Here is a 57,553-nt window from a genome sequence, read left to right on the forward strand (position 1 = left end):
CCTTGCCGGACGATTTTAAGCGCAATCCGCATATCCATGTCTGTTTTGAGCTGCGTCGATGACAGTACGCTTTGAACTCTACAGCACCTGGGGCTGTCATTTGTGTGAGCAAGCCGAGCAGATGCTGCAGCAGGCAGGTCTTACCGGCCAGTACCAGGTGCTGGATATTGTAGACGATGAACACTTATTCGAACGTTACCGGGTGTTAATCCCGGTACTGGCCTGCCGTGACAGCAAGGCCACGCTTGGCTGGCCCTTCGATCAGGCGCAACTGGCGGCTTGGCTGCAACAACAGCTACAGGAACACTAACGGTGGAAGTATTACGTTTTCAACAGGCCAGTCTGGCCTTTGGTACCCATCCGGTGCTGGACAAGGTGGATTTTAGCTTATTCAGTGGCGAGCGGGTCTGTCTGGTTGGCCGCAATGGCGCCGGCAAATCGACCTTTTTAAAAGTGCTGACCGGTCAGCAAAGTCTGGATGATGGCCAGGTGGTGTTACCCAGCGGTGTGGTGTTAAGCCGGCTGGAGCAAGATCCACCGGCCAAAATGGACACCCGCATTGCCGACTTTATCCGTGAAGGTGCTGGCGATCTGGCCGATAAGCTGCAGCAGTTTTACCAGCTCTCGGACGCGCTGGATGCCGACAATGCCCAGCAAATGCGACTGTTTGAACAGCTGCAAGCTGAGCTCGACAGCCGTGATGGCTGGTCGCTGGAAGCACGCGTAACCGCTTTGTGTCAGCAATTTGCGATGGAGCCAGAAGCAAACCTCGCCTCATTATCCGGAGGTTGGTTGCGAAAAGCGGCACTGGCACGGGCACTGGTGGCCAAGCCGGATATTCTGCTGCTGGACGAGCCAACCAACCACCTGGATATTGCCGCCATTCAGTGGCTGGAAGGCTTTTTAAAAGAATTTAAAGGCGCCATTATTTTTATCTCGCACGACAGGGCTTTTATCCGTGCATTGGCGACCCGTATTATCGATTTGGACCGTGGCCAGCTGACCTCGCATCCGGGCGATTATCAGCAGTATTTGGATCGCAAACAAAAAATCCTCGAAGACGAGCAGCAGCACAATGCCCTGTTCGATAAAAAGCTGGCCGAAGAAGAAGTCTGGATCCGCCAGGGCATAAAAGCGCGGCGTACCCGCAATGAAGGTCGGGTTCGAGCGCTTAAAGCCTTGCGTAAAGAGCGTGCTGCACGGGTCGAAAGCCTTGGCAAAGTCGAGTTTGCCATCGAGCAGGCCGAGCGCTCCGGCAAGTTGGTGTTTGAAGCCAAGCAGCTTTACCATAGCTTTGGCGGTGAGCCGCTGCTTAAAAACCTGGATCTGCTGGTGATGCGCGGCGACCGACTGGCCTTGATTGGCCCGAATGGTGTCGGTAAGTCCACTTTAATCAAGTTACTGCTTGGTGAGTTAGAGCCAGAGCAGGGCATGATAAAACGCGGCTCCAACCTCGAGGTTGCTTATTTCGACCAACACCGCCAGGCGCTCGATCTGGATGCGACGGTGCAAGACAATGTGGCCGATGGTCGCCAGGAAGTGATGCAAAATGGCCAAAGCCGGCATGTGCTGAGTTACCTGCAGGACTTTTTGTTTCCACCAGCGCGCAGTCGGACGCCGGTACGGGCTTTATCCGGTGGTGAGAAAAACCGTCTGCTGCTGGCACGGCTATTTGCCAAACCCAGCAATTTGCTGATCCTTGATGAGCCAACCAACGACCTGGATGTCGAAACACTGGAGTTGCTTGAGGATATTTTGCAGCAATATCAGGGCACGGTCATTCTGGTTAGCCACGACCGGGAGTTTGTTAATAACACCGTCACCAGTAGTTTGTTGTTTGCCGGTCGTGGTACCATCGTGGATATTACCGGTGGTTACGATGATGTGGTACGCTGGCAGGCTCAACAAGCCGAACCTGCGCCAAGAACAGCCAAGGTTGACGTTCAACCAGAGGCTCAGGTTAAGAAAGTAGAAGAAAAGGCGACCGGCAGCACAGAGCGTAAGTTGTCCTTTAAAGAAAAGCGTGAGCTGGAGCAACTGCCTGCATTAATCGAAACACTGGAAACCCAGGTGGCAGAGCTGCAGCAACAAGTGAATGCACCAGACTTTTTTGCCAGCCCGATTGAACAAACACAAGCCGTGTTGAACCAACTTGCTGAACTTGAGTCGAAGCTGGCGCATGCTTACGAGCGCTGGGAAATTTTAGAAGCATAATAAACAGACGTATTTATAGGGGTTTTTGCATGAAATTATCACCCATCAACCTGGCCTTGCTGCCTTTTCTGACCGCTTTTAGCGCTTCCGCTGCGGTGTATCAGGTGGTTGACTTAGGCGAGGTTGTCGATGCGCGTGCTACCTACGCGACTTCGGTGAATGATCAGGGCGTTGCGGTGCTCAATGGTCGTCAGCTCTATTCCGTGGATATTGATATCAGCATCATTGACTTTGATGATGACTTGTTCAATACCATCCTGTCAGATGAACAGCGGGCTGAGTTGAACAGCGGTGTGCTGACCGCTGAAACACACGCGATTTTGTATTCATTTTTATTGAACTGGCCTACACAGTACAACAATCTGAACTTCTCTTTGGAGAATCGCATCGCAAACCTGGTTGAACGTTATGGTTTTCAGCCAGTCACCACCACGGCAGCTTTTATTGAGCAAGGCCAGGGGGTAGAGCTGTTGCAGTTTCGTAGTACAGAAACCCAAATCGGCAACGATGAACTGGTGACAGGGCAAAATAATCTGAATATCCAGGTTGGTTATGCGACGCCACCTTTTGAGTACATCGACTTTACCCGTACTACCGACCCGGAGTCCGTGGACGATGGTGATGAAATTCCTGAGCCTACCGAGCATAAAATTTGGCGCCCCTCTGGTGCCCTGCAACTGGGTGTGGTGCGTATCGGGAATGAGCGTTTAACACTGACGCCGATTTACTCGGAGTTTGGCGGAGGCTTAAGTGCTGCCCTGGCTATCAATGATGAAGGCATGATCATCGGCCGAGGCAGTGTCAGCGTTCGAGATAACTTTGTCACTTTGGCAGAAGATAGCTGCACTGGTTTTTCAGCGCCGGTCGACAATTGTCTGCACTACCTGCATAGCGTCAGTAGTGGTTATGTTAACCGTGCCATGGTTTGGCAGCTCAATGACGATCTTACGATCTCTGAGCCACAGGTTTTAGGCTTCTTAGGGGATAAAGGCAGCAATGAAGCCCACCCTGAAACTGAGTTGCCAGAGGTGCAATACACCAGCCGAGCCAATGGCCTGAACAACCAAGGGGTGATTGTCGGTGTGTCAACTTACTCCGACTCCAGCGATGTGATCCGCACTGAACGTGTTGATCCTTGGACAGGGTTCCGCTTTACCCAAGAGAACATGTACTCCAGTGATCGTGCATCGGTGTTTATGGATGGACAAGTGCTGCCGATCTTTCCAGCAGATGACAGGGAGTGGTTGCAAAGTATTGCGACGGCAATTAACAACAACAATATTGTGGTAGGCTATGCCACTAAGTTTATTGCAAGCCAGCCGCGTAATCGCATGTTTACTTACGATCTGGCCACTAACACCATTGAGTTTCCGGAAGATTTTTTCGTCAGTGCCAATACCGTACCCCAGGCCATTAATGATCAAGGCGTTATTGTCGGTAGAACCGAGGCGGTCATCGCTTCGGCCAAGCGGCAGCGGGCTTTTATGTACAACATGGCGGATGGTAGTTTTGTCGATCTGAATACCTACCTGGCATGTGACAGCGGCTATACCCTGGTAGAAGCCAGCAGCATCAATAACAGCAATGAAATTCTGGCCACCGCCGTCACCGAAGTGCCACTGCGTAACTCTTTTGGTGAAGTCATACTGGATGAAGATGGCAATCCGCGTTCCGAGTTCCAGGCTCGGGCGGTTAAGTTAAAACCAATCGCCAATGGTTCACCCAGTGATTGTGGTGTGGAAAATGAGTTAACCTACGAGCGAAACAGTGCTTCGGGTTCGCTTTGGTCGGCTTTGGGCTTGTCATTATTGGTGCTGTGGCGCCGTAATCGTGCCCGCAGCAAGACGTCCGCCTAAACGAAACTGACGTACCGGCCTGTTCCTGCAGGCTGGTACAGCGGTGACCTGATGCTTCGTTCTCTATTATTACACTTGATTGCCGTTGTCTTGATCGTGCAGGCCGTTTCCTGGTTTCGCGAGCGATCCTTGTTGCCTGCCGACACCCAGGCTCCAATGTTTTACCACCGTACACTGGAACATGGTTGGATTAGTCGTGATGATTTACTTGGCAAACCCACCGTGTTGTACTTTTTTGCCCCCTGGTGCAGTATCTGTAAATACAGCATGCCCAATCTGGAAGCAATGCAACGTGATGGCTGGAACATAGTCGCGGTGGCGTTGAGCTATCAGGATCCGGCTGAAGTCGAGGATTTTGTCGCAGATTTGCACCTTAGCATGCCGGTAGTACTAGGCAACGATCAATTGCTACAGGATTACCAGATCCGTGGTTTCCCAACCTACTATGTGCTGGATGCTCAGGGGCGGGTGCAGCGCAAATCTTTGGGCTGGAGCAGCCGGCTTGGACTTGAGCTTAGAGTGCGTTGAGATTTTTTCTATCGTAACTTTGTGATACCCTTAGCCGTATAAAAACAACCATAAAAGCAAAATGCAACTAGCATCTTTAGCCTTACAACCACGGAAACCTGTATGAAAATTACCGCTCAATTTGATAGTGGCAATATTGATGTGATCAGTGCCACCGATCCGGCCGATATTCGTCTGGCCATTCGCAAAGACAACCAATCCGATTTTTACCAGTGGTTTCATTTCCGTCTGCATACACCGCACATTGAAGCTCACACCATCAAAATTACCAACGTCAGTGGTTCTGCTTATCCGGATGGTTGGAAAAACTATCAGGCCGTTGCTTCTTACGATCGCCAAACCTGGTTTCGGGTCGATACCGAGTTCAATGGCCAGGAGCTGGTGATTACCCATTACCCGGAAGCGGAATCAGTATACTTTGCTTATTTCGCGCCTTACAGCTATGAGCAACACTTGGACTTATTGCAACAGGCGCAGCTACATGACCGTTGCCAGTTGGTGGAGCTTGGTGAAACTCTGGACGGTCGTGACATGAGCCTGTTGGTGATTGGCGAGCCGGATGAAAGCAAGCGTAAAATCTGGATCACGGCGCGGCAGCATCCTGGCGAAACTATGGCGGAATGGTTTGTTGAAGGCTTGCTCGATCGCTTACTGGATGACGACGATGCTGTCGCCCGCAGTCTGTTGGATAAAGCCGTATTTTATGTAGTACCGAATATGAACCCGGATGGTGGTGTTCGTGGCCATTTACGTACCAATGCCATTGGGGTTAATTTGAACAGAGAATGGCAGTCGCCTTCGATGGAGCAAAGCCCTGAAGTCTATTTGGTACGCCAGAAAATGCTCGATGAAGGCGTTGATATGTACCTGGATGTGCATGGCGATGAAAACATCCCCTACAACTTCCTGGCCGGTAGTGAAGGGGTGCCTTGTTTTGATGAACGCATGCGCAGTCTGGAGCAAAGCTTCCGTCAGTACTTGCTGATGGCTTCTCCGGAGTTTCAGAATGAACACGGTTACGAAGTGGATGCTCCTGGTAAAGCCAATATGACGGTGGCGTCCAATTGGGTTGCTCAGCAGTTTAACTGCATGGCCTTTACCCTGGAAATGCCATTCAAAGACAACGACAAGCTGCCAGATGCCTTGTTTGGCTGGAGCGATGTCCGTTCCATGAAGTTTGGTCAGGATAGCCTGACAGCTATATTGGCGATTGTTGATCAATTGCGTTAAGTTGAGTAGGTCAGTTGCTGTTGCAACTGGCCTTTACAAAAGGGGAGTTCATGGCCATTATCAGTTGCCCGGCCTGTGGGCAGAAAGTATCCGATAAGGCACCCGAGTGTCCAAAATGTGGAGCCGCCATCGCTGGGCTCGACAAAGAGAAGCTGGCTGCGATGGAACGTGACCGACGATTGAACCTGAATCAATCTTTAGTGACCCAGTCGATGCTAGCGATGGTATTATTTCTGGCAGGTTTCTTTTTTTACTGGCAACTGCCACCTCATGGTTGGCAATATTATGCGGCTATCGTAGCCATTGGTGTTGGTTTTATCTGGTACCTGGTCAATCGGGTACGGATCTTGATGTTTAAGCGAAAATCCAAACATGGACTTTGACTCTCTGGTTGGCGCCATGGCGCCGGAAACCTATGAAAAACTAGCCGAAGCGGTAGCAACTGGCCGCTGGGCTGATGGTAGCTTGTTAACGGATGAGCAACGGGCGCACAGTATGCAATTGGTACTGGCCTATCAGGCCAAGGTACTGAAAAGCAACGAGCCTTTTACCATAGGTGCCGATGGCCAGATGGTACAAAAAAGCAAAGCAGAGATGAAAGCCTCCTGGCAGCAGCAAACTCCTATTGCACGGTTTAATCATGATGATCTTTAAGCGTTTGCTACGGCCAAAATGGCAACATCCGGACAGTGAAAAGCGCATTGCTGCTATTCATGAGCTGAACGAACAACAATCAGATTATAAGCATATCCTGCATGAGCTGGCATTTAATGACGGTAGTGCCAAAGTGCGTCAGATTGCGCTGGAAAAACTGAACGACTTCTCACTCTGGTGGCAGGCAAGCAAAAAAGAATCCTCTGAACGTTTACGACATGAGGCTGAGAGCCGGGTGGTTGAAATGGTCATTGCCAACCAAATTCCCCAACGCTTAAAGCAGCAGTTTATTGAGCAGTGCCAGCGCAGCAGCGTGCTGGAGCAAATCTTACGACAGGAGCAAGACAGTCGCATCAAGCTCAGCTTATTAGAGCGGCTGGATAAGCAAGAGCTTTACCTGGAAGCATTGCAGGATAATCAGCTTGCGCTTAGTACCCGGCAAGAGTTACTAGCACGTATTCAGGATGACAAAGAGCTGGAGCGATTGCCAAAAAGACTGCCAACTGAGCTGGCTGAGCAGGCGAGTCAATTAGTGGCAGATCGTCAGCAACAACGTGAGCGGCCAGCCCGACTTCGTAAACAGGCTAGCCTGATATTATCAAAAATTAATGCCCTCAAAGAACGTGCTCCGGCCGATAGTGAACAGCGCTATATCCGCTACCAGCAAGAGTGGATAGCACTCGAGCATGAGCTTAGCCAGTTGGATGATGGATCGACACTGCAGGCTAAGTTTCAACAGTTGACCGCATCGGTCGAAAACTTCTTTGCCAGTAGTTGGCAGCAAGCCAGACAACAGCAAGCCGAGCAAGACAGACTGCAACAGCAGCAATTACAACTGATTGGGCTGCGTAAGGCGATAACGGCGCTTGAGATCGATTTGCAGCAGAGCTTGATGCAAACCAACTTGCAGCAGGCCGAGCAGCTGAATGCTCAGTTCCAGGCATTGCAACAGCAGTTGCAACAAGCCGATCTGGCAGCTACCGATCAGGTACTGCTCAATGCTGAGATGGTGAAGCTAGAACAACAGTTGATCGACTTACCTCGGGTGGCGTTGCGTTTTGGTGAGGCCGAGCAACTGCTGCAGCAGTGGCAAACTGAGCTGATCCCCGAGCAAGCTTCGGAACTTGCTGATGCGAAAGCTCGTTTGCAGCAGTGGCAGCAGAGCTGGCAGCATTTGTCTGCTGACTTGTCCCCAGCGATACCTGCAACACTTAAAGAGTCCTATATGGCACTGCAACAGCGTTGGCAGAATGCTATAAAGGAGCTTGAGCGCCAATTACAACAGCCTTTTCGCCAGTGTCGTAGCAAGTTGCACGAGTTTAAACGTTTGCATCAGGCTGGAAAATTCAACCTGTTGTTTGGTTTATTCAAAGGGATAGAGCACAGTTATCAGCAATTATTGCCAGAGCAACAACAGCAACTAGACAGCTTGTATCAGCAGGCAAAACAACAGCTGGATGAGCTCAGCGATTTGCAGGCTTTTATCGCCCGGCCCCGTAAAGAAGCATTGCTTCAGCAGATGCAGCAGCTGGTGCAGGAACCTATGCACAGTGCCAGCGAGCGTTCGGCGCTGGTGAAAAAAGCGCGGGCTGACTGGCTTTCACTCGGTAAAACCGCCGAAGATGCAGAGCAGGACTGGCAACAGCAATTTGATGCAGCCTGCGAACAGGCATTTGCCCCATGTCGTGAGTTTTTTGCCCGGCAACAAGCCGAGCGGGAGCAACATGCTGCAGACAAGCAGGCTTTGCTTGATACCTACTCAGCGCAGCTTGTAGATGATTCACAGGAGGTGCTGTCTGCTGCGCTGCAACAGTTGCAGCAGCAATGGCAAGCCATTGGCCCTGTACCAAAAGAGCGGCATGAATCACTTCAGCAGTCGTACCAACAGCTGTGCCAGCAGTTTCGTCAGAGGGTGAAGCAGCAACAAGCTGCTTTTGCGCAGCAAAAACAACAGCTGGTTGAGCAGGTGAAAGCAGCAATAGAGCTGAGTGATAGCCATCAAGCGGCTGCCATCCTGAAGCAGTGTCAGCAAAGCTGGAAACAGATCCCGTTTGCCGGTAAAGCGCAAGATGCGGTGTTATGGCAAGAGTTTCGCACCCTGTGCGATGATTTTTTTGCCAGACGCAAGCTGGATTACCAACAAGCACAGCAAGAACGTGAGCAACAGCAACAGGCTTTGCAGCAAGCATTGAGCGCCTGCGATCAAGCCTTGCAACAAACCACTCAGCTGCAACAACTCAGCTCGCTGCGCAGCCAGTTGCAGGCGCTGGATTTAAGCGGCTTCTCGTCTCTGCAACGCTCCAGGCAGCAATTAATGGAGCAACTGGAGCAAAAGCAGCACAGTCAAATAGCCAGTGAGCAGCAGCAAAGTTACCAGCAGTTGTTTGCAGCATTAAAAGCAGCCGCAGAGCCAGCTCAGCTACCAGCTTTGTGGCGCGATGCATGGCTGAAGCAGCCTGATGGCATGAGTCGTGCTGAGCTGACCATGGTGTTGGAGTTGATGGTGTCAGGGCAGGTGCAGGACCCGACGGCCAAGCCTGAGCAGATTTCCGCGTTAAAACTGCAGCTGTTGGCAGAAAAGCACAATCAGGCCAACAGCTTGAGTAAAGATGCATTGTTGGCACGTTGGTTAAGTCATGGACCTATACAAAGCCATGAAGCAGCCTTGTTGCAGCGGGTGGCGGCTCTGTTTATTTGAGCTTAGCAAGCTCAGTTTTTGCTTAGCTCGCCGCGTAAATTGCGCTGCATCTGTTCGCGCACATCCATTGCAGTCAGTGGCTGACTCAGCAGGTAGTGGAGCTTGGTCAGAGTCGCTTCCAGTGTCATGTCGTAGCCACTGATCACGCCACGGGCCTGCAATGCATTGCCGGTGGCGTAGCCTTCCATATTGACCCGACCTCGAAAACACTGAGTACAGTTCACAATAATGCTACCCCGTTCAGTAGCCTGCTGTAAGGTAGCAAGCAATGCAGGCTCCTGTGGGGCATTGCCAACACCATAGGATTTAATAATCAGTGCTTTCACCGGAGCCGCCGCCATATTGGCAATCACATCCACACAAATGCCGGGATAAAGGGTTACCACACTGATGGGTTGGGGTTTCACGTCAGCTACACTGAGTGCATGATTGTGACGCTCGGTGGTACTAAGCGCACCCGCCTGCAAACGGATTTGAATGCCGGCTTCCAGCAAAGGCGGGTAGTTAGGCGAGGCGAATGCATTAAAACCATCGGCATCTGCTTTAGTCGCACGGTTGCCGCGAAATAGTTGGTTGTTAAAGAACAGCGATACTTCATGGATCGGATATTCAGCCGCCAAATAGAGCGCATTCAGCAAATTCACCTGGCCATCGCTGCGCAGCTGTGCCAAAGGGATTTGCGATCCGGTCACAATCACCGGCTTTGCCAGGTTTTCCAGCAAAAAAGACAGTGCCGAAGCAGTATAAGCCATGGTATCGGTACCGTGCAGTACCACAAAACCATCATAAAGCTGGTAGTTCTGTTGAATGTCCTTGGCAATTTGCAGCCAGTGGGCTGGCGTCATATTGGATGAGTCGATCAGCTCTGGGTACTCATGGATGGTAAATTCCGGCATCTCGGCCCGAAAAAACTCAGGCATGCCCTGCACCGTTTGCGTTAAAAAACCAGGCGCAGGTACAAAACCTTGTGCTGATTTTTGCATGCCAATGGTACCGCCTGTGTAGGCGACGTAGATCCGCTTTTTACTCATGATTTGCCTCAAAAAAAGCCCGGCTTAAGCCGGGCATTGTAGCGAAGATCGTGCTTGGTGTCAGTCGATTTGACACAACAGGCAGAAGGCGTAAAGCCCTTGCGGATCATTGAAGTTGCTTAAGGTCACAAAATCATGGCGCAGTTGCTGGGTTAACCGGCCTAGCGCCTGACGTTCTGGGCTGATGGCAGATTGAGGCAACCAGCCTTGATTAGCAGCACCACCAAATATATCGATCACCATTTGCTCAAAAGGAGACAACTCATGACCAATTACTTTCACGTCGTAATGGCTTAAACCAGCACGCTCAGCGGCTGCAGCAATCGCATCTTCAAAGCTACCCAGCTTATCCACCAAACCATACTCTAAAGCACGTTGCCCAGTAAATACCCGGCCTTGTGCAACTTGATCAACTTCCTCAATACTCATGCCACGGTTATCTCCGACCATGCTAAGGAAGTCTTTGTAGCCGCGCTCGATCAAGAGTTGGAAAATATCTTTTTCACGTGGCTGCAGGCCTTTGAAAAATGGCAGGCCAGAGCTAAGGCCGGACAGTTCCGTTGTGCCGACGCCATCGACATTAACACCGAGTGCATTGAAGCTGTCTTCCAGGCTATGGAACAAGCCAAAAATACCAATGGAGCCAGTGATGGTGGTGGGGGATGCCCAAATCTCTGTAGCAGGAGCGGCAATCCAGTAACCACCGGAAGCGGCAACCGCGCCCATAGAAGCGATGACTGGTTTGCCGGCATCGCGCAGAGCCTGTACTTCACGACCAATGATCTCAGAAGCAAAGGCGCTACCACCACCGCTGTCGATACGCAGTACCACGGCTTTCACTTTGTCGTCATTGCGGGCGCGGCGCAGCATGGCAGCAGTACTGTCGCCACCTATGGTGCCGGCCTTGGCGCTACCATCTACTATCATACCTCGGGCAACCACCACTGCGACCTTGTCGGTCAGAGGGTTGTCCATCTGGCGGCTAGGCACTACCATGTCACGATAGTCATCGAAGCTAACCTGGTTGTAGGTCTGATTGTCGTTTTGACCTACCAGTTCAATCATTTTCTGACGGAAGGCTTGCTGCGTGGTCAGTTGATCGACCAAACCCAGCGCCAGTGCCACCTGAGCCAGATCGCCATCATGCTGTTGCAGGTGGTGATATAAGGCATCACGGGTCTCAATAAAGCTATCTGCTGTTAAATCACGGCGCTCGGCCACCGTGCTTTTGTAGCTGTCCCACAAATCATTCAACCAAAACAGACTGTCCTGCTTGGCTTCTTCGGACATATCGTCGCGAATAAAAGGCTCTACGGCAGACTTGTAAGTGCCCACCCGAAATACATGGGTATTTACTTTTAACTTTTCCAACGCGCTTTTATAGAACATTGGAAAGCTACCATAACCTTCCAACAGCACCGCTCCCATAGGGTCAAGGTGTACTTCATTGGCCAGACTAGCGAGGAAATACTGATTCTGACCAAAGAAAGCGCCGCGGGCATAGATGTTCTTGCCGGCTGCTTTAAAGCTTTCCAGCTCTTCAGCGATAGCTTGCAGTTTATCCAGTGAGGCGCGACCAAGTCCGGATACATCCAGTACCATGGCCTGAATACGATCATCCCTGGTGGCTTGTTGCACTACGCGCAGCACATCTGAGACCAGTATTTCGTTCGGATCGGACTGACCGCCAAAGCTCTCATTCAAAATGGTCGCGATGGGATCAACGAAGCGTTTCTCTTCGACCAGATCACCGTTTAAGTTCAGCACCAGTGCTGAGGTGGCAGGTACCTGAACTTTATCCTTACCGCTGAAGATAATAATCAACAACATCAATACAATAAGAATAAAGAGGGTGTTTAAGATAATGGAACGAAACACTTTGTAACCACGCCAGATGCCTCCGAAGAAGCGCCGCACGAGTCCAGGGTTGGCTGTAGACATACGAATTCCTACACAACATTAAAAAAAATTAGGTCATACTATGCTAGCGAATTTAGCGGCTAAAGATAACTGCAATTTGTAAGCAAATGTACATATTGCGTATCTGGGGTAAAACAGCTACCCTCTAACGGATACGTCAACAGGTATGACCAGAGAGGGCGATGTGGCTTACCAACATTTAATGCAGCCTTTGGATTTGGGCTTTACCCAGCTTCGTAACCGCGTAGTGATGGGCTCAATGCACACAGGCTTAGAAGAAGAAAAAAACGGCTTTAGCAAACTGGCTGCCTTTTATGCGGAGCGGGCAAAAGGTGGTGTGGGTTTAATTATTACCGGCGGTATCAGCCCGAATTTCCGTGGTAACCTGGTGCCTTTCGGTAGTCAGTTGAGTTTTGGCTGGCAGGTAAAGAAACACATTCAGGTGACCGAAGCGGTGCATGCCGAAGGTGCAAAAATCTGCTTGCAGCTGCTGCATGCCGGCCGTTACGGTTACCATCCATTCAATGTGGCGCCAAGTAAAATCAAATCCCCGATCACCCCCTTTACCCCGGGCGAGATGTCGAAGCGGCAAATCAACAATACCATCAAGGATTTTGCCAAAGCCGCGGAGCTTGCCAAAAAAGCGGGCTACGATGGGGTTGAAATCATGGGATCGGAAGGTTACCTGATTAACCAGTTTATTTGCCAGCGGACCAATCAGCGTAAAGATGACTGGGGTGGTGATTTTACCAATCGCATTCGTTTTCCGCTCGAAACCATCAAAGCGGTTCGTCAGCGCTGTGGCGAAGACTTTATTATTGTGTATCGTTTGTCGATGCTGGATCTGGTGGAAGATGGCAACAGTTACGATGAAGTGGTCGAGTTGGCCAAAGCGGTGGCTGAGGCTGGGGTGACCATCATCAATACCGGCATCGGCTGGCACGAAGCCCGCATTCCAACCATCACCACCCGGGTGCCGCGTGCTGCCTTTAGCTGGATCACCGAGCGGGTCCGTAAAGAAATCGATATTCCGGTGATGGCGACCAACCGTATTAATACACCACAAGTGGCAGAGGATATCCTGGCGCATGGCCAGGCCGATATGGTCTGCATGGCGCGGCCGTTTTTAGCCGACGCTGACTTTGTCAATAAAGCGGCTGCCAACAAAGCCGATGAAATCAACACCTGCATTGCCTGCAACCAAGCATGCCTCGATCACGTTTTTCAGAAAAAGCGTGCCAGTTGTTTGGTGAACCCGCGCGCTTGTTACGAAACTGAGCTGAATTTTGAACCTGCAGCAGAGCCCAAAAAGCTGGCTGTGGTCGGTGCTGGTCCGGCCGGACTTGCCTTTAGCGTCTATGCAGCGCAGCGTGGGCATCAGGTCACTTTGTTTGATAAATCGCATCAAATTGGCGGCCAGTTTAATTACGCCAAACAAATTCCGGGCAAAGAGGAGTTTTATGAAACCCTGCGTTACTTTGGCCGGATGCTGGAGTTGCACCATATTGAACTGCGCTTAAACAGCGAGCAAAGCGTGGAGTCCTTGCAACAAGCTGGTTTCGATGAGGTGATTCTGGCCACTGGTATTGTACCGCGGCCGGTTGATATTGAAGGCATTGATCACCCGATGGTGTTGAGTTATCTGGATGTGCTGCGTGATCACAAGGCGGTTGGTAAGAATGTTGCCATTATAGGTGCTGGGGGGATTGGCTTTGATGTCGCAGAGTATTTGACCGAAAACAACTCGCTGACTTTGCAGCCGGATGCCTGGTTAAAAGAGTGGGGCGTGGATAAAGCATACCAGGCGCGAGGTGCTTTACTGCCAGATCACCGGCCAGAGCCGTCAGCTCGTAAAATATATTTGTTGCAACGTAAAACCTCCAAAGTGGGAGCTGGCCTTGGCAAAACGTCTGGCTGGGCGCATCGTGCTTCGTTAAAAAGCAAGGGGGTAGAAAGCATCGCCGGTGTGCAATACCGCAAGGTGGATGATCATGGTCTCTGGATTGAGATTGGTGGTGAAGAACGCTGCCTGCAAGTTGATAATGTCATTATTTGTGCGGGTCAAATGCCGCTGCGGGCATTGCAAGCTGGCCTTGAAGCAACCGGTGTGCCCGTGCATTTAATTGGTGGTGCCGACGTGGCCGCCGAGCTGGATGCGAAACGCGCCATTCGCCAGGGGGCCGAACTGGCTGCCCGGATTTAGTGTTCGTTTTACCTTGCTGCCTTAGCCGGCAGCAAGGCATTGTCTGCCCTCACTTACCCTTTGTTTCAGCTTTCCTTTCACCTTCCCTTGTTGCCAGCAGCAAGCTTTGCTAGCCTGAAAGAATAGCAGGTGCATCCACGCCCCTGTTTGGTGCGTACAAAAGCCGCCTTTTGCTGCATGCTGGTGCAGTTGTCATGATAGTGACATACCGGCAGCCTAAATTACCGCATACGTATGCAATGCAAGCGGCTATACTGCAATGTGGCCATCACTTAGTCAAAATGGCCTCAGCTTTGCAGAGCTCTGTTTGCTATCTTATTTTTTTATCTATTCACAGGGAGTTGGTATGTCAGGTGTGTTAACCATGATTTTAGCCGGGGGGGAGGGGACGCGACTGGCGCCACTGACCGGGATCCGTGCCAAGCCGGCGGTGCCTTTTGGTGGCAATTATCGCATTATTGATTTTGTACTAAACAATTTCGTCAACTCGGATTTTTTGCAAATCTTCGTGATTACCCAATTTAAATCGCACTCTCTGATGAAACACCTGGGCCGTGCCTGGCGGGTATCGGGGTTAACCAATCGGTTTATTGATCCTATCCCGGCGCAAATGCAAACCGGCAAACACTGGTACCTGGGTACCGCCGATGCGATCTATCAGAACCTGCATCTGATCCATGGGTTGGATCCGGAGCAAGTCTGCATTTTCGGTGGCGATCACATTTACAAGATGGATGTGCGACAAATGCTGGATTTTCACCGTCAAAACAATGCCAGCATGACGGTGGCTGCCATTCCGGTGCCAGTGGCTGACGCCCATCATTTTGGTGTTATCGAAGTGGATGCGAGCGGCAAAATGATTGGCTTTGAAGAAAAACCACAAGCCAACCCTAAAACCATACCCGGCCGGCCAGACTATGTACTGGCTTCTATGGGCAACTACATCTTTGAAAAAGGTTGCTTGATCGACAGCCTGGAAACCGACGCGGCGGATCCGGATTCCAGCCACGACTTTGGTAAAAACATCATTCCGAAACTGTACCCGGGCGGGGATGTCTATGTGTATGATTTTTCAAGCAACATGATCCGGGGTGAGCAGGAAATATCCCGTGGTTACTGGCGTGATGTTGGTACACTCGACTCCTACTATGAAGCCAATATGGATCTGATTGCCGTGATCCCGCCGTTTGACCTGTACAACCGTTACTGGCCACTGCGCAGTTACACGCCGCCAATGCCACCGGCTAAGTTTGTGCACGATGAAGCCAATCGCACCGGCCAGGCCATCAGCTCCATGGTATCGTCGGGGTGCATTATTAGCGGCTCCATCGTCTATCACTCCATTCTTGGCTACAATGTGCATGTACACAGCCATGCCTACATTGAGAAATGTGTGTTGATGGGCAACAACGACATTGGCCGGGGCTGCCGCATTCGCCGTGCCATCATTGATAAAGATGTCAAAATTGCACCCAATACCGTTATTGGTGAAGACATGAGCCTGGATAGTCAGCGTTTTCATGTATCTGAAGGCGGTGTTATTGTGATCCCTAAAGGAGCCCGGGTTGGCTTTGATTAAATCTGGCGTTAAAAAAATAAAGGTTCGTTGAATGCGTATTTTGATGTTATGCAGTGAGTACGAAGGGCTGATAAAAACCGGCGGCCTGGCCGATGCCTGCCGGGGCCTGACCAAAGCTCTGGTCGAGGCCGGTCATCAGGTGGTGGTACTGCTACCGAAGTACGCCAGCTTGTACGAGACTCAAACAGATAACTGGCAATCGGTGTATCTGACGCTTGGTCAACGTCCTTTTGGCTGTGCAGTGCGTCATCTGAACAAGGATGGCGTTTCCGTTGGGCTCATCGAGCATCATGAGTTTTTCCAGCGGCTACGTCCCTACGACGATGGAGAACACGGCTATGCCGATAACCCGTTGCGCTTTGCTTTTTTTTGCAAAGCAGCACTGACCTGGTGCCGGGAGCATGGATTTTGTCCGGATATCATTCACGGCCACGATTGGCAAACTGCGTTGGCTGGTGTCTATTTGCACCAGGAACAGACACAGGATGATTTTTTTGCCCATAGTCGTTTTGTGTTTACCATTCACAATGGGGCTTATCAGGAAGTGGTGGCAGCCAGCTGGGCCAGCCAACTGGAGCTGCCGGAAAGCGCGGAGCCAGTCAACCTGTTGCGGCAAGGCATTCTGACGGCTAGCAAGCTAAATACCGTTAGTAGCGGCTACCGCGATGAGTTACTGAGTGAGCCGGCCGCCAATGGTTTAGCCGCGCTTTACCAGCAGCGCCAGGCTGATTTTCGAGGTATCTTAAATGGCTGTGATTACAGCTTGTGGCATCCTGCCGAGGACCCGCATTTGGTGACCAATTACGATTGGCCGGATCTCTCTGGTAAAGCGGCCTGCAAAACCTGGTTGCGTCAGCATCATCAGCTGCCGGACAAGCCTGTGCCGCTGTATGTAGCGGTGAGTCGTATTACCAGCCAAAAAGGTTTTGATTACCTGCTACCGGCTCTGGCGCAGTGGTTGCCGACCACGGATTCTCAGGTGTTGATTATGGGGACCGGGGAGCGGCAATACACCGAGGCTTTGTTTGCGTTGGCGGCTCGCTTTAAGGGCCAGATGAGCTTTGTCATGGGCTTTGATGAAGCGATGGCGCATAAAATTGAAGCGGGCGGCGACTTTTTCCTGATGCCGTCTTTATTTGAACCCTGTGGTCTGAATCAGATTTACAGTTTGCGCTATGGCACCTTGCCGATTGTGCGAGCGACCGGTGGTCTGAAAGATACGGTGGTGCCGTACCCGGAACCTGATAGTACCGGTCTGCATTTTGAGCAAGCAACGGCCGCTGCACTTTTGCAAGTACTGCAACAAGCAGATGTGCTGTATCAGAACCAGCCGGAGTACCAGACCATGCAACAACGCGGCATGAGCCAGTTGTTTAGCTGGCAACAGGCGCGTGAGCAGTACGAAGCGCTGTACCAGGCAGCTTTGGCAGAAAACTGAGCAGTCTGAGTGATTCCTCAGCGGTTGACCTGTCTTGAGTACAAATAGCAGCAAAAGCCGTAGGCAGCCTGAAAAACTTCTGATAGCCTTGTTGCTAACTTTAACGTCGCAGTTTTTGTTCTGAGAAAAGGTTTGATGATGGATGCGATCACGCTACTGACCACACGACAATCTTGTCCGCGTTTAATTGAACCAGCCCCACAGGGGGAGGCTCTGGAACTGATCAAGCAAGCGGCACTGCGGGTACCGGATCATGGTGCTTTGCGGCCCTGGCGCTTTTTGATTGTGCAGGGCAAATCATCGCTGGAACGATTGGGAGATATTTTTGCCGAAGCCGCGGTAGAGGATGACCCGACCATTTCCAATGATTTGCTGGAGCGTGCCCGGCAGCTGCCGCTAAGGGCACCTATGGTGATTGTTTGTATTGCCCGCTGCAACAGCGAGTCTAAGATCCCGCTGCACGAGCAAATTCAGTCCGCTGCTTGTTCGGTGATGGCGATGCAGCAAGCTGCTTTTGCCTTAGGCTACGGTGGTATCTGGCGTACCGGCATGTATGCCGAGATGGAGTTCGTCAAGCAGTCGTTGGAGCTGGGTGAAGACGATGAAATTGTCGGTTTTTTGTATTTGGGCACACCCGCATCAGAGGTGCGCATTCGCGCCGGCCTGGATCCGGCCGATTTCTTTGCTGAGTTTTAATGGTACAGCTTTAAAGCAATCAGCCCCGCTTAAGCGAGGCTGATTCGTTCTGGCTTGCGGTGGCTATTAGAAATCGGCGTTGCCAGGGGTGCGCGGGAAGGGGATCACATCGCGCACATTGCCCATACCGGTGACATAGCTGACCAGCCGTTCAAAGCCCAGACCAAAACCTGAGTGTGGCACGGTGCCGTAACGACGCAAATCGCGGTACCAGCCGTAATCGTCTTTATCCAGGCCCATAGCTGCCAGCCGCTCATCCAGCTTGTCCAGCCGCTCTTCACGCTGACTGCCGCCAATGATTTCACCAATGCCCGGTGCCAGTATATCCATGGCCGCTACGGTTTTGCCATCTTCGTTCAGGCGCATGTAGAAGGCTTTGATGTCTTTCGGGTAGTTTTGCAAAATGATGGGCGCGCCCACATGCTCTTCGGCCAGGTAACGCTCGTGCTCGGATTGCAAGTCAATGCCCCATTCCACTGGGTAGTTGAAGGTCTTGCCGCAGTTTTGCAGGATCTCAATGGCATCGGTGTAGTCCATCCGCACAAAGCTGGAGTCCACCATCTTTTGCAAGCGATTAACGGCGTCTTTATCGACCCGCTCGGCAAAGAAGGCCATGTCGTCGGCACGCTCTTCCAGTACCGCTTTGAACACGTACTTCAGCATGTCTTCGGCCAATTGGGCCACATCGGCCAGCTCAGCAAAAGCCACTTCCGGTTCAATCATCCAGAATTCAGCCAGGTGACGGCTGGTATTGGAGTTCTCAGCGCGGAAGGTCGGGCCAAAGGTGTACACCTTGGAGAGGGCACAGCAGTAGGTTTCTACGTTCAGCTGGCCGGATACGGTCAGGAAGGTCTCGCGGTCAAAGAAATCTTTGCTGTAATCTACTTTACCGGCCTCGGTGCGTGGCAGGTTTTCCAAATCCAGGGTACTGACACGAAACATCTCGCCAGCACCTTCGGTATCCGAGCCGGTGATGATTGGGGTGCTGATCCAGTAAAAACCGCGCTGATGGAAAAAGCGGTGCACGGCTTGCGCCAAGCAGTTACGAACCCGGGTCACAGCGCCATGGATATTGGTCCGTGGCCGCAGGTGAGCAAACTCGCGCAGGTACTCCATCGAGTGGCGCTTCGGTGCCATCGGGTAGGTGTCCGGGTTTTCCACCCAGCCAACCACAGTTACCGAGCTGGCCTGAATTTCAAACTGCTGGCCCTGGCCTTCGGAGCGGGCAATGGTGCCGCTCACGACCACGGAGCAGGCAGTGGTCAGGCGCTTGACTTCGCTCTCATAATTCGGCAATTCAGCAGGCACCACAGCCTGCACGGCATCAAAGCAGCTGCCATCGTGCACAGCGACAAAGGAAATGCCGGCTTTGGAGTCGCGCTTGGTGCGCACCCAGCCTTTGACAGTAACGGTATCGCCAACAGCGTAGCGACCGCTTAAAACATCATGAATCACAGCATCGGACATGCTTGAAAGCTCCGTGTAAGTTGGAAACCTGGCGGTTAAACTTGGTCAAATGATTAAGACGTGTAATGATACTGACGCAGTGACTGAACACAAGTAAAACTTAGGTTTTTAGCGCGTATATGACTACAGAACACAGTGCATTTAAAAATGATCGTCGTCAGGGGCCGGATCTGGTACGCCAGCTGTTTGCCTGGCTGGCGGTACTGGCCTGGGTACTGTTCATTTTGGCTTTGTTGCTGGTGCATTATGCCCGGCCGGAAATGGATACTGGCCTGGTACGTTACTGGGACATTGAAATTCGCGGCGACTGGCATCCGGCGCTGACCAACTGGTTGCAGGCCATGCTGTATGGCACAGCCTTGCTAAGCGCCATCAGCCTGGTGTTAAACCGGCTACGTTTGCGCCGTAAGGATGATCGGCTGCATTTTAACCTGGTGATCCTGCTGCTGGCCTCTATCGCGCTTGGACTTTATCTGCTGCGGCTCTAAAGGCCGCTTTGACTTTAGCCTAAAACGGCTCGCCGCATCGACCAGCATAAGCGGCTGATTTGCTCCGGGCTGATAATAAAAGGCGGCATCAGGTAAATCAGCCGGTTAAAAGGCCGGATCCAAACGCCATCCCCAACAAAATGCTGTTGCAACTTAGCCACATCGACGCTCTGATGCATCTCCAGCACGCCAATAGCCCCCAATACCCGTACTTCTTTCACCAAAGGTGATGCCTGACAAGCGGCCAGCTCAGCGCGCAGCTGGGCTTCAATGGCAGGCACCTGCTGTTGCCAGTGGCCAGCCTGAATTAAACCAACACTGGCATTGGCTACGGCACAGGCCAGCGGGTTGGCCATAAAGGTCGGGCCATGCATCAGGCCGCCAGCTTCGCTCTGGCTGACGCCAAGCGCTACCTGGTCCGTGCACAGGGTTGCCGCCATGGTCAGGTAGCCGCCGGTTAAGGCTTTGCCTAAGCAAAGGATATCGGCAGCGATAGTGGCCTTTTCACAAGCAAACAGGCTGCCGGTGCGGCCAAAGCCGGTGGCAATCTCATCGGCAATCAGCAGGACATCAAATTCATCGCACAGCGCCCGGCACTCGGCCAGATAGCTTGGATGATAAAAACGCATGCCACCATAGCCTTGCACGATGGGCTCCAGCAACAAGGCGGCTATTTTGCTATGACGTTGCTCGAGCAACTGCCGCAGTGGCGCTGTGCTGTGAGCCGGATATTCTTGATCATAAGAACAAGTTGGGGCCGGCAGGAAATGATGCTTTGGCAGCAAGCGGGCAAACATGGAGTGCATGCTATCGACCGGATCGCAGACCGCCATAGCGGCAAAGGTATCGCCATGATAGCCCTTACGCAGGCTGATAAGCTCGGTTTTATCGGTGTTACCCATACCTTGCCAGTACTGCAGCGCCATCTTAATGGCCACCTCCACCGCGATGGAGCCGCTGTCGGCCAGGAACACTTTCGTTAACGAGGCCGGGGTTATGGCTAGTAGCTGCTTGCAAAGGGTCACCGCCTGCGGGTGAGTGATGCCACCAAACATCACATGCGCCATCTGGCTAAGCTGCTCGGTCAGTGCCTGATCCAGCACCGGGTGGCGATAACCATGCACCGCCGACCACCAGGAGGCTGTACCATCCACCAGCCGTTGGCCATTTTCCAGGATCAGCTCGCAGCCCTCGGCGGCCACCACCGGATACACCGGCAACGGATCGATCATCGAGGTGTAGGGGTGCCAGATGTGCTCCCGGTCAAACGCTAAATCAATGCTCATAAAATAACCATCAGTAAAGTTGTGCGTGCAAATCAGATTGACAAGTCAGGGCTGGCGGCTAGACTAGCGAAAAATCATTCGAACCACAATCCAAACGGGGATCCTCATGTCTACAGCCATTCGTCACGACTGGAGCTTAGCTGAAGTGAACGCTTTGTTCGCCTTGCCATTCAACGATCTGCTATTTCAGGCCCAGACGGTGCATCGTCAGCACTTTACCCCGAACGAGGTGCAGGTCAGCACCTTGTTGTCGATTAAAACCGGTGCCTGCGCCGAAGATTGCAAATACTGCCCGCAAAGCGGCCACTACAATACCGGGCTGGAGCGTGAGCGCCTGCTGGAAGTAGAAAAAGTACTGCGCCAGGCCCAGGCCGCTAAAGACAAAGGCGCAACCCGCTTTTGCATGGGCGCCGCCTGGAGCAACCCCAAGCAGCGCGATATGCCGTATCTGATTGAAATGGTGCGTGGTGTGAAGGCCATGGGGCTGGAAACCTGCATGACGCTGGGCATGATTGACACCGAGCAGGCGCAGAGCCTGGCATCCGCTGGCCTGGATTACTACAACCACAACCTGGATACCTCGCCGGAGTTTTATGGCGAAATCATTACCACCCGCACCTATCAGGACCGGCTGGATACCTTGCAGCATGTGCGCGATGCCGGCATGAAAGTCTGCTGCGGCGGCATTCTGGGGATGGGCGAGTCGGCCAACGATCGCTCGGCCTTGCTGATGCAACTGGCGAATCTGCCGGAGCATCCGGAAAGTGTGCCGATTAATATGCTGGTAAAAGTTCAGGGCACACCGCTGGAAAATGTCGATGATATGGACGCCTTTGATTTTGTCCGTGCCATCGCGGTAGCTCGTATTATGATGCCAGCCAGCCATGTGCGGCTCTCGGCCGGCCGCAGCCGGATGAACGAGCAAATGCAGGCGCTGTGTTTCTTTGCAGGTGCCAATTCGATTTTCTATGGTGACAAGCTCTTGACCACCGATAACCCGGAAGCCGATGCCGACATGCAGTTGTTTGCCAAGCTGGGCATTCGTCCAGAGCAGCGCCAGGACGTCTCGGACGAAGCGCACGCACTGGCACTAGCCGATGCGATTAAAGAGCAGCAGCAAGCGCCGCTGTACCATGCTGTTAACTAATTTCTAGCCAGCAAAGACGATGCTATGACGCAACTTGCCACCATGCAACAAACGCTGACAGAGCGCAGGCAGCAGCAACTGCATCGCAGCCAGCGCTGCATGCAGCCGCTGCCGGATGGTAAGGTGCGGGTGCAGGGTAAAGATTACCTGAACTTTTCGGGTAATGATTACCTTGGCCTGGCGCAGGACTCAGCTGTGCTCACGGCACTGGCCGAAGGCGCTGCCCGATTTGGCCTTGGTAGTACCGGCTCGCCTTTGGTGACCGGACATCAGTATCCCCATCAGGCGCTTTGTGAGGCGCTGTGCGACTGGCTCGGTTTTGATGAGGTGCTGTTGTTTAGCTCCGGCTTTGCTGCCAATCAGACGATGCTGCAGACCCTGGTAGCGAACGATGAGCGCATCCTGCTGGATAAGCTAAGCCATGCCTCGCTGATTGATGCGGCCACCGCTCATGCCGGCGGTTTTAAGCGCTTTTTGCACAATGATCTGAGTTCCTTGCAACAGCTACTGACCCAATACACGGCAGGCAAAGCCGTGGTGGTGACCGAAGGGGTCTTTAGCATGGATGGCGACAGCCCGGATCTGGCTGCTATGGCAGCGCTCTGTGCTCAGCATCAGGCACCTTTGCTGCTGGATGATGCGCATGGTCTTGGCGTGTTTGGCGCTGAGGGGCGGGGCAGCTGGCAGCAGCAGAGGATAGCGCCTTCCCAGTTGCAGGCCTTGATGGCGAATTTTGGCAAGGCGCTGGGTGGCTCAGGCGGTTTTATTGCCGCCTCTGCCACCGTGATTGATTACCTGCGCCAGTTTGGCCGTCATTACATTTACAGCACGGCTTTATCACCAGCGCTGTGCTGGGCGCAGCGCAAAGCGGTGCAGCTGTGCCGGCAGGATGATTGGCGGCGCGAGCGCTTGCAGCAGCATTTGTGTTTGTTTCAGCAGCTGGCGCAGGCGGCTGATTTACCGCTACTGCCATCAGGCTCTGCCATTCAGCCGGTGTTGGTTGGCGATGCCAGCCGCTGCCTGGCAGTGAGCCAGGCGTTACAACAGAAGGGCATTTGGCTGACGGCGATCCGACCGCCAACCGTTGCGGCCGGCAAAGCCCGGCTTCGTATTACCTTAAGCGCAGCCCATCAGCCAGAGCAGATCCGTACTCTGGTGGCTGCATTGCAGGAGCTGTTTTGATGTCTGTTCAGGCGCAAGCCATTGCCCGCCATTTTGGCAAAGCCTGCCAAAGTTACAGTAACGCGGCACGTTTGCAGCGCTTAACTGGTTACGCGTTACTAAATCGGCTGCCGGCTGAACCCAGGGGTTGTCTGCTGGATCTGGGCTGTGGTCCGGCCTGGCTGCATCCGGAGCTGGTACAGCGTTGCAACAGCCTGCTGGCGGTTGATTTGAGTGCCGGTATGCTGTACCAGGCCCGGCAGTCGGGATTAGCCAACGAGTACATTCAGGCCGATGCGGCAGCTTTGCCGCTGGCATCGGCTTCGGTGCAGCAGGTTTTCTCCAACCTGATGCTGCAGTGGTGCCCTAAGCCTGCCGAGGTCGCTGCCGAGCTTGAACGTGTGCTACAAAGCGGTGGTAAGGTTGCGTTAAGTACCTTAGTGCAAGGCACTTTAGCCGAATTGCGCCAGGCCTTTTTAGCCCTGCAGCTGTCGCCGCATGTGAATCAGTTCCTAACGGCCGATGCGCTGCTTTTGGCTATGCAGCAAGGCGCTCCGGCTATCGACTGGCAATTGCACAGCGAAACTGTGCAGCTAAGCTATCCGGATGTGTTGTCGCTTGGGCGGGAACTTAAATCGCTCGGTGCCAACTATGTGCCGGATAAAGAGCGTAAAGGCCTTACCGGGCGTCATTACTGGCAGCAGTTGCAGCAGGCTTATCCGAAAGCGGTGGGCCTAAAGGTTTCAGACAGCTCAGCAGGCAGCGTCACAGACACCATCATCGCCAGCTATCAGGTGGCGTATTTGACCGGAGTAAAGCGCTGATGCAAAGCTTCTTTGTCACTGGCACCGATACCGATGCCGGTAAAACCTACGTCAGTCGTGCTTTATTGCAAGGGCTGGCTCAGGCCGGTTACCGGACTGTTGGTGCTAAGCCAATCGCCGCCGGGGTCGATAGTTCCGGCAAAAATCCGGACGCACTGGCGCTGCAGGCCGCCAGCTCCGTGTCGCTGGATTATGCCGCCATCAACCCGGTATTGTTGCAGGCTGCGGTAGCGCCGCACCTGGCGGCTGTGATCGAGCAGCAGCCTCTGGATGAGGCGGTACTCAGCCAGCAGCTGAGCGATCTGAAGCAACAAGCCGAGCTGGTGCTGGTGGAAGGCGCTGGTGGCTGGTTGTTGCCTTTATCGGCCAGCCGTTACCTGTCCGATTGGGTAGCAGAGCAGCAATTGCCGGTGCTGCTCGTGGTGGGCATTAAGCTGGGGTGTTTGAATCATGCCATGCTGACGGTGCGTGAAATTGAGCGCTCCGGCCTTCGCTTGCTCGGCTGGGTGGCCAATTGCATCGATCCAACCATGCAGCTGCAGCAGGAAAATATTGCCGATTTGCAGCAGCGTATACCAGCGCCATGTTTGGGCGTGCTGCCACACCAGCCAGCCGGTGCCAGTCCTAAGCTGCAACAACAACTGGCCGCGACTTTGTTGGCACAGTTGCTGCCAAATTGAGTTAAGGCCGGTTTCTGAGTAACGCGGATAGATCGCTGCCAGCAGTCAGATGGCCCTTGTCGCCGGCTTTAAACTGATAAGCGCCCGGTTCGCCCAGTACGGTCAGTTGCTCGCCCTGGCGCAATAAAGCACTGCCCTCCGGTAAGGCAATAATGGGCATCATCGGCTCTAACTCCATAAATTCAGCCAGCCGCATATCGCGGGTTTCGCCATGAAAATCGGCCGGGTGCTGATCGGTGTAATGCGGGTTCAGCTGAAACGGCAGCAGTCCCAAAGCTTCGAAGGAGTCAGGCTGTACTATCGGCATATCGTTGGTGGTGCGAATGCTTACACCCACCAGGTTAGCACCGGCACTCCAGCCGATGTAAGGCAGTCCTTCGGTTACGCGTTTTCTGATAAGGCCCAGTAAATTCAGCTGTTGCAGCCGCTTTAGCAAGGCAAAGGTATTGCCGCCACCTACCAGGATGGCTTCGGCGTCTTCCACCGCTTGCGCCGGGTTGTCAAAGCGATGCAGGCTGTCCAGTTCAATGCTAAGCGGTTGCAGTGCAGCAGCAACCCTGGCCTGATAGGCATCAAAGTCAACGCTAACACCAGCAAAGGGGATAAACAATACCCGGCGACAACCAGACAGGTGCTGATCGATCCAGTTCAGATAAGGGGCCAGGTAATCGCTGTTATTGACTTTGGAACTGCTCAGAGCTAAAAGCTGCATCATCGTCTCCGTGATCAGATGGGGGTAAGGTATGATAAAGAGGGGGCCAAGTGTACGGAAGGAACAAACGGCTGACAACTTTGCTTACACTCTTTTCGCCGGGCGTTGGTCGTGTATTCATTGAAAATTCAGCCGGCAGCCCTATATTAAGGGCAGTTATCATTTTAAGTGAGGTTTCACCATGAAAAGAGTGCTGTTGTTTTTAGCAACCAACCTGGCTGTACTGGTGGTGCTGAGTATTGCACTGAGTGTTATTTTTACTTTTTTCGGTATTGATCGGTCCAGCATTGGTGGCTTATTGGTATTCGCCGCTATTTTTGGTTTTGGTGGCTCCTTTATCTCGCTGGCGATGTCCAAATGGATGGCCAAGCGCTCCACCGGTGCTGTGGTGATTGAGCAGCCGCGCAATGCCACCGAAAAGTGGCTGGTCGATACCGTCGCCCGGCAGGCCCGTAAAGCCGGCATTGGCATGCCAGAGGTGGCGATTTACGACTCGCCTGAGATGAATGCTTTTGCTACCGGTATGAAGCGCAATGATGCTCTGGTCGCGGTAAGCACCGGCTTGTTGCGCAATATGCGTGAAGACGAAGTCGAAGCCGTATTAGCGCACGAAGTATCTCACATTGCCAATGGCGATATGGTGACGCTGACGCTGATTCAGGGCGTGGTCAATACCTTCGTGATTTTCCTGGCACGTTTGATTGCCGGTGCCATCCGTCAGAACAATCAGCAGCTGGGTACCATGGCGTACTTCGGCATCGTGATTGCGCTGGAAATGCTGTTTGGTGTGCTGGCCAGTATCATTGTGATGTGGTTCTCACGTCAGCGTGAATACCGTGCCGACGCCGGTGCTGCCCGTCTGGAGGGTGCCAATAAGATGGTTGCCGCGTTAAAGCGCCTGCAGCACAACCATGAAAGCCGGTTGGAAGGCAGCATGGCCGCCTTTGGTATCGCAGGTGGTGGCAAGAAGTCAGAACTCTTTATGTCGCACCCTCCGCTGGAAAAACGCATCGCCGCGCTGCAAAACACCCGCGAGTTCTAAACCGCAAAGTGCAATCTACTCCCAAAAACCGGCTCTGCAAGGGCCGGTTTTTTGTACTTTACTATCATAAAAGCCTAAACTGGATTTAGTTAAAGCCCTAAATCTCAGTTAGATAGTAAGATCCTGATTCTTTTCTCCGAATCGTTCTATGCTATTCTTAAACGATAAAGTGTTTCATTCGAGTAGTGAGGTCGTGGTTGCAGCCTATAACCCGTTTATTTCAGTTGCTGGATGCTCGTCTGCTATTGACACTACTGGTCTTTTTTTTGTTTGTGATCAGCTTTTTGCTCTATGTGAATGCTGGACGCGGAATTGAGCGTGCCCACAATCAACGCCTGCAATCCTTTCTGTTAGCGGATGAATTACGCCAGTCTTCAGATGACTTAACCAGGATGGTTCGCACCTATGCAGTGACAGGTGATGAGCGCTTTCGACGGTATTTTGATGAAATTTTGGCGATTCGAAATGGTGATTTACCTCGCCCGGTTGATTATCATCATATTTATTGGGACCTGGTCGATGAATCCGATAACCGGCCTCGCCCTGCTGGCAAAAGTGTGGCTTTGTTGGAGTTGATGCGACAGGCTGGTTTTACAGAGCATGAACTTTCCCAGCTGGTATCTGCCAAGGAAGCTTCTGATGCGCTGGTGAATCTCGAACAAAAGGCAATGAGCCTGGTGGAAACGGGGGATGATACGCTGCGTGAAGAGGCACTCTCGATGCTGCATGGGTCTGCTTACCATGAAGCCAAAGCAGGTATTATGCAACCTATTGATCAATTGTACAGCCAGATGAGACAACGCACAGATGCTGCGGTTGCAAAGTCTGAACGTCAGGCTAGATTACTGCTGATGCTATTTCTTGTACTTGGTGTGATGCTATTGTGGCTGCTATGGCGCTTCAAGAAACGTGAAGCTGCGGTGTTAGGAGCGTCCGTTGGTGAGCTTTATCGACGCATTGAGCAACTGGGACAGGGTAACTTTACAGAGCCGGCGCCTATGACGGATCAACAGGTCAATACGGTGTCAGGTTGGTTGAGTCAAACACAACATCGACTTGCCCAGCTTGAGCAAAATAGGCGACAAGCGCAAAAGCGGTTGCAGCAGTTGGCTCACTACGATCCTTTAACCGGGCTGCCGAACCGTTTTTTATTCGCAGAAAAATTACAACAAGCTATGCAGCATGCGTTGGATAAGAAGCATCTAATAGCTTTGGCTTTTATTGATTTAGATGGTTTTAAAGCAGTAAATGATCAATTTGGCCATCCCTATGGTGATCAGGTTTTGTTGGCACTAAGCCGTCGCTTACAGTATCGTCTTTCTGAGTCCAACTGTGTTGCAAGGATCAGCGGTGATGAGTTTGTCTTACTGCTGCCAGATTTGAATCAGTTGCAGGATTGTGATGCTGTGTTACAGGATGTGCTGTCCGCATTGGCATATCCTGTCCAGGTAAACAGCATCGCTACCCAATTATCGGCAAGTATCGGTGTTAGTTTTTACCCTCAGGAGCCGTCTGTAGAGCCGGAGCAATTAATCAGGCAAGCGGATCAAGCCATGTACCTGGCAAAGCAGTCCGGAAAAAATCGTATTCACTATTTTGATATTGCAGCTGATCAGCACATGAGAACCATGCACCAACGCCTTAAGGCGATTGATGATGGCTTGCAACACAATCAATTTGTTTTGTTTTATCAACCTAAAGTTGACTTTGTGACTGGTCAATGCATTGGTGTGGAAGCACTGATTCGCTGGCAACACCCCGATCAAGGTTTGCTCCCTCCGTCAGATTTTCTTCCGCTTATAGAGCAGCACACTCTTGGGATTAAGTTAGGGCAATGGGTACTGCATCAAGCCTTTTTTCAGCTGTCTGATTGGCAGGCGCAGGGAGTTGAATTGCCGATTTCGGTCAATATAGCAGCCAATCATTTGCAGGCAGCTGACTTTGTTGATCAACTTGAAACACTGGCCATGAACTATCCGGATATATCATTTACTCTGCTAGAGCTTGAAATTGTAGAAACCAGTGCCCTGCAGGACTTTGAACATGCATCACAAACCATGATAGCGTGCTCTAAGCTTGGCGTTTCTTTCTCGTTGGATGATTTTGGTACGGGTTACTCGTCGTTAAGCTATCTAAAACGACTGCCTATCAGCACACTCAAGCTGGATCAAAGTTTTGTACGGGATATTCTGACCGATTCAGAAGATCTTGCCATTTTGCAAGGCGTTGGGTTACTTGCTGCCAGCTTTCAGCTAAAAACCATTGCTGAAGGGGTAGAAAGTAGCGCCCATATTGAGAAGTTGCTGGAAATTGGCTACCGGTATGGCCAAGGTTATGGTATTGCCAGGCCCATGCCAATAGAGCGTTTAACGGAGTGGTTGGCTAACAATCAGCAAACCTGACATTGGCCAAAAACATCCAACGCAACACATCATGGTTGTTATCTTACAGTATTCGAATTGCTCCGTTATCCACTGTTTTTCAAAAAGGTGTCATATTATGTCATGGTCCACTGCAAACATCTTTTTTGAAGCTTGCAGCGACATTATCCGATGGAGCAGCTAAGCATCTTTTCGTGCTAAAGTGATGTTAAACTTCTTTTGTGAGTGCGCCATGACTCCGACAAAGCTGGCTCCAAAACGTGAAATCTTCGGCTGGGCGATGTTTGATTTCGCCAATCAGGCCTATACCTTACTGATTATCACCGTGATCTACGGTGATCTTTTTACCCGCATTGTGGTTGGGGACAGTCCTGACTACCGCACCGGCAATTTGCTGTGGAGCCTGTCGTTGGCTATCAGTTATTTGCTAGTGGTGGTGGTGAATCCGGTCTGTGGCGCTGTGATGGATTTTTCTGCCAGCCGCAAACGCTTTTTATTCGCCAGTTACCTGCTCACCGTCGGTGCGACGGCGCTGCTCTATCTGGTCGAGCCCGGCTGGATCGTGCCGGCCATGTTGCTGATTATTGTCTCAAATTTTGCCTATGCCATTGGCGAGGGCTTTATTGCCAGCTTTTTAACCGATCTGGGGCCGCGCAAGGCGCTCGGCTGGATCTCTGGCCTTGGCTGGAGCCTGGGTTATGTCGGTGGCCTAATAGCAACGGCCTTTACCCTGTACTTTCTGGGCGAAGTTTCGCTGGAGAACTACGACACCATCCGCTATGTCGGGCCTTTTGCTGCTGTGTTTTTCTTACTGGCGGCCATTCCTACCTTTGTGTTTTTGCGCGAGCGGGGCACGAAGCGCACTTTGCCGTCAGGCCAAACGCTGCTCAGAGCCGGCCTGGCACGCCTTAAGCAAACCTGGCAGCATCTGCCGCAATTTCGCGATCTGCGTACCTTACTGATTTCGGTGTTCTTTGCCATGGCCGGCATTTACATCATCATTGCGTTTTCCTTTATCTACGGTGCTCAGGTGATTGGCTGGGATGAGCAAGTAAGGGTGTTGATGTTTGTTACCGTACAGATCACCGCTGCCCTTGGTGCAGTAGGCTTTGGCTTTTTGCAAAGTGCGATTGGCGCCCGCACCACCTACATTCTCACCTTGTTGTTGTGGCTACTGGCAATTTTGGCGATTTGGCAAACCCCCTGGCTTACCGTGGTCAGCCACCATCTGCTGAACGTCGATTGGCAGGCGCAGTATGTGTTTTTATTTGCCGGTGTGTTGGCCGGGGCCAGTTTAGGGGCGTCGCAATCGGCGGCCCGGGCTTTGGTCGGGGTGCTGACACCGAATGTGAAATCGGCAGAGTTTTTTGGCTTCTGGAGCATGACGACCAAGCTGGCCGCTGTCTTTGGCATGGTCGGACTTGGCTTGATGCAGTGGGCCTTTGGTCTGGCGGATGCCATTATCTTTTGTTTGCTGTTGTTTGCATTGGCGATAGTGGCGGTACTGCCGCTCAATGAAAGTCGGGGCAGTGCGGTGGCCGAAGCCTGGCAGGATAAAGAGTAGGGAAGTTGCTGACGGTTCACGAAAACCGTCAGCAGGGGTTAGCTTACTGGCTATGCTGCTGATAAAGCTTTACCCACTCGGTTAGCAGGCGCACACCATGGCCAGTACTGCCTTCCGGGTGAATACCACTGGCGCTGGCAGTGAAGGCTTCGCCGGCCATATCAATATGCACCCAGGGCGTATCACCGGCAAAGTGCTGCAGGAAAATAGCCCCGGCCTGAGCACCTGGTGAGCCGGTATTGATGCGATCGGCTATGCGACTACGTACTATGTTGTCGTAACCATCGAGTGGCATCGGCCATACCCGCTCTTCTACCAGCTCGCCAGCCTGGCGCAGCGTTTGTTCTATGGCACTGTGCTGGGTAAAAATAGCGGAATAAGCGTTGCCAAGGGCTCCGACTTTGGCACCTGTCAGGGTAGCGATATCGGCAATCACCCTTGCGTTTAAGTGCTCGCGGGCGTACCAGATGCCATCGGCCAGGATCAAGCGACCTTCGGCATCAGTGTTGCCTACCTCAATGGTGGTGCCATCACCGGCGGTGACCACATCGCCTGGCAAATAGGCATCGCCAGAGATCATGTTGATGGAAAGCGGCACCACGCCAACCACATGCGCTGGTGCTTTTTGGCCAGCCAGGGATTTTATGGCACCTACCACAGCTGCACCACCGGCTTTGTCGGTGTGCATCCGCAAAATGGAGGCTGCCTGAGTTTTCAGATTGTAACCACCGGTATCAAAGCTGTTACCTTTACCCACTAAAGCGATAGGTGCTTCGTCGTCATTGCCGCGCCAGCGTGCCACCAGCAGGTGTGCTTTCATATGGCTGCCCTGACTAACGCCATACAAAGCGCCCATACCAAGGGCTTTGACTTGCTCTGGGCCCAAAATAGTCACTTCCACCCCGAGCGGCTCCAGCACTTGCTGGGCATAGCGGGCAAAAGCTTCCGGGTAACCATCGCTGCCGGGCAGGTTGGTTAGCTCTCTGGCTGTAAAAACGCCCTGTGCCAGAGCCTGTTTTTGTTCGAATTTAGCGCGGGCATCGGTTGCAAGTGCCACTTGCCAGCTGTAGCGTTGGGCCGGACGGGCATCAGGCTTGCTTTTGTAACGATCAAAGCGGTAGTTACGCAGCTCAACACCATGAGCAATAGCCGCAGTAATGCGGTGATTATCACCGGCATTGGCAATCAGTTGACTGTGTACATGCACAGTTTCTGCTTTGGTGCCATTGACCCAGCTGCTTAAGCTGGCGCCCATTTCTTCGGCTTTGGCACGGCTAAGCTCAGCAGGGTTGCCAACGCCCAATAGCAGTAAACGTCCATAATTCAGGCCGACAGGGGCCACTATCTCCAGCTGTGATCCGGCTTTGCCTTCAAAGGCAGCCACACTGATGGCACGATTGATATGATTGCGGCTGGCACGATCCCAGCCAGCTAAACGCAGCTCACCGGCATTTTCTGGGACTAACACCACCAGTAAGTCGGCTTGTTGTATCGACTCGGTGACATTAAATTGGGTATGGATGTAAGGGGCTGGCGTAGCCGCCGAAACGGCAGGGCTAAGTAAGGTGCTGCCAGTTAAAACAGCGCCAATACTGAGCGCAAGCAGAGTTTTCATAAGGGACCTCGTTGTTGTTGTAAAGCTATGTTATTGTTTTCTGAAACCTATTATCGGGACTTTTCAGGGCATTGCAAGCGCAGTGGCTGATCGCTGAAAATCCAGTCTACGCCTCGGTTGACCTCGCGGTTCAGAATATCTGGGTGATTCACCTGGCCGGTACCGGTTTGTTTACCAGCCGCTTTTAACTGTTGCAGAATAGTGGGCGAGAGCAAGGCAAAAGAACCGGCCACAGCGCCGTGTCCAAGAGTCAGGTTTTGCTGCACGATGTGCTGGGTGTTGGTCAGAGCAACGTCAACCAGCGCACTGGGTGGTAAAAACCGAAAGCCTTCAAGATGATCCGGCTCGAGGCTTAGTAAATGAAAATGCTTGTCTGGCTCCAGATCATGCAGCAGGGTTTTGAGCTGGTTGGGTAGCTGCGGCCGTTGTCGCCATGACTCTTTAATCTCTATCATCAGATGCAACTGCTTGCCATAGCGCTCAATCACTTCTTGCAAATGGGGAATGGCGGGCAGCGCCCGGCGTAAATCGGCAAAGCAGGTCTCGGCAATCACCAGATCTGGCCGGTTGAATAAACGACCACAGGCCGGGTCATGGTGCACCACCGGCTCGCCATCCAGGGTTAAGTGGATATCGAGCTCAATGCCCCAGATCCCGTGCACCAGGCAACGCTCAAAAGCTGGCATCGTGTTTTCGAAGATGCTGGTGCCATCCTGTTGGTTGGATCTGTGGTAGGCTCCCCGATGGGCAACCAACTTAACCCCGCTGGGGTCCACATCAGGCTGACAGCCGGAGCTAAAGCGCCACAATTGGTTGGCCAGGCTGTTAAGGTAATCTGTCCAATTGACCACGTTGAGAATCCTATCTTGAACCAGGCTATTGGTTTTACAGTAAAATCATAGCAGTTACAGGATCACTGCACTACTATTAAGGCTCTCAGATGGTAAGGATAGGGAGGAAATCCATGTTGGCTGTCTCTTCTTGGCGCAAACTTCTGCTGCATTTCATTTGGACTTGCTTGCTGGCCGTGCTGCTTAGCACCCTGGCGCAAACTCAGTTTAACTTATTGGCCCTGCAGCAACTTGGTGTTGCTATTCCATTCAGTGAGCGATTGACAACCAGCCTGCATGATTTGCGTCATTTTGCGCCTGTCTACGCGGCTATTTTTAGCTGCAGCTATCTGGTATCACAGGGTATAGCGCTCTGGCTAACAAGGTGGGTAGCTGCACGCTGGCAGTTGGCTTTATTTGCTCTGGCTGCAGCTGGCGGTTTGTTGTGTACCTTGTTATTGGTGAATGCGCTTGCACCGATGCCGACTTTGATCGCAGCCAGCCGCACTCTAATGGGCTTATTTAGCTTGTTGCTAATGGCTGCCTTGGCTGGTGCTCTGTTTGCCAGAGCCTTGCAACAATCGTCAGCAGCCGGATCAAGCAGGGCAGTTGATGTCAGTGCGCTGGCAGCACTGCTGCTCCCTGTAGTGCTGCTCAATGGGCTAGCCACACCAGCTGCAAGCGCTGCAGAGAGCAATTATCGGATTGAAACTTTGGTCAAGGAGCTGGAACATCCTTGGTCTTTGGCCTTTTTATCCGGTGGCACCATGCTCGTGACGGAGCGGCCTGGTCGGTTGCGGTTGATCCATGCAGATGGCAGATTGGAGCCAGAACCCATTGCCGGGCTTCCAGCAGTGTTTGCTTCCGGCCAGGCGGGGCTGTTTGATGTGGTACCAGCCCCTGATTTTGCCCAAAGCCAACAGATATTTCTTAGTTATTCTTGTGGCCGCATGCGAGCTAATCATACTTGCCTGGCCAGTGCCCGCCTGGATTTAAGCCGGTTGGAATTAACTGAGCTGACTGAGATTTTCCGGACCTATCCGGCCAAAACCGGCAATGCTCATTACGGTGGACGCTTAGCATTTCTGGCCGATGGTAGCTTGGCCCTTAGCCTTGGGGATGGTTTTGATTACCGTGAAGAAGCGCAGCGGTTAAGCAGTCATCTGGGCAGCATCGTGCGGCTCTGGCCGGATGGCTCAGTACCTGAAGATAATCCTTTTGTGGGTCAGGCAGGTGCTTTAGCAGAAATCTACAGTTATGGTCATCGCAATGTGCAAGGGCTGGTGTATGATAGCGCTAATCAGCAGCTGTTTAGTCACGAGCACGGCCCCAAAGGCGGCGATGAACTCAATCGTATTCAGCCGGGCGTGAATTATGGCTGGCCTGTGGTGACCCAGGGCATTGATTACACCGGTGCTCGTATCACCCCTTTTACCGCCTATCAGGGCATGCAGCTACCGTTGCTCGACTGGACCCCTTCGATAGCTCCTTCTGGACTCACCCTGTACCAGGGCGACTTATTTGTCGGCTGGCAGGGCGATCTACTGGTGGGTGCTTTGGCTGGGCGTCAGCTGCAGCGGGTTCGTTTGACAGAGCAAGGAGCAGAGATTGTTGAAGTACTGTTGGCTGAGCTGGCCGAGCGGATACGTGATGTCCGCACCGGGCCAGACGGCGCCTTGTATGTATTAACCGATGATGCGTGTGGGCGTTTGCTTAGAATTACCCCAGCGCAGGATGGAGCAGGAGCAAAAGTGCATTGAAGCCAATAAGGAATGAAGTCAGCCCCATTGGCTGGCGGGAATGGGTGGCACTGCCTGAGCTGCAGATCCCACACATTAAGTGCAAAGTAGATACGGGTGCACGCAGCTCAGCTTTGCACGCATTTTCTGTGGAGCCATTTCAAAAAGAAGGCGAGGAGTGGGTCCGTTTTGGCATGCACCCGCTGCAACACGATAACGAGCAAGTGATTTGGTGTGAAGCCAAAGTGCATGATAAACGCGAAGTGACCGACTCGGGCGGGCATACCACTGAGCGTTATTTTATCAAAACCGAAGTAATGGTTGGCCACGAGTGCTTCGCCATTGAGGTGTCACTGACCAGCCGTGACACCATGCTCTTTCGGATGTTGCTGGGCCGCGAGGCCTTACGCCATCGTTTTGTGGTCGTGCCGGAAGCTTCTTATTTGCAGCCGTTGCGTGCTGACGAGGCCAACCAATGAGCTGTTATCAAATTAAGGTTATGTCTGTATGAAAATCGCCATTTTGTCCCGCAACCCAAAACTTTACTCCACCAAACGGTTGGTCGAAGCTGCGCAGCAACGCGGCCATGAAGTGCGGGTGATTGATGCGCTGCGTTGTTATATGAACATTACCTCGCACAATCCGGAAATTCATTACAAAGGGGAAGTTCTGACAGGCTTTGATGCGGTGATCCCGCGTATTGGTGCCTCCATTACCTTTTATGGCACGGCCGTGCTGCGTCAGTTCGAGATGATGAATGTCTATCCGCTGAATGAGTCGGTCGCTATCAGCCGTTCGCGCGATAAACTGCGCAGCCTGCAGCTGTTATCACGACGTGGCATCGGTTTGCCGGTGACCAGCTTTGCCCACTCACCAGATGATATTGAAGATCTGCTCAGTATTGTCGGTGGCGCGCCTGCAGTCATCAAATTGCTGGAAGGTACCCAGGGCATCGGTGTGGTGTTGGCGGAAACAAACCAGGCAGCGGAAAGTGTTATTCAAGCCTTTATGGGCTTAAAGCAGCACATTTTGGTGCAGGAATTTATTAAAGAAGCCAAAGGATCCGACATTCGAGCCTTTGTGATTGGGGGCAAGGTGGTGGCCGCGATGAAACGCCAGGCCAAAGAAGGCGAGTTTCGCTCCAATTTGCACCGCGGTGGTACCGCCCAGTTGTGCCGGATCACACCGGAAGAGCGCGCTACAGCTATCCGGGCAGCCAAAGTGATGGGCTTGAATGTCTGTGGTGTGGACTTGCTGCGCTCCAATCATGGCCCTGTGGTGATGGAGGTGAACTCGTCACCGGGACTGGAAGGGATTGAAGGCGCCTCTGGCAAAGACATCGCCGGTGCCATTATTGAGTTTATTGAAAAGAATGCCAAACCGAACCGAACCAAAACCAAGGGGCGTGGTTGAATGAGTGAGCAAGGCCGAAGTCGTAACCGTAGTATTTGGATTGGTGGTGTCGAGGTAAAACCCGGTGAGCGCAAAACCATCGATGTGCGTGGCAGTAAGCTCTATACCCATACCCCGGTAACGATGCCGGTGCAGGTGCTCTGCGGCCGGCAGCATGGGCCAGTTCTTTTTATTAGTGCTGCGATCCATGGGGATGAAATCAATGGTGTAGAAATCATTCGCCGGCTGCTTAAAGTACCAGCGTTAAAGCGCTTGAAGGGCACTTTACTGGCGGTGCCGGTGGTGAATTTGCACGGCTTTATTAACCAAAGCCGATATTTACCAGACAGGCGTGATTTAAATCGCAGTTTTCCAGGCTCCAACAAAGGGTCCATGGCCGGCAGGCTGGCTCGTCTTTTTATGACCGAGGTGGTTAGTCAGGCAACCCATGGCATCGATTTGCATACCGGCGCTTTGCATCGCTTTAATTTGCCGCAAATCAGGGCTGATCTGGATGATCCGGAAGCGCTGCGACTGGCCAAAGCCTTCGGTACTCCGGTGATCCTCAATTCTGAGCTGCGTGAAGGCTCACTGCGCGAAGCAGCCGGACAAAACAAGATCCCAACCTTGTTGTACGAAGCTGGCGAAGCACTGCGTTTTGATGAAGTCTCCATTCGTGGTGGCGTTGAAGGTATTTTGCGGGTGATGCGGGCACTGAATATGCTGCCGCCATCCAAACGCTTGCAGCAAAAAGAGCCGGTGATGGCACGTTCCAGTGCCTGGGTGCGGGCACCACAAAGTGGTATTTTCCGGGCTTTTGTCCGTGAAGGTGAGCGGGTGCTCAAAGATCAGACTGTGCTCGGCGTGGTATCCGATCCCTTTGGTGAGTCGGAGCAGGAAATTCGCTCGCCTTACAGTGGCATTATTATCGGCTTGCTGAAGCTGCCTTTGGTCAATGAAGGCGATGCGGTTTACCACATAGCCCAGTTTTACCGCACTGATATCGCCGCCGATAGGGTAGAGAGCTACCAGGAAAGCCTGGAAGCGCACGATTACCCTTACAGTGATCATGCAATGAATAATATTTAAAACGATAAAAGGATACAACCATGGTGTTATTGCTTGCAGGATTAGTACTTTTTTTGGGTATCCACTCCAGCCGAATGTTGGCACCAGAGTGGCGTGTCGCCAGGATCAACCAGTGGGGATCACTGGGTTGGAAAGGGGTCTATGCGCTGATTTCTCTGACGGGCTTTGTGTTGCTGGTGCTGGGCTACTCGGCAGCACGCCAGAGCACGGGGCTGATTTGGTTGCCACCACATTGGATGGGGCATTTGACCGCTTTACTGACTCTCTTTGCCTTTATTTTGTTGGCAGCAACCTATGTACCTGGTTCCTGGTTAAAAGCCAAAGTTGGTCATCCCATGCTGCTGGCCACCAAAATCTGGGCACTGTCCCATCTGCTAAGTAATGGCACCACAGTGGCAGTGTTGTTGTTTGGTAGCTTTCTGGTGTGGTCTGTTGCCTGCTACGCTATCAGTCGTCGCTGCGACAGGGCCGAGAATATTCAGCGAACCGGTTTGTTATCGCGTGATCTGGCTTCGCTGTTAATTGGTATTGTATTGTTCTGGCTATTTGCCTTTCATTTACATGAGCAGTTGATTGGGGTGAAACCTTTCGGTGGTTAATCCAATAAGCCTAAGGAGAGAACCATGAAAAAAAGCGACGCCGAGTGGCAGCAACAATTAAACCCGGAGCAGTACCGGGTTACCCGGCTCAAAGGGACCGAGCGACCCTTTAGCGGTGACTTGCTGTACCACGAGGCCAATGGCAGCTACCACTGCATTTGTTGTGGGGCCGCTTTATTTGATTCTACTACCAAGTTTGATGCTGGTTGCGGCTGGCCATCCTTTTATCAATCGTTGGAAGGCAAAGTGCGTTATCAGGCCGATCACAGCCATGGCATGGTACGAACCGAGATCCTTTGCGCCAACTGCGATGCACACCTTGGTCATGTGTTCGACGATGGGCCAGCACCCACGGGTCAACGCTATTGCGTCAATTCGGTCTCTTTACAGTTTGCGGAAAAAAAGCTGTAACTGTTGTGGTAACCTTTCAGTTTCTATTACAATAGGCCGCCGCTCGCAAGGGCGACTCTGTACCTGAACCCATTCCATTCAGCAGACTGATGTTAAAAGGCCGAATTATGACCCTATCACACGAAGAACAGTACCAGAAGAGCTGGCAGGAGCGCCAGGAATTTGCCGAGAACATGCTGCCGTTAATCGGACGTTTGTACCGCAACAAAGGCGTCGAAGTTGTGGTCTATGGCAAACCTCTGGTCAATGCCACCACCATAGAGCTGATCAAAGCACACAAAATGGTGGAGCGTTACGAAGGACAAAAACTCCGTTTGCGGGAAAGTTTTCCAATTTTAGAAGCCATCAGTCAGCTGGAACTAGCACCAGGCCGCATTGATGTCGGTAAACTGGCCTACGGTTACCAGCACAAAAACTCGTCCAATGGTGCCAGCCTGCAAGATTACTTAAAGCGTGAATTGGCTGAGTTGCTCGATAACCCCGATAGTGTGAAGCCGACCGATGTAGTGCTCTATGGTTTTGGCCGTATTGGCCGTTTGCTGGCTCGTCTGATGCTTGAGCGCAATGGCCCGAGCAGCAAATTGCGGCTGCGAGCTATCGTAGTGCGGGGAGGCAAAGAAGGCGACTTGGAAAAACGTGCCAGTTTGCTGCGTCGTGACTCCATTCATGGCCTCTTTAATGGCAGCATCACTGTTGATCATGAAAACCAGGGCATTAAAGCCAATGGGACTTTCATCAAAGTGATTTATGCCAATTCGCCAAGCGATGTGGATTACACCCAGTATGGCATCAACAATGCCCTGGTGGTTGATAATACGGGTGTTTGGAAGGACGACAAAGCACTTGCTATTCACTTTGAATCCAAAGGGACTGCTCGGGTGCTGTTAACGGCACCGGCCAAAGGCGAAGTACCGAATGTGGTTTATGGTGTCAACCAGGACATGATCCTACCAGAGCACAAAATTGTGTCTGCTGCCAGTTGCACCACCAATGCCATCACGCCTGTGTTAAAGGCTTTGAATGATGCCTTCGGTATTCGCAATGGTCATGTCGAAACCGTGCATTCTTACACCAACGATCAGAACCTGATTGATAATTTCCACAAAGCTGAGCGCCGGGGACGGGCAGCACCACTGAATATGGTGATTACTTCTACTGGTGCAGCCAGTGCTGTCGCCAAAGCCTTACCTGAGCTCAAAGGCAAACTGACCGGCAATGCGATCCGGGTGCCTACGCCAAATGTATCGATGGCTATCCTGTCACTGAACCTGGATAAAGCCACCAGCAAAGACGAGCTTAATGAGTTTTTGCAGCACACGGCTCTGTTCTCAGAGCTGCAGGATCAAATTGATTACACCAGCTCGACTGAAATCGTTTCGTCGGATTTGGTGGGCTCGCGCTATGCCGGTGTGGTTGACTCTCAAGCAACCATCGTTGATGGCGATCGCTGCGTATTGTACGTCTGGTACGACAATGAATTTGGTTACAGCGTGCAGGTCATTCGGGTAATGTACGAAATGGCCGGTATTAAATACCCAACATTGCCGCAGAGCCGTTAAATCAGTCTTCGAAACATCGAAACCGGTGAAGCCATTGCTTTACCGGTTTTTTTTCGGCCTTATCACAGGCCACAGGTGTACCGCTAGCAACTTATATTCCGCTTTCCACCTTCTTTGCTTGCAAAAAATGAACAGATTCTTTTTTCTGTAATTTAGCTGTCATATCAGCTGGTTAGTCTGATGGGTTGCAATTGTGTCGAAAACAGGGTTGAACCTTTGTCAACTTTGCCTTATCTATTATGTGCGGACTGGATGAATGCATTCAGTGTTGTCATCAAAAACGATTGAGGAAGACTGCCGTATGAAAAGACAAAAACGTGATCGTCTTGAACGTGCACACGCACAAGGTTACCGGGCCGGAGTCACTGGCCGTTCAAAAGAAATCTGTCCTTATCAAAATCTCGATGTACGCTCCCAGTGGTTAGGAGGCTGGCGCGAAGCCATGGAAGATCGTGGCACGGGTCTCTTTAACAAGAGCATGTAAATCAGACCGAATAACTATGAACAAGCCCCGCGATGCGGGGCTTGTGGCATTATAGACAGAGGCTTTGTCTTTAGAAGCTGCTGGTATCGGTGAATAAACCAACTTTTAAATCTTTTGCGGTGTAGATTTCACGGCCATCCACACTGACAGAGCCATCGCCAATGCCCATATAAAGCTTACGTTTGATCACACGCTTCATATTAATGCGGTAAGTCACTTTTTTCGCGGTAGGCAGGATCTGGCCGGTGAACTTTACTTCACCCACACCCAGAGCACGGCCTTTGCCCGGGCCACCAGAGGCGCCCAGGAAGAAGCCTACCAGCTGCCACATGGCATCGAGGCCCAAACAGCCAGGCATCACAGGATCGCCCTGAAAATGGCAAGCAAAGAACCACAGCTCCGGGGTGATATCCAGCTCAGCGATAATTTCACCTTTACCAAATTCGCCGCCTTCCTCAGAAATATGTACAATACGATCCATCATCAGCATCTGATCGATAGGGAGCTGGCTGTTGCCTGGGCCAAATAATTCACCGCGGCCGCATGCCACCAATTCTTCTTTTGTAAAGCTATTCTTCATCATGTATGTTGATTCCACTAAACGAGGTCTGAATTTTCCTGCTGGGGAGCTTAGCGAACACTTGTACGCTAAGCAAGTCCGATTAGTGCAAAATTGCTGCAGACCAGCCATAATTTCAGCATCCAGCCAGCATTTAGTCAGCATTGGGGGGGCCGCATGAGCGAACAAGATAAACAAGCGCTAAGCAATGCCGAAAAGCAGCGACGTTACCGCGAACGGCAGAAACAAGCCGGTAAAAAAGAACTGCGGGGCTATCTGACCCCGGAGGCGATGCAGTGTTATCAGGACATTCAGCAAAAAACCGATTGGAACGACAGCACCATTATCAGCAATGCGCTACGTTTGATGTATGCTGCTCATAAATGTGGCCAGGTTGGCTTGCTCAATGCCTGGTTGAAGGAACATGAGCGCTAAGCCTGCCATTGTGACGGTTGCTGCCGTATAATGCCATTATCTTGTTAGTCTGTGAGTTGTTATGATTTTATTTGTACGTGATCTGACGGTTATCGATTTTTCCTACCTCTGTGCCGAACGCGGTTTGTTGGGTGAAAGCCTGATTGTCGATGTTGAACTGCACGGCAGCTTGGATCAAGCCTCCATGGTGTTTGATTTTGGCTTGGTAAAAAAAGTCATTAAAAAAGCCATTGATAGCAGCATCGATCATGCTTTAGCGGTACCTGCCGCATTTCAGGACTGCAAACTAAGCGAGCGGGGTGAGCAGCAGCTGGTACAGTTTACCAGTGCCAGAGGCGATATTCAGGTGTCTGGCCCGGCTCAAGCCTTTGCACTACTGCAAGCTGAACAGGTAAACCTGCAGTCGATAGAACAATTCATTTTGCAGCAACTGGCTGGAAAACTTCCGGATAATGTGAAAGAGGTGCGGTTAACCCTGCGCCCGGAGGCCAGCCAGGGCTTTTATTATCAGTACAGTCATGGCTTAAAAAAACACGATGGCAACTGCCAACGCATTGCGCATGGTCATCGTTCTACCATCCAGATCTATCAGGATGGCATGTTATCGCCGCGGTTAAACAAGTTTTGGGCCGATCGCTGGCAGGATATTTATCTAATCACCGAACAGGACCTGTGTCAGCCAGCTGATTTGCAGTGCCTGGAGGCCAATGTCGGCGATCTCTGTTCGCGTTATCAGTCCGGGCAGGGAGTTTTTGAAATTTGTTTGCCTGCAAGTCACTGCGAAGTGGTGCCGTGCGATACCACAGTCGAGTGTTTGGCTGATTACATTGCCGGTGTGCTAAAAACACTGGATGCAGAGCATCAATACAAGGTGGTAGCCTATGAAGGGGTTGGTAAAGGCGCTATTGCTGTTAGCTAGCCTGTCATTGCACGCAACCGCTCTGGCGAGCGAACTGTCGGTTGATAGCATTGAAGTGCATGGTGAGCTTACTCAAGGCAGTCTCATCAGGGCTGTGGTACCAGTAGGTACCAAAGCCTGGTTTAACGAGCGGCAACTGGCGGTTAGCCCGGATGGTCAATTGGTCTTTGGTATTGGCCGGGATGCACCGTTAAAGCATCAACTGCGGCTTGAGCTTGATGGTCAGCAACTCACTGTGCCGCTTAGCTTTCAGGCCCGTGAATACGACATCCAGCGCATTGAAGGTGTCGAGCAACGCTTTGTCAGCCCGCCACCAGAGGTGTTGGCGCAGATCCGGCGTGACAGCCAACTGGTGCAAGCCGCACGAGCGACGGATACTGATTTGCCCTATGCTTTTCAACAACCGGAATGGCCTGCTTATGGTCGTATTACCGGCGTCTATGGCTCACAACGCATTTTCAATGGCCAGCCGCGCAATCCGCATCTTGGGCTGGATATCGCCGGCCCTGTTGGCAGCCCTGTGTTCGCGCCAATGACCGGTGTGGTGACCCTGGCGGAAGATTTGTACTACTCAGGGCTAACCTTGATTATCGATCATGGTTATGGCGTGAGTACGACCTTGATGCATCTGGACGCCTTCCATGTGGCTGTCGGTGACAAAGTCACTCAGGGCCAGTTGGTAGCCGATATGGGCGCGACTGGTCGGGTAACAGGCCCGCATCTGGATTGGCGCATTAACTGGTTTCAGGAGCGGCTGGACCCGGCGTTGTTGATGCCTGAGTCCGCACCCCCGAAAAAAGCAAACTAACTTTTTGTCCGAGCCTGGCTGGCCCACCAGCTTTGCCAGGCACTCTCATCCTGGATACTCAGTTGGGCCACAGTTGCCGGTGGCGATGTCAGTTCAAGGTTTCGCACCAGCAGTCTATCACGTCGAAACAAATGCACGGTTAAATCCTGCTGTTTTGGCAGGCGCAGCAGCAACTCACTTAAACTCGAGCTGTTCAAGCGAAAGCCTTCGACTGCCAGCAGTTCATCGCCCACCATAAAACCAGCCCGATGGGCCGGCCCCTGATGATAGACCGCTGTGAGTTTGATGCCTTGCTCAGAGCTTTGATACTGGGCACCCAGCCAGGTGCTGCCATTGCTTTCTGCCAGGCCGTTTAAGTCATCCGGTTTCAGGGGCTGACGCCAGCTAAGAGTTAAACCAAACGAGGGTAGATAATCGGCCAGGGGAATGGGCTTTGGCTGTTGCACCCAGTCGGTCAGTTGGCTGGCAAGCTCTGGCAACTGCCAGCTTTCGAGCACGGCAGCAATGGCGCCATTCGGCGTGCCGGTCGTTAGGTAGTCTTGCCACAGCTGCCGCATCAATTCTGGCAAACTTCGACCATGCGGTGTTAAAGCTGCGTCCAGGCAAAGAGCGACCAGAGCGCCTTTGGCGTAATAACTGGCGATGGCATTGACAGCATTTTCATCCTGTTTGTAAAACTTGGTCCAGGCATCAAAGCTACTGTCTTCGAGTGATTGCACGCCGTTGCTTGGGTTACGCGTTACTCTGCTGATGGTTTTTTCCAACGCCAGCAAATAATCAGCCGCACTTAGCAGGCCACTGCTGTACAAAGCTAAATCATCCAGATAAGAGGTAAAGCCTTCGTAGATCCATAGCTGCCGGCTGTACTGCTCTTGAGCCAATTGGTAAGGATGAAACTCAGCGGGTTTCAAACGTTTCACCCACCAGGTATGCAGGTACTCGTGGCTGCACAGACTGAGCAGGGTCTGATAGCCTTCGTTGATTTGCTGTTGCCCGGCCGCAGGCAAATCAAAACGACTGCACAGCAGCAAGGTCGAGTCATTATGCTCTAAGCCACCAAAGCCGGAGTCGGTGACCCATGTTAAAAACCAGTAGCTGGTCAAATCGGCTGGCAGGCTACCAAAGATGGCTTTTTGTTGCTGACAAATGATGGCTAAGTCATCGGTAAAACGTTGTTGATCAGTCAAGTTACGGCTACTGACTACCAAATAGTGTGGTACTGCATCGATGTGAAACTCGGTCAGCTGAAAAATGCCGGCTAGCAGAGGACTATCTATCAAGTGCTGGTAGTCGCTGGCGAGGTAAGTGCCAAAACCAAGGAAGGCTGTGTCTGAAGCTGGTGGCAGGGCGGTCGCCAGTCGCCAGTCTGAAGTATTCGGGGCGGTTGGGGCATCTACCTGCAGCTGATGCGGTAATTCTTCCATACCAGCGACTGCTAAGCAAAGACAGGCTGGGTTGAGGATGGCAACTTCATCATCCAGGTAAGCCGCCCGAACAGAGCGATCATAAGCGTACAATTGGTAATGAACCTTAACGGTTTGACCTCGATGGTGGACTTGCCAGCTTTGTTTATCGGTTTTTAGTACCTCTAAAGCACCGCCTTTGTCGTAAGCGGTTAGCCAGATCAGGTTGCGGGCAAAGTCGCGGATCATGTAACTGCCAGGGATCCAGGCGGGCAGTTGCAACAGCAGTGGCTCTTTCCCCTGAGGCTGAATGGTCAGCTCCATCTCAATCAGATGAGCGGCGATATCGACGCAACGAAGCTGGTATTGAATTAAAGCCTTCATATATACTGAATTCTCCTGCAGACAGACTCTGCTGATTGTAACATGACAAGGAATCCTCATGGCGGAAGAAACTATTTTCAGCAAAATTGTGCGTGGTGAAATCCCGGCCGATATCCTGTATCAGGATGAGTTGGTCACAGCTTTTCGTGATATCAACCCCAGAGCACCGAGCCATATCCTGATCATTCCAAACCATCTGATCCCAACGGTGAACGACGTTAAACCAGAAGATGAGCAAGCCCTTGGCCGGCTCTTTACTGTAGCCCGTCAGCTGGCTGCTGCCGAGGGCATCGCCGATGATGGGTACCGCTTGATCATGAATTGCAACCAGCATGGTGGTCAGGAGGTGTATCACATTCATCTGCATTTGGTCGGCGGACGCCCGTTAGGCCCCATGCTAAGCTAGTGTCGCCAACATTGCATTTGGTGGGCGTTCACGTACAATGCGCGCCCGCAAACCCCAACCAACAGGGCCTATCAGCATGAGCACAGAGAATCAGGATGCTTTAATTGCCAAACGCATGCAACATGCCATTACCCGGGTGACCAAAACCGTGTTTCCGGGGCGCACCAATCATCACAATACTTTATTTGGTGGCGAAGCTTTGGCCTGGATGGATGAAGCGGCTTTTATCGCTGCCACCCGTTTTTGCCGTAAGCCACTAGTGACGGTGTCATCAGACCGGGTCGATTTTAAAGAAGCCATACCGGCAGGCACTCTGATTGAACTGGTTGCTAAAGTGGATCATGTCGGTCGCACCAGCATTCGGGTGCATGTGGATATTTTTCTGGAGCATATGTACCAGGACGATCAGCACAAAGCGATTTCCGGCAGCTTTACTTTTGTCGCGCTGGGGCCTGATCGTAAGCCTGTGCCGGTGCTGTCCGGCCTTACCGAATAGGCCTCACTTGACTTTGTTAACCATTGGATTAATCTGGTAGGAGCAGTCAATAAGTGCCGGGTCTAACAATGAAAACAGCACAGCAGTGGTTCGCCGAATACGCAGACAGTCATCAAAACCCTACCAATAAAGCCATCCACTGGCTGGCGGTGCCTGTGATCTATGCCACAGTATTTGGTTTGCTCTGGTCTGTACCTATGCCTTTTGCCGGCTTAGCTGCCAGCGAGATTAACTGGGCCATGTTAATAGCTGTGCCGGTGCTGGTGTTTTACTTCAGTTTGTCCTTTGCATTAGGGGCTGGCATGGCCCTGTTTACTGCTTTGGTGTTTACCGCACTGCGCTGGCATGAACTGGCCCTTGGCTGGCCGCTTTGGCTCAGCAGCTTGCTACTTTTTGTGGTGATGTGGCTGCTGCAGTTTATTGGCCATCATATCGAAGGCAAAAAACCCTCTTTTTTCCAGGATATATTCTTCTTGCTGATAGGTCCGGCCTGGCTGCTAAGCTTTATTCTGCAACGCCTTGGCATCCGTTATCAGCGCCGTTGCGACTAATGCAGTGGGAATCAGGTTTAACTGAGCTGCAGCAAGGTGCCAGTGGGGTATAATTTCAGTTCTCGTAAGCAGTTTTGGTGGCGCTTTGTTACACAATCTAGACGATAAAAGACATCTGCAGTTCTGGCTGCTACACACCTTAGGCTGGATAGGCTTTGCCGTGGTGCATTATCTTGGCTCCTTGGTGTTGGAAGTGCGGAATGCCTACTTTTGGGTGGTGATGCTTGATACCTTTGTTGGCTGGCTGCTTACCATACCACTGCGTTACATTTATCAACGGGCCTGGTATTGGCATCCATTGAAAATGATGCTGACCGTATTGCTGTTAGCTACTCTGGTCGGTGTGGTCTGGACAATTTTTAAAAACCATACCTATTGGGAAATTTATCGCCATGGCTTTCAGCCCAAAAGCTGGAACTGGGTGCAGTTGTATCTGCGAAATGCCCAGGTGTCGTTTTATGTGATTTTAAGCTGGAGCGGTCTCTATTTTGGTATCAAGTATTACCAGACGCTGCAGCGGGAAAAGCAAAAGCTGTTAACAGCCACCAACCGGGCGCACGAAGCTCAGTTGAAAATGCTGCGTTACCAGTTAAACCCCCACTTTTTGTTTAATACCTTAAACGCTATTTCTACTTTGGTATTGACCCGGGAAAACGATACGGCGGAAAAAATGGTCACTCGGCTGAGTGATTTCTTGCGCTACTCCTTGTACAAGGACCCAATCAAAAAGGTCCCTTTGCAACAGGAAATCAGTGCTGCCCGCTTGTATCTGGAGATTGAAAAGGTTCGTTTTTCAGAGCGTTTGAAAGTGACTTTTGAAGTGAGTGAGGATGCATGTCAGGCACTTGTGCCGAGTTTGATCTTGCAACCCCTGATTGAAAATGCCATAAAGTATGCTGTTGCCACTCAGGTTGATGGCGGACACATCGCTATATCGGCGAAAAAGTTTGGTCACGATCTGTTGTTGGAAGTTGCTGATAATGGGCCAGGCGTACCTTTGGATGGTGGATTACCAAAGTCAGAGCATAGTGGTGTTGGTTTGGTAAATACCCGCGAACGGCTGGCTGCCCTCTATGATCACAATTTCTCGCTGGTATTGACGCACAACGAGCCGCAGGGACTGAAGGTTAATATTCGCATTCCCTATGAACTTGATATTACGGAATAATACGCATGCTAAACGTCGTAGTTGTCGATGATGAACCATTGGCCCGCAAAGGGATGTTATATCGGCTTGGCGATTATAAAAACCTGAAGGTAGTCGCTGAGTGCGGCAATGGGAAAGAGGCTTTGGAAGCGATCGCCAAGCACCAACCTGAGCTGGTATTTTTGGATGTTGAGATGCCGGGTATGGACGGCTTTGCTGTGCTTGAGCAATTGCAAAACCAACAGTTACCGATGCCGTACATTATTTTTGTCACCGCCTATGATCACTATGCGCTGGCTGCTTTTGATGTCAATGCTATTGACTATGTGCTCAAGCCGGTCGAAGCGGGGCGCTTAAAAGCTGCTATTGATAAGGCACTTAAAGCCTTTGAAAGCCGGGATGATCAGAAACACAAATCACAACTGGCCGAGGTCGTTTCGCGTTTAACAGGGGATGCTGCTGAAACTATCCTGGAGCGGCTTAGCAACGAAGAGCCGGTGGTAGACTCGCGCTACCCGGATGCTATAAGCATTAAGGACAGTGGCGAAATCACCCGGGTGATGGTCATTGATATTGATTGGGTCGATGCTGCCGGCGATTACATGTGCATTCATACCCGCGATGGTCAAACCCATATTTTGCGCAAAACCATGAAAGAGCTGGAGCAAGAGCTGGACCCTCGCTTGTTTGTCCGAGTGCACCGCTCTGCCATTGTCAACGTCAACACCATTGTGAAACTGCAGATGCTACCCAACGGCGAGCATCAACTGATGCTGAGCAACGACCAGACCGTGAAAGTCAGTCGCAGCTACAAAGATCGGGTGAAGCAGGTGTTTAAAGGCGCTTAATCGTTGGCCACCTGCTGTTGCCAGCGCAGCAGGTAAGGGTCAATGCGCTTTTTATGTTCGCCACTGGCTTGCAGCGGGTAGAGGCACGCCTGATGATTCACTTCGCCTGCCATCATAAGATGAGCGCCCCCAAGCAGTTGCTCCACGGCATAAGCTCCCAGTTTGGTTGCGAGGATCCGATCTGCTCCGACCGGTGAGCCGCCACGTTGAATATGACCAAGCACACAAGCACGACACTCAATGCCAATGGCTTTGGTTATATCGGCTGCCAGAGCTGTGCTGCCCCCTGGGTAGCAATGCTCTGCCATCACTATAATGTAGCTGCTTTTGCCTTTAACCACCTGGGCATTTTGAATAGGGCGGATCACAGCATCCAGCTCGCCAGGCTTGAGTACACCAAGCTCCGGACAAATAATTTGCTCTGCGCCGCTGGCAATTCCCGCCGACAAGGCAATAAAACCACTGTGCCTACCCATTAACTCGACCAGAAAAATACGCTCGAACGCATCGGCAGTATCGCGGATTTTATCAATCGCATCCAATGCTGTATCAATGGCAGTGGCATAACCGATGGTGGCATCGGTGCCATCAACATCGTTATCGATGGTGCCGGGCAAGCCGAGGATCTGACCTTTGTAGTGTTGTGCTATGGCTAAAGCCCCTTTGAAACTGCCATCACCACCAATGACCAGCAAGGCATCGAGCTGCATCTGCCGCAGGGTATTTGCTGCTGCTTTAGCGCCTTCTTCCGTGTGCATGGCTGGACAACGGGCACTTTTTAATAGGGTTCCGCCAAGGTGAATGATGTGTTGAACGTGATAGGGCAGCAACTTTTTATAGTCACCTTCTATCAGGCCATTAAAACCATGCGAAAAGCCAACGACCTCAATCTGATGAGCAGCCGCAGTTAGAACAATGGAACGAATGCAGGCATTCATCCCCGGAGCATCGCCACCTGAAGTTAACACGCCAATCCGTCGTATCGATGTCATAAAGTTGCCCCAGTATCTGTCTGAATCAAGGCAGTATAGCAAAGTTAGTCGCAGGGATGTTGATCTGTCGCAAGTCGCATACTTCGTTCATTTCACTGAAACAAGGCGACTTTTTTCCCTTAATAAGCGACAATAACCGCTGTTATTTACCTCTTAGAGGCACCCCTGCAATGCATCAGGTTTCCGGTCGCGCACTTCTTGGTTTCAGTCTGGCATTTACCACGGCTGTGCTTTGGGGCATTTTACCGATCGTACTTAAAGTGCTGTTGGATTTTCTAACAGCAAGTACCCTGACTGGTATTCGGTTTTTAGTTGCCGCTCTGATGGTTGGCGCCTGGCTGGTTTGGCAAGGGCAGTGGCCACGGCTGAGCTTGCTAAGCCGGCAAGGGATCCTATTGTTATTGGTTGCCATTGCTGGCTTGCTGGCCAATTACCTGATGTACATGTCTGGCTTAAATTACCTGACCGCAGAAACTGGCCAGTTGCTAATTCAGCTGGCACCTTTTTTGATGATGCTCGGCGGTGTTTGGATTTTTAAAGAGCGCTTGCAGTTCTGGCAGAAAGTTGGTGCGGCCATTCTGTTGGCGGGCTTATTGCTGTTTTTTAATGAGCGGTTGCTGGATTTACTGACTTCCATCAGTGAAGAGAGCATAGGTTTATTGCTGATCATTGGCGCAGCTGTTACCTGGGCAGCCTATGCGTTGGCGCAAAAGCAATTGCTGGTGCACTACAGCTCCAAGCAAATTATGGTGTTGATATACTGCGCCGGAGCCTTGGTGTTTATGCCACTATCGGATTTGCAACCTTTACTGCAGTTGACGGGCTGGCACTGGGCTTTCTTGCTGTTTTGCTGCCTGAATACCGTGGTGGCCTATGGCGCTTTTGCTGAAGCCATGCACCATTGGGAAGCATCTAAAGTCAGTGCAGTGCTAGCCATTACGCCGTTAGTGACCATAGTGGTAGCTAAAGGCCTGCACGCGCTGCAGCCAGACTGGCTGTCACCTGAGCCACTAAATGCTTGGGCAATTATAGGCGCTTGTCTGGTGGTGGTCGGATCGATGACCACCGCTTTATCGCCATTGTGGGGCCAGTACCACGCTCGTTACTCCGCGAGGCAGCAACAAAAACGCCGCAGTTTGTAACTGCGGCGTTTTGAGTTGACTGGGTAGTCTGGCGAGCTGGTTTCGTTGCTCTATTTAACCTGCACAATTTTACAGGTATTAGATGCGCCTATGGTTTCCATTTGATCGCCATGAGTTAACATCACCAAATCACCACTTTTCAAGCCGGCGGCGCTGGCAATGCACTGAATGGCACTGTGCGCCAGCTCATTGGCTGGAATAGCGCGGGTATCAAAGAAGGCAGGATAAACACCTCGGTACAACGCCAGTTTATTCAGGGTCTTCTGATGGCGGGATAAAGCATAAATTGGCTGGGTCGAGGTAATGCGCGACATCAGTTTGGCTGTGTAGCCAGACTCAGTCAAAGCGATGATGGCTTTAATGCCTGGCAAGTGATTGGCCGCATACATGGCGGACATAGCAATAGTTTCACTGACATCGCCAAAGGTTTCTTCCATCCGGTGCTTGGACACCTTGATGCTGGGGTGTTTCTCTGCGCCAATACATACCCGCGCCATAGCATCAACGGTTTCTGTTGGGTAAGAGCCGGCCGCAGTCTCTGCTGAGAGCATCACGGCATCTGTGCCGTCCAGAACCGCATTGGCAACGTCCATCACTTCTGCACGGGTTGGCATTGGACTTTCAATCATCGACTCCATCATCTGAGTTGCCGTGATCACAATACGGTTCAATTGCCGACTGCGGGCAATAATACGCTTTTGTTGACCGACCAGCTCGGCATCACCGATTTCAACACCCAGATCGCCACGTGCAACCATAACTGCGTCCGACGCAAGAATGATATCATCCAGGGTTTCATTATCGGCAACGGCTTCGGCACGTTCGATTTTGGCCATAATGCGTGCTTCTGAGCCTGCCGTTAAAGCAAGCTCCCGGGCCAGTCGCAAGTCATCGCCACAGCGCGGGAAAGAAACCGCCAGATAGTCGACATCAATTTCAGCTGCCAGCTTGATGTCTTCTTTGTCCTTGTCGGTCAGGGCAGGGGCCGATAAGCCGCCTCCCTGACGATTAATGCCTTTGTTGTTGCTTAGCTTGCCGGCAACCGTGACTTTGGTGTGGACTTTGCTACCATCGACGCCAGTCACCTGCAATTGAATACGGCCATCATCCAGCAACAGAATATCGCCAGGTTGGACATCCTGTGGCAATTCTTTGTAATCAATACCAACCTGATCGATATTACCTGCACCTTTCGGCAGGCTGGCATCCAGCAAAAAAGGTTGATCAGCTTTCAGTACTACAGAGCCTTCAGAGAAGGTAGATACTCGTATTTTAGGGCCTTGCAAGTCGCCTAAGATGGCTACATGGGTACCAGTCTTATTGGCAGCTGCTCGCACCATAGCTGCGCGTTGGCGGTGGTCATCGGCCGTGCCATGAGAAAAGTTGAAGCGAAAAACCGTGGCACCTTTACGGATCAGTTGCTCAATCGCTGCTTCGGTATTGGTAGCCGGGCCTAAGGTCGCGACAATTTTAGTTCTTCTTGGCATCAATTGCTCCTGAATGTGGGGATGAACGATTCACCATTAGTGTAATGTAATTTTATTACAGAATACAGCGCAGCTAAGAAAATAAATAACGAAACTGGCAAGCTCGGTTGCCAGTTTAACGCTTGACTCAGGCCGGAAAATCTTTCTTTTCAAAACGGGAGCCGCGCAAACTGTCTTTTACTTTCTTAAGATTTTCCCTGAACTTAGAACCACGACGCAGGGTAAAGCCAGTCGCCAAAATATCGATCAACACCAGTTGTGCAACCCGTGATGCCATCGGCATGTACATGTCGGTGTCTTCCGGCACATCCAGCGACAACACCAAAGTGCACTCCCGTGCCAGCGGGCTGTCGTAAGCGGTAATGCCGATGACAGTCGCATCGTTTTCGCGGGCTATGGCTGCAATATCGCACAGGTTCTTGGTGCGGCCGGTGTGGCTGATACAAACCACCACATCACCTTCTGCACTATTAATAGCTGACATTCGCTGCATCACGATGTCGTCGAAGCACACCACTGGGACATTAAAACGAAAGAACTTGTTCTGAGCATCATGCGCCACGGAGGCCGAAGCACCTAACCCAAAGAAAGAAATTTTCTTGGCCTGAGTTAATACGTCGACAGCACGGTTGATGGTGTTGATATCCACATTGTGGCGGGCTGAATCGAGTGCTGCCATGGTGGACTCAAAGATTTTCGCGGTGTAGGCCTCCGGGCCATCTTCTTCTTCAACATGACGATTTACGTAAGGCGTACCATTGGCCAGGCTCTGCGCCAGGTGCAACTTGAAATCCGGAAAGCCTTTGGTATCCAAGCGGCGACAAAAGCGGTTTACGGTTGGCTCACTGACATCCGCCATTTTGGCCAAAGCAGCTATACTGCTATGAATGGTGGTCTGTGGATTGGCTAGGATAACTTCAGCGACTTTACGCTCAGACTTGCTGAAGTTAGCGACACTGTTGACTATTTTTTCAAGTACATTCATTCCAAGCTTCCTGGTTGTGCGACCTGGTCAGTCGGCGAGCCGGTGTAATAGTGGTTGTTATACATCCAAACCCGGTTACAGAAAAGTATTTATTTTACCACAGTTGATCGCTACAGCCGTTATAAAGGTGGCTAACTGGGCGTATAATAGGTTACTTAAGCATATTTGTAATTTAATTACAATAAGTCGGGTTTACAACACCGAAATGCTGCGTTAGTATGCGGTGGTTGTTGTAAAATTACATCTTTAGAACGGGACTAAATTATGTCATCAGCAGCAAAAGCCTGTGATCTTCTGTTATTTGGCACCAAGGGCGATCTGGCACGTCGTAAATTATTACCAGCACTCTATCAGCTGGAAAAAGCCGGTTTAATGCATGATGACAGTCGGGTTATTGGTATCGCCAGAGATGAGTTGGAGCAAAACGCTTATCAACAGCTGGTACGAAAAAACCTGGAAACCTTTATTAAGAAAGAGCCCATTGACGAAGCCGTCTGGCAGCGCTTTCAGCAGCGCTTACTATACGTGCAACTGGATCTAACGGCTGCTGCCGACTACCAGAAACTTAGTGCTGTGGCGGATTGTGAGAAGCGGATCCCAGTCAGTTATTTTGCCACGCCGCCCGCTTTATTTGCCTCTATTTGCGCGGGTTTGCACTCAGCTGGACTGGCGGCCGATCCGGCCAGGGTGGTGCTGGAAAAACCGATTGGCCATGATCTGGAGTCGTCTCGCCAGATTAATGAGCAGGTCGCGCAGTATTTTCAAGAGTGCCAGGTGTACCGCATTGATCACTATTTAGGAAAGGAAACTGTTTTAAACCTGTTAGCGCTCCGTTTTGCCAATGCCATTTTTGCCTCTAACTGGGACCACAATGCGATTGACCATGTGCAAATTACCGTGGCCGAAGAGGTTGGCGTTGAAGGGCGCTGGAGCTATTACGACGATGCCGGCCAGATGCGCGATATGGTGCAAAACCATTTACTGCAGGTGCTCACCCTGATTGCGATGGAGCCACCAGCGCGATTGGATGCCGACAGCATTCGGGATGAGAAACTTAAAGTATTAAAAGCATTGCGGCCGATTGATATCAGCAATGTGCATGAGAAAACGGTGCGGGGCCAATACGCGGGTGGCTATGTTGCCGGCGGCGCTGTGCCGGGCTACCTGGATGAAGAAGGCTCCCGTAATAACAGCAGCACCGAAACCTTCGTCGCCATAAAAGTAGATATCGATAACTGGCGCTGGGCTGGTGTGCCATTTTATTTGCGTACTGGCAAGCGCATGCCGGAAAAGCGCAGTGAAGTGGTTATTAGCTTCAAACCACAGCCACACAATATTTTCCATGAAACTTACAAACAGTTACCTGCCAATAAGCTGATTATTCGGCTGCAGCCGGACGAAGGCGTGGAAGTACAGGTGATGAATAAGATCCCTGGTCTTGGTGAAACTATGCAGTTACGGCAAACCAAGCTGGATTTAAGCTTTGATGAAACCTTCAGTTCTAAGCGAATTGCCGATGCTTATGAGCGCTTATTGCTCGAAGCCATGTTGGGTAATCAATATTTGTTTGTTCGTCGTGATGAAGTCGAGCATGCCTGGCGTTGGGTCGATGGCATTTTAGAAGCCTGGAAATCGACTGGTGAGCCACCCAAAAGCTATCAGGCAGGTAGCTGGGGGCCAGTGTCCGCCATTTCATTATTAGCGCGTGATGATCGCAACTGGGACGAGTAGGAGGCATGATGCAATTTCATCGTTTTGAAAACAGTGCTGCACTCAATAGCAACTTCGCTGAGCGCTTAATTGACTTGCTGAAGGTTGGCATCGCTGAGCGCGGTCACGCTTATCTGGCTGTTTCTGGTGGCCGCACACCACAGGCACTGTTCAGTCATTTGGCTGGGACTGAGCTACCTTGGTCTAAAGTGACCATTACGCTGGCGGACGATCGCTGGCTGGCACCCGATGCCAAAGACAGTAATGAGCGCTTGGTGAAGTCGGTATTACTTCAGGATAAAGCCAGTGCCGCCAATTTTATCAGTCTGGTCACAACCAATGAGCGAGCTGAAGATGGCGCTGATGCTATTAACAACCGACTGGCTGCCATCCCGACCTTTGATGCGGTTATTTTAGGCATGGGGGAGGATGGTCATACTGCCTCTTTATTTCCATGCAGTCAGGAACTGGCTGAAGGCTTGGCGATAACAAAGGATGCCCTGGCGGTGAATCCGACCACAGCGCCTTATCAACGGATGTCGCTCTCTAAACAACGTCTGCTGAATACGCGGCACTTGTTTTTGCATTTGGTTGGTGCCGGCAAACTGCCGGTACTGAACCAAGCCGTAGCTGGTGATGATGTGATGCAGATGCCAATCCGCGCTTTCTTACACCATCCCTGCGTTGATATCCAGGTGATGTTCGCTACCGAATAGAGGTTACTTATGCACCCTGTCATTCAAAAAGTTACCGATCGGATTGCCGCCCGCAGTGAGCGCAGCCGTGCGGTCTATCTGGCCCGGATTGAAAAGGCCCGTTTAAAAGGCCCGCATCGCGGCACTTTATCCTGCGGTAATTTGGCACATGGTTTTGCTGCCTGCGGCAAGCAGGATAAATCCGATTTGCGCAGCCTGACAAAAGCCAATATCGGTATTATTTCTTCCTACAACGACATGCTCTCTGCTCATCAGCCTTATGAGCATTATCCAGCTCTGATTAAAGCGGCTGCCAATGAAGTAGGCAGTGTTGCCCAGTTTGCCGGTGGTGTGCCTGCCATGTGCGATGGCGTGACCCAAGGTCAGCCTGGCATGGAGCTTAGCCTGATGAGCCGCGATATTATCGCCATGGCCGCAGCAGTTGGCTTATCACACAATATGTTTGATGGCGGCCTGATGCTGGGCATTTGCGACAAGATCGTACCTGGCTTGCTAATGGCAGCCTTTAGCTTCGGTCATTTACCTTTTGTTTTTGTGCCGGCAGGGCCAATGCCTTCAGGCATTCCCAATAAAGAAAAAGCCCGCGTGCGCCAGTTGTTTGCTGAAGGCAAGGCAACTAAAGAAGAATTATTGGAAGCAGAGTCCGCGTCCTACCATTCGGCCGGCACCTGTACTTTTTACGGCACTGCCAACTCCAATCAGCTGGTGGTAGAAATGATGGGGCTGCATTTGCCTGGCTCCTCTTTTGTTAACCCCGGCACTGAACTCAGAGATGAACTGACCAAAGCGGCTACCCGCCAGGTCACCCGTTTAACCGATCTCGGCACCGATTATATGCCGATTGGCAAGCTGGTGGATGTGAAATCCATTGTCAATGGTCTGGTGGGTTTGTTGGCGACCGGAGGTTCCACCAACCACACCATGCACTTGATTGCGGTAGCTCGCTCGGCTGGCTTTTTGATTAACTGGGATGATTTTGCAGAACTTTCCAGCGTCACCCCCTTGATTACCCGGATTTATCCTAATGGTCAGGCCGATATCAATCATTTCCAACAAGCCGGCGGTATGGCTTATCTAATCCGTACTTTGCTGGATGAAGGTTTACTGCACGTAGATGTGCAAACAGTAGCCGGCTATGGTTTGCGTCGTTACACCCAGGTGCCTGTCATGCAGGATGGCAAGCTGGTGTGGGTTGATGGCCCTACTGAGTCGCTGGATCCGCAAGTGTTAACCTCGGCTGCGACACCTTTTAAGCACCATGGTGGCCTGGAAGTACTTTCCGGTAATTTAGGTCGAGCCGTGATGAAAACCTCCGCTTTGCGGGAAGGAACAGCCGTGATTACCGCACCCGCTGTAGTTTTCTCCAGTCAGCATGAACTGGATGCTGCCTTTAAGTCAGGTGAACTGAATAAAGACTGTGTGGTGGTGGTTCGTTTTCAGGGACCAAAAGCCATCGGGATGCCAGAGCTGCATAAATTAACGCCGCCGCTTGGTGTACTGCAAGATCGAGGCTTCAAGGTGGCTCTTGTGACCGATGGTCGTATGTCCGGAGCCTCGGGCAAGGTACCGGCAGCCATCCATGTTACACCGGAAGCCATTGAAGGCGGTTTATTGGCCAAAGTACAAAATGGTGATTTGGTGAGGGTTGATGCCGAGCAAGGAGTGCTGGAATTGCTGGTTGATGCCAAAGAGCTGGCAGAGCGTCAGGCCGAAAGCATCGACTTATCGGACAGTTATGCGGGTATGGGCCGGGAAATTTTTGGTGGCTTGCGTGCCCAACTGACTGGGGCTGAAGAGGGTGCTTGCGCCTTGTTTTATACCGAAGATCATTTAGATGCTGACGGAGGGGTGCATGGCTAAAGCGCATTATGCCATTGTCGCGGATATTGGCGGCACCAATGCTCGCTTTAGCCGGGTTAATTTGCAGGATCTAAGCCTTGATCAGGTCCAGGTGTATCGCTGTGCCGATTTCGCAACCCTGGCCGATGCACTTCAGCACTACAGGGATGAGCAGCAGTTGCAGACGCTAACCGATGTCGCCATAGCCA

General features: G+C 51.7%; 53 protein-coding genes (1 of these 53 cut by a window edge). 41 read left to right on the top strand and 12 right to left on the bottom strand.

Going from position 1 to position 57,553, the window contains the following annotated elements:
- Positions 1 to 58: 58 nt before the first annotated feature.
- From JJU14_RS03970 to JJU14_RS04005, 8 genes are all read left to right on the top strand, one after another.
- On the top strand, positions 59 to 310 hold the full coding sequence (locus tag JJU14_RS03970; protein WP_228611306.1) for a glutaredoxin family protein: 252 nt from the start codon (positions 59 to 61) through the stop codon (positions 308 to 310).
- A 2-nt stretch (positions 311 to 312) separates the two neighbouring features.
- Positions 313 to 2,214 (top strand): ATP-binding cassette domain-containing protein, encoded by a 1,902-nt coding sequence (locus tag JJU14_RS03975; RefSeq protein WP_228611307.1) that lies wholly within the window; start codon positions 313 to 315, stop codon positions 2,212 to 2,214.
- Positions 2,215 to 2,243: 29 nt separating this feature from the next.
- Positions 2,244 to 4,070: a DUF3466 family protein gene (locus JJU14_RS03980; protein ID WP_228611308.1), complete on the top strand. Its 1,827-nt coding sequence runs from the start codon at positions 2,244 to 2,246 to the stop codon at positions 4,068 to 4,070.
- Between the two features lie 51 nt (positions 4,071 to 4,121).
- Positions 4,122 to 4,598 (top strand): TlpA disulfide reductase family protein, encoded by a 477-nt coding sequence (locus JJU14_RS03985; RefSeq protein WP_228611309.1) that lies wholly within the window; start codon positions 4,122 to 4,124, stop codon positions 4,596 to 4,598.
- A 102-nt stretch (positions 4,599 to 4,700) separates the two neighbouring features.
- Positions 4,701 to 5,828 (top strand): M14-type cytosolic carboxypeptidase, encoded by a 1,128-nt coding sequence (locus JJU14_RS03990; protein WP_228611310.1) that lies wholly within the window; start codon positions 4,701 to 4,703, stop codon positions 5,826 to 5,828.
- A gap of 50 nt (positions 5,829 to 5,878) precedes the next feature.
- Positions 5,879 to 6,211 (top strand): zinc-ribbon domain-containing protein, encoded by a 333-nt coding sequence (locus tag JJU14_RS03995; protein ID WP_228611311.1) that lies wholly within the window; start codon positions 5,879 to 5,881, stop codon positions 6,209 to 6,211.
- Complete coding sequence (locus tag JJU14_RS04000) at positions 6,201 to 6,482, top strand: DUF1315 family protein (RefSeq protein ID WP_091339896.1); 282 nt, start codon at positions 6,201 to 6,203, stop codon at positions 6,480 to 6,482. Before JJU14_RS03995 ends, JJU14_RS04000 begins: the two co-directional genes overlap by 11 nt.
- On the top strand, positions 6,469 to 9,180 hold the full coding sequence (locus JJU14_RS04005) for a DUF349 domain-containing protein (protein ID WP_228611312.1): 2,712 nt from the start codon (positions 6,469 to 6,471) through the stop codon (positions 9,178 to 9,180). The genes JJU14_RS04000 and JJU14_RS04005 overlap by 14 nt, the downstream gene beginning before the upstream one ends.
- A gap of 11 nt (positions 9,181 to 9,191) precedes the next feature.
- On the opposite strand, the gene ansA is transcribed toward JJU14_RS04005, so the two are convergent.
- Both ansA and sppA read right to left on the bottom strand, forming a co-directional pair.
- Positions 9,192 to 10,211, bottom strand: a complete 1,020-nt coding sequence (gene ansA / locus JJU14_RS04010; RefSeq protein WP_228611313.1) for an asparaginase — start codon at positions 10,209 to 10,211, stop codon at positions 9,192 to 9,194.
- A gap of 60 nt (positions 10,212 to 10,271) precedes the next feature.
- Entirely contained in the window at positions 10,272 to 12,152 is a 1,881-nt protein-coding gene (gene sppA / locus JJU14_RS04015; protein ID WP_228611314.1) for a signal peptide peptidase SppA, read from the bottom strand.
- 145 nt (positions 12,153 to 12,297) lie between these two features.
- Between sppA and JJU14_RS04020 the strand changes: the two genes are divergently transcribed.
- From JJU14_RS04020 to JJU14_RS04035, 4 genes are all read left to right on the top strand, one after another.
- Positions 12,298 to 14,334 (top strand): NADPH-dependent 2,4-dienoyl-CoA reductase, encoded by a 2,037-nt coding sequence (locus JJU14_RS04020; RefSeq protein WP_300976151.1) that lies wholly within the window; start codon positions 12,298 to 12,300, stop codon positions 14,332 to 14,334.
- Positions 14,335 to 14,680: 346 nt separating this feature from the next.
- Entirely contained in the window at positions 14,681 to 15,913 is a 1,233-nt protein-coding gene (gene glgC / locus JJU14_RS04025; protein ID WP_228611315.1) for a glucose-1-phosphate adenylyltransferase, read from the top strand.
- A 31-nt stretch (positions 15,914 to 15,944) separates the two neighbouring features.
- On the top strand, positions 15,945 to 17,351 hold the full coding sequence (locus JJU14_RS04030; protein WP_228611316.1) for a glycogen synthase: 1,407 nt from the start codon (positions 15,945 to 15,947) through the stop codon (positions 17,349 to 17,351).
- Positions 17,352 to 17,489: 138 nt separating this feature from the next.
- A complete protein-coding gene (locus JJU14_RS04035; protein ID WP_228611317.1) occupies positions 17,490 to 18,047 on the top strand; it encodes an NAD(P)H nitroreductase in 558 nt (185 codons plus the stop codon).
- A 66-nt stretch (positions 18,048 to 18,113) separates the two neighbouring features.
- Here the strand turns inward: JJU14_RS04035 and asnS are convergent, their stop codons facing one another.
- A complete protein-coding gene (gene asnS, locus JJU14_RS04040) occupies positions 18,114 to 19,514 on the bottom strand; it encodes an asparagine--tRNA ligase (RefSeq protein WP_228611318.1) in 1,401 nt (466 codons plus the stop codon).
- Positions 19,515 to 19,633: 119 nt separating this feature from the next.
- Between asnS and JJU14_RS04045 the strand changes: the two genes are divergently transcribed.
- The gene (locus JJU14_RS04045) at positions 19,634 to 20,002 is read left to right on the top strand and encodes a hypothetical protein (RefSeq protein ID WP_091339867.1); all 369 of its coding nucleotides are present in this window, start codon (positions 19,634 to 19,636) and stop codon (positions 20,000 to 20,002) included.
- A 14-nt stretch (positions 20,003 to 20,016) separates the two neighbouring features.
- Here the strand turns inward: JJU14_RS04045 and bioA are convergent, their stop codons facing one another.
- Complete coding sequence (gene bioA, locus JJU14_RS04050) at positions 20,017 to 21,288, bottom strand: adenosylmethionine--8-amino-7-oxononanoate transaminase (RefSeq protein WP_228611319.1); 1,272 nt, start codon at positions 21,286 to 21,288, stop codon at positions 20,017 to 20,019.
- A gap of 106 nt (positions 21,289 to 21,394) precedes the next feature.
- Here bioA and bioB point away from each other — a divergent pair, with 106 nt between their 5' ends.
- Genes bioB through bioD form a run of 4 tightly spaced genes read left to right on the top strand, consistent with a single transcriptional unit; the run spans position 21,395 to position 25,100 of the window.
- Positions 21,395 to 22,435, top strand: coding sequence for a biotin synthase BioB (bioB, locus tag JJU14_RS04055; protein ID WP_228611320.1), 1,041 nt, complete (start codon positions 21,395 to 21,397; stop codon positions 22,433 to 22,435).
- Positions 22,436 to 22,459: 24 nt separating this feature from the next.
- Complete coding sequence (locus JJU14_RS04060) at positions 22,460 to 23,617, top strand: 8-amino-7-oxononanoate synthase (protein ID WP_228611321.1); 1,158 nt, start codon at positions 22,460 to 22,462, stop codon at positions 23,615 to 23,617.
- Positions 23,617 to 24,420 (top strand): methyltransferase domain-containing protein, encoded by an 804-nt coding sequence (locus tag JJU14_RS04065; RefSeq protein ID WP_228611322.1) that lies wholly within the window; start codon positions 23,617 to 23,619, stop codon positions 24,418 to 24,420. Before JJU14_RS04060 ends, JJU14_RS04065 begins: the two co-directional genes overlap by 1 nt.
- Complete coding sequence (gene bioD / locus JJU14_RS04070) at positions 24,420 to 25,100, top strand: dethiobiotin synthase (protein WP_228611323.1); 681 nt, start codon at positions 24,420 to 24,422, stop codon at positions 25,098 to 25,100. The genes JJU14_RS04065 and bioD overlap by 1 nt, the downstream gene beginning before the upstream one ends.
- Position 25,101: 1 nt before the next feature.
- Here the strand turns inward: bioD and pepE are convergent, their stop codons facing one another.
- Positions 25,102 to 25,812 carry a dipeptidase PepE gene (gene pepE, locus JJU14_RS04075; protein ID WP_228611324.1) on the bottom strand — a complete coding sequence of 237 codons (711 nt, stop codon included), beginning with the start codon at positions 25,810 to 25,812 and terminating at the stop codon, positions 25,102 to 25,104.
- Positions 25,813 to 25,993: 181 nt separating this feature from the next.
- On the opposite strand from pepE, the gene htpX reads away from it, so the two are divergent.
- The 3 genes from htpX to JJU14_RS04090 all read left to right on the top strand — a co-directional run bounded on the left by htpX (position 25,994) and on the right by JJU14_RS04090 (position 30,799).
- A complete protein-coding gene (htpX, locus tag JJU14_RS04080; RefSeq protein WP_228611325.1) occupies positions 25,994 to 26,854 on the top strand; it encodes a protease HtpX in 861 nt (286 codons plus the stop codon).
- Between the two features lie 197 nt (positions 26,855 to 27,051).
- The gene (locus tag JJU14_RS04085) at positions 27,052 to 29,256 is read left to right on the top strand and encodes an EAL domain-containing protein (RefSeq protein WP_228611326.1); all 2,205 of its coding nucleotides are present in this window, start codon (positions 27,052 to 27,054) and stop codon (positions 29,254 to 29,256) included.
- 211 nt (positions 29,257 to 29,467) lie between these two features.
- Complete coding sequence (locus JJU14_RS04090) at positions 29,468 to 30,799, top strand: MFS transporter (RefSeq protein ID WP_228611327.1); 1,332 nt, start codon at positions 29,468 to 29,470, stop codon at positions 30,797 to 30,799.
- A gap of 43 nt (positions 30,800 to 30,842) precedes the next feature.
- Here JJU14_RS04090 and JJU14_RS04095 read toward each other — a convergent pair whose 3' ends face one another.
- Complete coding sequence (locus tag JJU14_RS04095; RefSeq protein WP_228611328.1) at positions 30,843 to 32,414, bottom strand: leucyl aminopeptidase; 1,572 nt, start codon at positions 32,412 to 32,414, stop codon at positions 30,843 to 30,845.
- Positions 32,415 to 32,464: 50 nt separating this feature from the next.
- Positions 32,465 to 33,265, bottom strand: coding sequence for a glycerophosphodiester phosphodiesterase (locus tag JJU14_RS04100; protein WP_228611329.1), 801 nt, complete (start codon positions 33,263 to 33,265; stop codon positions 32,465 to 32,467).
- A gap of 113 nt (positions 33,266 to 33,378) precedes the next feature.
- Between JJU14_RS04100 and JJU14_RS04105 the strand changes: the two genes are divergently transcribed.
- The 8 genes from JJU14_RS04105 to rmf all read left to right on the top strand — a co-directional run bounded on the left by JJU14_RS04105 (position 33,379) and on the right by rmf (position 40,517).
- Complete coding sequence (locus tag JJU14_RS04105) at positions 33,379 to 35,004, top strand: PQQ-dependent sugar dehydrogenase (protein ID WP_228611330.1); 1,626 nt, start codon at positions 33,379 to 33,381, stop codon at positions 35,002 to 35,004.
- Positions 35,001 to 35,462, top strand: a complete 462-nt coding sequence (locus JJU14_RS04110; RefSeq protein ID WP_228611331.1) for an ATP-dependent zinc protease — start codon at positions 35,001 to 35,003, stop codon at positions 35,460 to 35,462. The genes JJU14_RS04105 and JJU14_RS04110 overlap by 4 nt, the downstream gene beginning before the upstream one ends.
- A 28-nt stretch (positions 35,463 to 35,490) precedes the next feature.
- Complete coding sequence (gene rimK, locus JJU14_RS04115) at positions 35,491 to 36,396, top strand: 30S ribosomal protein S6--L-glutamate ligase (RefSeq protein WP_091339777.1); 906 nt, start codon at positions 35,491 to 35,493, stop codon at positions 36,394 to 36,396.
- Complete coding sequence (locus JJU14_RS04120) at positions 36,397 to 37,464, top strand: succinylglutamate desuccinylase/aspartoacylase family protein (protein ID WP_228611332.1); 1,068 nt, start codon at positions 36,397 to 36,399, stop codon at positions 37,462 to 37,464.
- 20 nt (positions 37,465 to 37,484) lie between these two features.
- On the top strand, positions 37,485 to 38,063 hold the full coding sequence (locus JJU14_RS04125) for an NnrU family protein (RefSeq protein ID WP_228611333.1): 579 nt from the start codon (positions 37,485 to 37,487) through the stop codon (positions 38,061 to 38,063).
- 24 nt (positions 38,064 to 38,087) lie between these two features.
- Positions 38,088 to 38,474: a peptide-methionine (R)-S-oxide reductase MsrB gene (gene msrB / locus JJU14_RS04130; RefSeq protein WP_228611334.1), complete on the top strand. Its 387-nt coding sequence runs from the start codon at positions 38,088 to 38,090 to the stop codon at positions 38,472 to 38,474.
- 107 nt (positions 38,475 to 38,581) lie between these two features.
- Positions 38,582 to 40,033, top strand: coding sequence for a glyceraldehyde-3-phosphate dehydrogenase (locus JJU14_RS04135; RefSeq protein ID WP_091339763.1), 1,452 nt, complete (start codon positions 38,582 to 38,584; stop codon positions 40,031 to 40,033).
- 301 nt (positions 40,034 to 40,334) lie between these two features.
- Positions 40,335 to 40,517: a ribosome modulation factor gene (gene rmf, locus JJU14_RS04140; RefSeq protein ID WP_091339760.1), complete on the top strand. Its 183-nt coding sequence runs from the start codon at positions 40,335 to 40,337 to the stop codon at positions 40,515 to 40,517.
- A 70-nt stretch (positions 40,518 to 40,587) separates the two neighbouring features.
- Here the strand turns inward: rmf and fabA are convergent, their stop codons facing one another.
- Positions 40,588 to 41,100 (bottom strand): 3-hydroxyacyl-[acyl-carrier-protein] dehydratase FabA, encoded by a 513-nt coding sequence (gene fabA, locus JJU14_RS04145; protein WP_228611335.1) that lies wholly within the window; start codon positions 41,098 to 41,100, stop codon positions 40,588 to 40,590.
- A 153-nt stretch (positions 41,101 to 41,253) separates the two neighbouring features.
- Between fabA and JJU14_RS04150 the strand changes: the two genes are divergently transcribed.
- The 3 genes from JJU14_RS04150 (at position 41,254) to JJU14_RS04160 (ending at position 43,238) form a co-directional block, all read left to right on the top strand.
- The gene (locus JJU14_RS04150) at positions 41,254 to 41,511 is read left to right on the top strand and encodes a hypothetical protein (protein WP_091339755.1); all 258 of its coding nucleotides are present in this window, start codon (positions 41,254 to 41,256) and stop codon (positions 41,509 to 41,511) included.
- A gap of 61 nt (positions 41,512 to 41,572) precedes the next feature.
- Positions 41,573 to 42,430: a 6-carboxytetrahydropterin synthase gene (locus tag JJU14_RS04155; protein ID WP_228611336.1), complete on the top strand. Its 858-nt coding sequence runs from the start codon at positions 41,573 to 41,575 to the stop codon at positions 42,428 to 42,430.
- On the top strand, positions 42,393 to 43,238 hold the full coding sequence (locus JJU14_RS04160) for a M23 family metallopeptidase (protein WP_228611337.1): 846 nt from the start codon (positions 42,393 to 42,395) through the stop codon (positions 43,236 to 43,238). Before JJU14_RS04155 ends, JJU14_RS04160 begins: the two co-directional genes overlap by 38 nt.
- On the opposite strand, the gene JJU14_RS04165 is transcribed toward JJU14_RS04160, so the two are convergent.
- Positions 43,235 to 45,025: a PDZ domain-containing protein gene (locus JJU14_RS04165; protein ID WP_228611338.1), complete on the bottom strand. Its 1,791-nt coding sequence runs from the start codon at positions 45,023 to 45,025 to the stop codon at positions 43,235 to 43,237. The genes JJU14_RS04160 and JJU14_RS04165 overlap by 4 nt on opposite strands.
- A gap of 58 nt (positions 45,026 to 45,083) precedes the next feature.
- Here JJU14_RS04165 and hinT point away from each other — a divergent pair, with 58 nt between their 5' ends.
- The 5 genes from hinT to JJU14_RS04190 all read left to right on the top strand — a co-directional run bounded on the left by hinT (position 45,084) and on the right by JJU14_RS04190 (position 48,473).
- A complete protein-coding gene (hinT, locus tag JJU14_RS04170; protein ID WP_228611339.1) occupies positions 45,084 to 45,431 on the top strand; it encodes a purine nucleoside phosphoramidase in 348 nt (115 codons plus the stop codon).
- A 76-nt stretch (positions 45,432 to 45,507) separates the two neighbouring features.
- Positions 45,508 to 45,927, top strand: a complete 420-nt coding sequence (locus JJU14_RS04175; RefSeq protein ID WP_228611340.1) for an acyl-CoA thioesterase — start codon at positions 45,508 to 45,510, stop codon at positions 45,925 to 45,927.
- 68 nt (positions 45,928 to 45,995) lie between these two features.
- Positions 45,996 to 46,478, top strand: coding sequence for an Mpo1-like protein (locus JJU14_RS04180; protein ID WP_228611341.1), 483 nt, complete (start codon positions 45,996 to 45,998; stop codon positions 46,476 to 46,478).
- A gap of 85 nt (positions 46,479 to 46,563) precedes the next feature.
- Positions 46,564 to 47,646: a histidine kinase gene (locus JJU14_RS04185; RefSeq protein WP_228611342.1), complete on the top strand. Its 1,083-nt coding sequence runs from the start codon at positions 46,564 to 46,566 to the stop codon at positions 47,644 to 47,646.
- Positions 47,647 to 47,651: 5 nt separating this feature from the next.
- The gene (locus JJU14_RS04190) at positions 47,652 to 48,473 is read left to right on the top strand and encodes a LytTR family DNA-binding domain-containing protein (protein WP_228611343.1); all 822 of its coding nucleotides are present in this window, start codon (positions 47,652 to 47,654) and stop codon (positions 48,471 to 48,473) included.
- On the opposite strand, the gene JJU14_RS04195 is transcribed toward JJU14_RS04190, so the two are convergent.
- Complete coding sequence (locus tag JJU14_RS04195) at positions 48,470 to 49,465, bottom strand: ATP-dependent 6-phosphofructokinase (RefSeq protein WP_228611344.1); 996 nt, start codon at positions 49,463 to 49,465, stop codon at positions 48,470 to 48,472. The genes JJU14_RS04190 and JJU14_RS04195 overlap by 4 nt on opposite strands.
- A 170-nt stretch (positions 49,466 to 49,635) precedes the next feature.
- On the opposite strand from JJU14_RS04195, the gene JJU14_RS04200 reads away from it, so the two are divergent.
- Positions 49,636 to 50,607 (top strand): DMT family transporter, encoded by a 972-nt coding sequence (locus tag JJU14_RS04200; RefSeq protein WP_228611345.1) that lies wholly within the window; start codon positions 49,636 to 49,638, stop codon positions 50,605 to 50,607.
- A gap of 50 nt (positions 50,608 to 50,657) precedes the next feature.
- Here the strand turns inward: JJU14_RS04200 and pyk are convergent, their stop codons facing one another.
- Both pyk and JJU14_RS04210 read right to left on the bottom strand, forming a co-directional pair.
- Positions 50,658 to 52,094 (bottom strand): pyruvate kinase, encoded by a 1,437-nt coding sequence (gene pyk / locus JJU14_RS04205; RefSeq protein ID WP_228611346.1) that lies wholly within the window; start codon positions 52,092 to 52,094, stop codon positions 50,658 to 50,660.
- Between the two features lie 127 nt (positions 52,095 to 52,221).
- Complete coding sequence (locus tag JJU14_RS04210) at positions 52,222 to 53,079, bottom strand: MurR/RpiR family transcriptional regulator (RefSeq protein ID WP_091339722.1); 858 nt, start codon at positions 53,077 to 53,079, stop codon at positions 52,222 to 52,224.
- A gap of 264 nt (positions 53,080 to 53,343) precedes the next feature.
- Here JJU14_RS04210 and zwf point away from each other — a divergent pair, with 264 nt between their 5' ends.
- The 4 genes in view from zwf to JJU14_RS04230 are tightly spaced (at most 9 nt apart) and all read left to right on the top strand, a layout consistent with a single transcriptional unit that may run on beyond the window.
- A complete protein-coding gene (zwf, locus tag JJU14_RS04215) occupies positions 53,344 to 54,810 on the top strand; it encodes a glucose-6-phosphate dehydrogenase (protein ID WP_228611347.1) in 1,467 nt (488 codons plus the stop codon).
- Positions 54,811 to 54,818: 8 nt separating this feature from the next.
- Positions 54,819 to 55,505 carry a 6-phosphogluconolactonase gene (pgl, locus tag JJU14_RS04220; RefSeq protein ID WP_228611348.1) on the top strand — a complete coding sequence of 229 codons (687 nt, stop codon included), beginning with the start codon at positions 54,819 to 54,821 and terminating at the stop codon, positions 55,503 to 55,505.
- A gap of 9 nt (positions 55,506 to 55,514) precedes the next feature.
- Positions 55,515 to 57,365 carry a phosphogluconate dehydratase gene (gene edd, locus JJU14_RS04225; protein WP_228611349.1) on the top strand — a complete coding sequence of 617 codons (1,851 nt, stop codon included), beginning with the start codon at positions 55,515 to 55,517 and terminating at the stop codon, positions 57,363 to 57,365.
- Positions 57,358 to 57,553, top strand: partial view of a glucokinase gene (locus tag JJU14_RS04230; protein WP_228611350.1) — the 5' end (the start) only. 791 nt of this gene lie beyond the right edge of the window; the window shows 196 of its 987 coding nt (coding positions 1–196); it begins with the start codon at positions 57,358 to 57,360; the stop codon falls past the right edge of the window. The genes edd and JJU14_RS04230 overlap by 8 nt, the downstream gene beginning before the upstream one ends.

The sequence above is a fragment of the Alkalimonas sp. genome, from assembly GCF_020831925.1.
Taxonomy (GTDB): Bacteria; Pseudomonadota; Gammaproteobacteria; order Enterobacterales; family Alteromonadaceae; genus Alkalimonas.

Bases quoted from the DNA above. Each gene is read 5' to 3' on its own strand.
- JJU14_RS03970 (WP_228611306.1), top strand. From the start codon at position 59: ATGACAGTACGCTTTGAACTCTACAGCACCTGGGGCTGTCATTTGTGT.
- JJU14_RS03980 (WP_228611308.1), top strand. From the start codon at position 2,244: ATGAAATTATCACCCATCAACCTGGCCTTGCTGCCTTTTCTGACCGCT.
- JJU14_RS03985 (WP_228611309.1), top strand. From the start codon at position 4,122: ATGCTTCGTTCTCTATTATTACACTTGATTGCCGTTGTCTTGATCGTG.
- JJU14_RS03990 (WP_228611310.1), top strand. From the start codon at position 4,701: ATGAAAATTACCGCTCAATTTGATAGTGGCAATATTGATGTGATCAGT.
- JJU14_RS03995 (WP_228611311.1), top strand. From the start codon at position 5,879: ATGGCCATTATCAGTTGCCCGGCCTGTGGGCAGAAAGTATCCGATAAG.
- JJU14_RS04000 (WP_091339896.1), top strand. From the start codon at position 6,201: ATGGACTTTGACTCTCTGGTTGGCGCCATGGCGCCGGAAACCTATGAA.
- JJU14_RS04005 (WP_228611312.1), top strand. From the start codon at position 6,469: ATGATGATCTTTAAGCGTTTGCTACGGCCAAAATGGCAACATCCGGAC.
- ansA (WP_228611313.1), bottom strand. From the start codon at position 10,211: ATGAGTAAAAAGCGGATCTACGTCGCCTACACAGGCGGTACCATTGGC.
- sppA (WP_228611314.1), bottom strand. From the start codon at position 12,152: ATGTCTACAGCCAACCCTGGACTCGTGCGGCGCTTCTTCGGAGGCATC.
- JJU14_RS04020 (WP_300976151.1), top strand. From the start codon at position 12,298: ATGACCAGAGAGGGCGATGTGGCTTACCAACATTTAATGCAGCCTTTG.
- glgC (WP_228611315.1), top strand. From the start codon at position 14,681: ATGTCAGGTGTGTTAACCATGATTTTAGCCGGGGGGGAGGGGACGCGA.
- JJU14_RS04030 (WP_228611316.1), top strand. From the start codon at position 15,945: ATGCGTATTTTGATGTTATGCAGTGAGTACGAAGGGCTGATAAAAACC.
- JJU14_RS04035 (WP_228611317.1), top strand. From the start codon at position 17,490: ATGGATGCGATCACGCTACTGACCACACGACAATCTTGTCCGCGTTTA.
- asnS (WP_228611318.1), bottom strand. From the start codon at position 19,514: ATGTCCGATGCTGTGATTCATGATGTTTTAAGCGGTCGCTACGCTGTT.
- JJU14_RS04045 (WP_091339867.1), top strand. From the start codon at position 19,634: ATGACTACAGAACACAGTGCATTTAAAAATGATCGTCGTCAGGGGCCG.
- bioA (WP_228611319.1), bottom strand. From the start codon at position 21,288: ATGAGCATTGATTTAGCGTTTGACCGGGAGCACATCTGGCACCCCTAC.
- bioB (WP_228611320.1), top strand. From the start codon at position 21,395: ATGTCTACAGCCATTCGTCACGACTGGAGCTTAGCTGAAGTGAACGCT.
- JJU14_RS04060 (WP_228611321.1), top strand. From the start codon at position 22,460: ATGACGCAACTTGCCACCATGCAACAAACGCTGACAGAGCGCAGGCAG.
- JJU14_RS04065 (WP_228611322.1), top strand. From the start codon at position 23,617: ATGTCTGTTCAGGCGCAAGCCATTGCCCGCCATTTTGGCAAAGCCTGC.
- bioD (WP_228611323.1), top strand. From the start codon at position 24,420: ATGCAAAGCTTCTTTGTCACTGGCACCGATACCGATGCCGGTAAAACC.
- pepE (WP_228611324.1), bottom strand. From the start codon at position 25,812: ATGCAGCTTTTAGCTCTGAGCAGTTCCAAAGTCAATAACAGCGATTAC.
- htpX (WP_228611325.1), top strand. From the start codon at position 25,994: ATGAAAAGAGTGCTGTTGTTTTTAGCAACCAACCTGGCTGTACTGGTG.
- JJU14_RS04090 (WP_228611327.1), top strand. From the start codon at position 29,468: ATGACTCCGACAAAGCTGGCTCCAAAACGTGAAATCTTCGGCTGGGCG.
- JJU14_RS04095 (WP_228611328.1), bottom strand. From the start codon at position 32,414: ATGAAAACTCTGCTTGCGCTCAGTATTGGCGCTGTTTTAACTGGCAGC.
- JJU14_RS04105 (WP_228611330.1), top strand. From the start codon at position 33,379: ATGTTGGCTGTCTCTTCTTGGCGCAAACTTCTGCTGCATTTCATTTGG.
- rimK (WP_091339777.1), top strand. From the start codon at position 35,491: ATGAAAATCGCCATTTTGTCCCGCAACCCAAAACTTTACTCCACCAAA.
- JJU14_RS04120 (WP_228611332.1), top strand. From the start codon at position 36,397: ATGAGTGAGCAAGGCCGAAGTCGTAACCGTAGTATTTGGATTGGTGGT.
- JJU14_RS04125 (WP_228611333.1), top strand. From the start codon at position 37,485: ATGGTGTTATTGCTTGCAGGATTAGTACTTTTTTTGGGTATCCACTCC.
- msrB (WP_228611334.1), top strand. From the start codon at position 38,088: ATGAAAAAAAGCGACGCCGAGTGGCAGCAACAATTAAACCCGGAGCAG.
- JJU14_RS04135 (WP_091339763.1), top strand. From the start codon at position 38,582: ATGACCCTATCACACGAAGAACAGTACCAGAAGAGCTGGCAGGAGCGC.
- rmf (WP_091339760.1), top strand. From the start codon at position 40,335: ATGAAAAGACAAAAACGTGATCGTCTTGAACGTGCACACGCACAAGGT.
- fabA (WP_228611335.1), bottom strand. From the start codon at position 41,100: ATGATGAAGAATAGCTTTACAAAAGAAGAATTGGTGGCATGCGGCCGC.
- JJU14_RS04150 (WP_091339755.1), top strand. From the start codon at position 41,254: ATGAGCGAACAAGATAAACAAGCGCTAAGCAATGCCGAAAAGCAGCGA.
- JJU14_RS04155 (WP_228611336.1), top strand. From the start codon at position 41,573: ATGATTTTATTTGTACGTGATCTGACGGTTATCGATTTTTCCTACCTC.
- JJU14_RS04160 (WP_228611337.1), top strand. From the start codon at position 42,393: ATGAAGGGGTTGGTAAAGGCGCTATTGCTGTTAGCTAGCCTGTCATTG.
- JJU14_RS04165 (WP_228611338.1), bottom strand. From the start codon at position 45,025: ATGAAGGCTTTAATTCAATACCAGCTTCGTTGCGTCGATATCGCCGCT.
- hinT (WP_228611339.1), top strand. From the start codon at position 45,084: ATGGCGGAAGAAACTATTTTCAGCAAAATTGTGCGTGGTGAAATCCCG.
- JJU14_RS04175 (WP_228611340.1), top strand. From the start codon at position 45,508: ATGAGCACAGAGAATCAGGATGCTTTAATTGCCAAACGCATGCAACAT.
- JJU14_RS04180 (WP_228611341.1), top strand. From the start codon at position 45,996: ATGAAAACAGCACAGCAGTGGTTCGCCGAATACGCAGACAGTCATCAA.
- JJU14_RS04190 (WP_228611343.1), top strand. From the start codon at position 47,652: ATGCTAAACGTCGTAGTTGTCGATGATGAACCATTGGCCCGCAAAGGG.
- JJU14_RS04195 (WP_228611344.1), bottom strand. From the start codon at position 49,465: ATGACATCGATACGACGGATTGGCGTGTTAACTTCAGGTGGCGATGCT.
- JJU14_RS04200 (WP_228611345.1), top strand. From the start codon at position 49,636: ATGCATCAGGTTTCCGGTCGCGCACTTCTTGGTTTCAGTCTGGCATTT.
- pyk (WP_228611346.1), bottom strand. From the start codon at position 52,094: ATGCCAAGAAGAACTAAAATTGTCGCGACCTTAGGCCCGGCTACCAAT.
- JJU14_RS04210 (WP_091339722.1), bottom strand. From the start codon at position 53,079: ATGAATGTACTTGAAAAAATAGTCAACAGTGTCGCTAACTTCAGCAAG.
- zwf (WP_228611347.1), top strand. From the start codon at position 53,344: ATGTCATCAGCAGCAAAAGCCTGTGATCTTCTGTTATTTGGCACCAAG.
- pgl (WP_228611348.1), top strand. From the start codon at position 54,819: ATGCAATTTCATCGTTTTGAAAACAGTGCTGCACTCAATAGCAACTTC.
- edd (WP_228611349.1), top strand. From the start codon at position 55,515: ATGCACCCTGTCATTCAAAAAGTTACCGATCGGATTGCCGCCCGCAGT.